At 71.3% G+C, this 57,671-nt stretch carries 45 protein-coding genes, 2 tRNA genes and 1 pseudogene (1 of these 48 running past the window's edge); 33 read left to right on the plus strand and 15 right to left on the minus strand.

What is annotated here, in order from left to right; genetic code table 11:
• Positions 1-137: 137 nt before the first annotated feature.
• Positions 138-650, minus strand: coding sequence for a MarR family transcriptional regulator (locus tag AB0K65_RS26715; RefSeq protein ID WP_365720794.1), 513 nt, complete (start codon positions 648-650; stop codon positions 138-140).
• Between the two features lie 200 nt (positions 651-850).
• On the opposite strand from AB0K65_RS26715, the gene AB0K65_RS26720 reads away from it, so the two are divergent.
• From AB0K65_RS26720 to alc, 4 genes are all read left to right on the plus strand, one after another.
• Complete coding sequence (locus AB0K65_RS26720) at positions 851-1,798, plus strand: EamA family transporter (RefSeq protein WP_365720796.1); 948 nt, start codon at positions 851-853, stop codon at positions 1,796-1,798.
• Positions 1,799-1,923: 125 nt separating this feature from the next.
• Complete coding sequence (locus AB0K65_RS26725) at positions 1,924-2,781, plus strand: DMT family transporter (protein ID WP_365720888.1); 858 nt, start codon at positions 1,924-1,926, stop codon at positions 2,779-2,781.
• A gap of 10 nt (positions 2,782-2,791) precedes the next feature.
• Positions 2,792-3,712 carry a LysR substrate-binding domain-containing protein gene (locus AB0K65_RS26730; protein ID WP_365720798.1) on the plus strand — a complete coding sequence of 307 codons (921 nt, stop codon included), beginning with the start codon at positions 2,792-2,794 and terminating at the stop codon, positions 3,710-3,712.
• Positions 3,713-3,771: 59 nt separating this feature from the next.
• On the plus strand, positions 3,772-4,905 hold the full coding sequence (gene alc, locus AB0K65_RS26735) for an allantoicase (RefSeq protein WP_365720800.1): 1,134 nt from the start codon (positions 3,772-3,774) through the stop codon (positions 4,903-4,905).
• Between the two features lie 175 nt (positions 4,906-5,080).
• On the opposite strand, the gene pepN (AB0K65_RS26740) is transcribed toward alc, so the two are convergent.
• The 5 genes from pepN (AB0K65_RS26740) to AB0K65_RS26760 all read right to left on the minus strand — a co-directional run bounded on the left by pepN (AB0K65_RS26740) (position 5,081) and on the right by AB0K65_RS26760 (position 14,415).
• Entirely contained in the window at positions 5,081-7,657 is a 2,577-nt protein-coding gene (pepN, locus tag AB0K65_RS26740; RefSeq protein WP_365720802.1) for an aminopeptidase N, read from the minus strand.
• A 52-nt stretch (positions 7,658-7,709) separates the two neighbouring features.
• Complete coding sequence (locus tag AB0K65_RS26745; protein WP_365720804.1) at positions 7,710-8,993, minus strand: TerD family protein; 1,284 nt, start codon at positions 8,991-8,993, stop codon at positions 7,710-7,712.
• A gap of 183 nt (positions 8,994-9,176) precedes the next feature.
• On the minus strand, positions 9,177-10,193 hold the full coding sequence (locus tag AB0K65_RS26750; RefSeq protein WP_365720806.1) for an aspartate-semialdehyde dehydrogenase: 1,017 nt from the start codon (positions 10,191-10,193) through the stop codon (positions 9,177-9,179).
• Between the two features lie 160 nt (positions 10,194-10,353).
• Positions 10,354-13,674, minus strand: coding sequence for a S8 family serine peptidase (locus tag AB0K65_RS26755; RefSeq protein WP_365720808.1), 3,321 nt, complete (start codon positions 13,672-13,674; stop codon positions 10,354-10,356).
• Positions 13,675-13,872: 198 nt separating this feature from the next.
• Positions 13,873-14,415, minus strand: a complete 543-nt coding sequence (locus AB0K65_RS26760; RefSeq protein WP_365720810.1) for a CGNR zinc finger domain-containing protein — start codon at positions 14,413-14,415, stop codon at positions 13,873-13,875.
• A 187-nt stretch (positions 14,416-14,602) separates the two neighbouring features.
• Between AB0K65_RS26760 and AB0K65_RS26765 the strand changes: the two genes are divergently transcribed.
• The 3 genes from AB0K65_RS26765 to AB0K65_RS26775 all read left to right on the plus strand — a co-directional run bounded on the left by AB0K65_RS26765 (position 14,603) and on the right by AB0K65_RS26775 (position 16,903).
• Entirely contained in the window at positions 14,603-15,151 is a 549-nt protein-coding gene (locus tag AB0K65_RS26765) for an HPP family protein (protein ID WP_365720812.1), read from the plus strand.
• Positions 15,152-15,187: 36 nt separating this feature from the next.
• Complete coding sequence (locus AB0K65_RS26770) at positions 15,188-15,655, plus strand: NUDIX hydrolase (RefSeq protein ID WP_365720814.1); 468 nt, start codon at positions 15,188-15,190, stop codon at positions 15,653-15,655.
• Positions 15,656-15,748: 93 nt separating this feature from the next.
• Entirely contained in the window at positions 15,749-16,903 is a 1,155-nt protein-coding gene (locus tag AB0K65_RS26775) for a serine hydrolase domain-containing protein (RefSeq protein WP_365720816.1), read from the plus strand.
• 43 nt (positions 16,904-16,946) lie between these two features.
• On the opposite strand, the gene AB0K65_RS26780 is transcribed toward AB0K65_RS26775, so the two are convergent.
• Positions 16,947-17,801, minus strand: a complete 855-nt coding sequence (locus AB0K65_RS26780; protein WP_365720818.1) for a hypothetical protein — start codon at positions 17,799-17,801, stop codon at positions 16,947-16,949.
• Positions 17,802-17,988: 187 nt separating this feature from the next.
• A complete protein-coding gene (gene pepN / locus AB0K65_RS26785; protein ID WP_365720820.1) occupies positions 17,989-20,565 on the minus strand; it encodes an aminopeptidase N in 2,577 nt (858 codons plus the stop codon).
• Positions 20,566-20,721: 156 nt separating this feature from the next.
• Between pepN (AB0K65_RS26785) and AB0K65_RS26790 the strand changes: the two genes are divergently transcribed.
• Entirely contained in the window at positions 20,722-21,357 is a 636-nt protein-coding gene (locus AB0K65_RS26790; RefSeq protein WP_365720822.1) for a DsbA family protein, read from the plus strand.
• A 141-nt stretch (positions 21,358-21,498) separates the two neighbouring features.
• On the opposite strand, the gene AB0K65_RS26795 is transcribed toward AB0K65_RS26790, so the two are convergent.
• The 3 genes from AB0K65_RS26795 to AB0K65_RS26805 all read right to left on the minus strand — a co-directional run bounded on the left by AB0K65_RS26795 (position 21,499) and on the right by AB0K65_RS26805 (position 25,274).
• On the minus strand, positions 21,499-22,143 hold the full coding sequence (locus tag AB0K65_RS26795) for a superoxide dismutase (RefSeq protein ID WP_365720824.1): 645 nt from the start codon (positions 22,141-22,143) through the stop codon (positions 21,499-21,501).
• Positions 22,144-22,344: 201 nt separating this feature from the next.
• Complete coding sequence (locus AB0K65_RS26800) at positions 22,345-23,763, minus strand: amino acid permease (RefSeq protein WP_365720826.1); 1,419 nt, start codon at positions 23,761-23,763, stop codon at positions 22,345-22,347.
• Positions 23,764-23,879: 116 nt separating this feature from the next.
• The gene (locus AB0K65_RS26805) at positions 23,880-25,274 is read right to left on the minus strand and encodes an amino acid permease (RefSeq protein WP_365720828.1); all 1,395 of its coding nucleotides are present in this window, start codon (positions 25,272-25,274) and stop codon (positions 23,880-23,882) included.
• 282 nt (positions 25,275-25,556) lie between these two features.
• Between AB0K65_RS26805 and AB0K65_RS26810 the strand changes: the two genes are divergently transcribed.
• Positions 25,557-26,180 (plus strand): biotin transporter BioY, encoded by a 624-nt coding sequence (locus AB0K65_RS26810; protein WP_365720830.1) that lies wholly within the window; start codon positions 25,557-25,559, stop codon positions 26,178-26,180.
• 163 nt (positions 26,181-26,343) lie between these two features.
• Here AB0K65_RS26810 and AB0K65_RS26815 read toward each other — a convergent pair whose 3' ends face one another.
• Entirely contained in the window at positions 26,344-27,789 is a 1,446-nt protein-coding gene (locus AB0K65_RS26815; RefSeq protein WP_365720832.1) for an amino acid permease, read from the minus strand.
• Between the two features lie 185 nt (positions 27,790-27,974).
• On the opposite strand from AB0K65_RS26815, the gene AB0K65_RS26820 reads away from it, so the two are divergent.
• On the plus strand, positions 27,975-28,469 hold the full coding sequence (locus AB0K65_RS26820) for a ribose-5-phosphate isomerase (RefSeq protein WP_365720834.1): 495 nt from the start codon (positions 27,975-27,977) through the stop codon (positions 28,467-28,469).
• Positions 28,469-29,278 carry a DNA-formamidopyrimidine glycosylase family protein gene (locus tag AB0K65_RS26825; RefSeq protein ID WP_365720836.1) on the plus strand — a complete coding sequence of 270 codons (810 nt, stop codon included), beginning with the start codon at positions 28,469-28,471 and terminating at the stop codon, positions 29,276-29,278. Before AB0K65_RS26820 ends, AB0K65_RS26825 begins: the two co-directional genes overlap by 1 nt.
• A 40-nt stretch (positions 29,279-29,318) precedes the next feature.
• On the opposite strand, the gene AB0K65_RS26830 is transcribed toward AB0K65_RS26825, so the two are convergent.
• The gene (locus tag AB0K65_RS26830) at positions 29,319-30,548 is read right to left on the minus strand and encodes a GNAT family N-acetyltransferase (protein WP_365720838.1); all 1,230 of its coding nucleotides are present in this window, start codon (positions 30,546-30,548) and stop codon (positions 29,319-29,321) included.
• Positions 30,549-30,655: 107 nt separating this feature from the next.
• Here AB0K65_RS26830 and AB0K65_RS26835 point away from each other — a divergent pair, with 107 nt between their 5' ends.
• The 3 genes and pseudogenes from AB0K65_RS26835 to AB0K65_RS26845 all read left to right on the plus strand — a co-directional run bounded on the left by AB0K65_RS26835 (position 30,656) and on the right by AB0K65_RS26845 (position 32,701).
• Positions 30,656-31,801: a PP2C family protein-serine/threonine phosphatase gene (locus tag AB0K65_RS26835; RefSeq protein WP_365720840.1), complete on the plus strand. Its 1,146-nt coding sequence runs from the start codon at positions 30,656-30,658 to the stop codon at positions 31,799-31,801.
• Positions 31,802-31,895: 94 nt separating this feature from the next.
• A pseudogene (locus tag AB0K65_RS26840) lies at positions 31,896-32,344 on the plus strand (HD domain-containing protein).
• A gap of 162 nt (positions 32,345-32,506) precedes the next feature.
• Positions 32,507-32,701 (plus strand): hypothetical protein, encoded by a 195-nt coding sequence (locus AB0K65_RS26845; protein ID WP_365720842.1) that lies wholly within the window; start codon positions 32,507-32,509, stop codon positions 32,699-32,701.
• A gap of 57 nt (positions 32,702-32,758) precedes the next feature.
• Here AB0K65_RS26845 and AB0K65_RS26850 read toward each other — a convergent pair.
• Positions 32,759-32,832 (minus strand) — tRNA-Gly (locus AB0K65_RS26850).
• A 132-nt stretch (positions 32,833-32,964) separates the two neighbouring features.
• Here AB0K65_RS26850 and AB0K65_RS26855 point away from each other — a divergent pair.
• The 5 genes from AB0K65_RS26855 to clpX all read left to right on the plus strand — a co-directional run bounded on the left by AB0K65_RS26855 (position 32,965) and on the right by clpX (position 37,628).
• Positions 32,965-33,041 (plus strand) — tRNA-Pro (locus AB0K65_RS26855).
• Positions 33,042-33,202: 161 nt separating this feature from the next.
• A complete protein-coding gene (tig, locus tag AB0K65_RS26860) occupies positions 33,203-34,588 on the plus strand; it encodes a trigger factor (RefSeq protein ID WP_365720844.1) in 1,386 nt (461 codons plus the stop codon).
• A gap of 255 nt (positions 34,589-34,843) precedes the next feature.
• Complete coding sequence (locus AB0K65_RS26865; protein ID WP_365720890.1) at positions 34,844-35,449, plus strand: ATP-dependent Clp protease proteolytic subunit; 606 nt, start codon at positions 34,844-34,846, stop codon at positions 35,447-35,449.
• A 49-nt stretch (positions 35,450-35,498) separates the two neighbouring features.
• On the plus strand, positions 35,499-36,176 hold the full coding sequence (locus AB0K65_RS26870) for an ATP-dependent Clp protease proteolytic subunit (protein WP_365720846.1): 678 nt from the start codon (positions 35,499-35,501) through the stop codon (positions 36,174-36,176).
• A gap of 168 nt (positions 36,177-36,344) precedes the next feature.
• Positions 36,345-37,628 carry an ATP-dependent Clp protease ATP-binding subunit ClpX gene (gene clpX, locus AB0K65_RS26875; RefSeq protein ID WP_158987286.1) on the plus strand — a complete coding sequence of 428 codons (1,284 nt, stop codon included), beginning with the start codon at positions 36,345-36,347 and terminating at the stop codon, positions 37,626-37,628.
• A 70-nt stretch (positions 37,629-37,698) separates the two neighbouring features.
• On the opposite strand, the gene AB0K65_RS26880 is transcribed toward clpX, so the two are convergent.
• Positions 37,699-38,628 carry a hypothetical protein gene (locus AB0K65_RS26880; RefSeq protein ID WP_365720849.1) on the minus strand — a complete coding sequence of 310 codons (930 nt, stop codon included), beginning with the start codon at positions 38,626-38,628 and terminating at the stop codon, positions 37,699-37,701.
• Between the two features lie 138 nt (positions 38,629-38,766).
• On the opposite strand from AB0K65_RS26880, the gene AB0K65_RS26885 reads away from it, so the two are divergent.
• From AB0K65_RS26885 to AB0K65_RS26950, 14 genes are all read left to right on the plus strand, one after another.
• Complete coding sequence (locus AB0K65_RS26885) at positions 38,767-41,388, plus strand: valine--tRNA ligase (RefSeq protein WP_365720851.1); 2,622 nt, start codon at positions 38,767-38,769, stop codon at positions 41,386-41,388.
• A 127-nt stretch (positions 41,389-41,515) separates the two neighbouring features.
• Positions 41,516-42,658, plus strand: a complete 1,143-nt coding sequence (locus AB0K65_RS26890; RefSeq protein WP_365720853.1) for an ATP-binding protein — start codon at positions 41,516-41,518, stop codon at positions 42,656-42,658.
• Between the two features lie 158 nt (positions 42,659-42,816).
• Positions 42,817-44,307 (plus strand): folylpolyglutamate synthase/dihydrofolate synthase family protein, encoded by a 1,491-nt coding sequence (locus tag AB0K65_RS26895; RefSeq protein ID WP_365720855.1) that lies wholly within the window; start codon positions 42,817-42,819, stop codon positions 44,305-44,307.
• Between the two features lie 4 nt (positions 44,308-44,311).
• Positions 44,312-44,686, plus strand: a complete 375-nt coding sequence (locus AB0K65_RS26900) for a DUF4233 domain-containing protein (RefSeq protein ID WP_365720857.1) — start codon at positions 44,312-44,314, stop codon at positions 44,684-44,686.
• A gap of 150 nt (positions 44,687-44,836) precedes the next feature.
• Positions 44,837-45,250, plus strand: a complete 414-nt coding sequence (gene ndk, locus AB0K65_RS26905) for a nucleoside-diphosphate kinase (RefSeq protein ID WP_365720859.1) — start codon at positions 44,837-44,839, stop codon at positions 45,248-45,250.
• Positions 45,251-45,532: 282 nt separating this feature from the next.
• A complete protein-coding gene (locus AB0K65_RS26910; RefSeq protein WP_189824232.1) occupies positions 45,533-46,552 on the plus strand; it encodes a rod shape-determining protein in 1,020 nt (339 codons plus the stop codon).
• Positions 46,553-46,706: 154 nt separating this feature from the next.
• The gene (gene mreC, locus AB0K65_RS26915; RefSeq protein WP_365720861.1) at positions 46,707-47,768 is read left to right on the plus strand and encodes a rod shape-determining protein MreC; all 1,062 of its coding nucleotides are present in this window, start codon (positions 46,707-46,709) and stop codon (positions 47,766-47,768) included.
• 4 nt (positions 47,769-47,772) lie between these two features.
• A complete protein-coding gene (gene mreD, locus AB0K65_RS26920; protein WP_365720863.1) occupies positions 47,773-48,438 on the plus strand; it encodes a rod shape-determining protein MreD in 666 nt (221 codons plus the stop codon).
• A 19-nt stretch (positions 48,439-48,457) separates the two neighbouring features.
• Positions 48,458-50,650, plus strand: coding sequence for a penicillin-binding protein 2 (gene mrdA / locus AB0K65_RS26925; RefSeq protein ID WP_365720865.1), 2,193 nt, complete (start codon positions 48,458-48,460; stop codon positions 50,648-50,650).
• A gap of 4 nt (positions 50,651-50,654) precedes the next feature.
• Complete coding sequence (rodA, locus tag AB0K65_RS26930; protein WP_365720867.1) at positions 50,655-51,854, plus strand: rod shape-determining protein RodA; 1,200 nt, start codon at positions 50,655-50,657, stop codon at positions 51,852-51,854.
• A 49-nt stretch (positions 51,855-51,903) separates the two neighbouring features.
• Positions 51,904-53,490 carry a CYTH and CHAD domain-containing protein gene (locus tag AB0K65_RS26935; RefSeq protein WP_365720869.1) on the plus strand — a complete coding sequence of 529 codons (1,587 nt, stop codon included), beginning with the start codon at positions 51,904-51,906 and terminating at the stop codon, positions 53,488-53,490.
• A gap of 50 nt (positions 53,491-53,540) precedes the next feature.
• Positions 53,541-55,472, plus strand: coding sequence for a TIGR03960 family B12-binding radical SAM protein (locus AB0K65_RS26940; RefSeq protein WP_365720871.1), 1,932 nt, complete (start codon positions 53,541-53,543; stop codon positions 55,470-55,472).
• Positions 55,473-55,930: 458 nt separating this feature from the next.
• Complete coding sequence (locus AB0K65_RS26945; RefSeq protein ID WP_365720873.1) at positions 55,931-56,722, plus strand: TIGR03936 family radical SAM-associated protein; 792 nt, start codon at positions 55,931-55,933, stop codon at positions 56,720-56,722.
• Positions 56,723-56,957: 235 nt separating this feature from the next.
• Positions 56,958-57,671: the start of an Rne/Rng family ribonuclease gene (locus AB0K65_RS26950; RefSeq protein ID WP_365720875.1), read on the plus strand. It continues 3,129 nt past the right edge of the window; only the first 714 of its 3,843 coding nucleotides appear in the window; the start codon lies at positions 56,958-56,960; its stop codon lies off the right edge, out of view.

The raw sequence follows: 57,671 nt of genomic DNA on the forward strand, positions 1-57,671 counted from the left end.
CGATCGTTGAAGGTATGAACCCCCTCCTGCTGTCCGTGCTCCTGTCACTGGTCTCCGCGGCCGCGTAGGCGACCGCCGACGTACCGCCGCGGCGCCCTCGTGTGCGTTCTCCCCGGTCGGGCGCGCGCCGGGCGGCCTCACACGGCCGTCGTCGCCAGCAGCCTGCGCAGCAGGCCCGCCAGTTGCTCCGCCTCCTCGGGCGTGAGCGCGCCCTCCAGAGCCTTCCGCTGCTGGTCGAGGCCGGCGCCCACCGCCTGGTCCACCAGCTCGCGCCCGCGGTCGCTGAGGGTCACCCGCAGGCCGCGCCGGTCGTTCGGGTCGGGGCTGCGGCTGAGCAGCCCGGCCTTCTCCAGCCTGTCCAGGCGCCCCGTCATCCCTCCTGTGGTGATCATCAGCGTCGCCGTGAGCTCCCGCGGCGAGAGCGTGTACGGCGCTCCCGAACGGCGGAGCGTCGCCAGGACGTCGAACTCGCCCAGCGCCATTCCGTAGGGCGCGTACGCCTTGTCGACGCGGCCCCGCATGGCGTGGGCGAGGCGGTAGATCCGCCCGAAGACGGCCATCGGCAGGGTGTCGAGGTCGGGGCGGACGGCGGCCCACTGGTCGGCGATGGCGTCGACGGCGTCGGGGGTGCCGGGGGCGGGTGTCTCCATGTCCGCAGTGTCCTTCCGTGACGGCTCGACGGCTGTCCGAGCTCGGGCGAGTCACTCGCGAGCAAGTGACCGACAAGAAAGCTACCCGCAAGGCGATGGGCTCCTCACGAGGTCACTTGCCGATAAGTAGCTTAGCTGTAAGCTACTTATCGCCAAGCCACTCCGGACCACGCTCATCCGAACTGGGGGGGGACCCCGTCATGTCCCGCAAGGCCGCCGTCATCGCCCTGACCGCCCTCGCCCCGATCTCCTGGGGCTCCACCTACGTGGTCACCACCGAGTTCCTGCCGGCCGACCGGCCGCTCTTCACGGGCCTCATGCGGGCCCTGCCGGCGGGGCTGCTTCTCCTCGCGCTGACCCGCAAGCTGCCCCAAGGGGCCTGGTGGTGGAAGTCCGCGGTCCTCGGCGGCCTCAACATCGGCGCCTTCTTCCCGCTGCTCTTCCTCGCCGCGTACCGGCTGCCCGGCGGCGTCGCCGCCGTCGTCGCCTCGGTCGGGCCGCTCTTCGTCGTCGGCCTGGCCGCCGTCCTCCTCGGGGACCGGCCCACCGCCCGATCCCTGCTGACCGCGGTCGCGGCGGCCTTCGGGGTCAGCCTCGTCGTCCTCCGCGCCGGGGCCGCCCTCGACCTGGTCGGCGTGCTGGCCGGGCTCCTCTCCGCCCTGTCGATGTCCGCGGGGACGGTCCTCACCAAGCGCTGGGGCCGGCCTCCAGGGGTGGGCGCACTCGCTCTGACCGGCTGGCAGCTCACGGCGGGCGGTCTGGTCATCCTGCCTCTCGCGTTCCTGGCCGAGGGTGCGCCGCCCGCCCTCGACTCCACGAACCTGCTCGGCTACGCCTACCTCGCGTTCGGCAACACCGCGGTGTCCTACTTCCTCTGGTTCCGCGGTGTCGAGCGGCTGGCCGCCTCCTCGGTGACCCTCCTCGGCGTGCTCTCGCCGATCACCGCCGCCGTCATCGGCTGGGCGGCGCTCGGCCAGGCGCTCGGGCCGGTGCAGCTCCTCGGCATGGTGATCGCCTTCGGAGCCACCCTGGCCGGCCAGCTCACCCTCCGGACCCCCGCCCGAGGAGGCGCCGGACCGTTCGCTTCAGCTGAAAGGAATGCTCAAGAACTTTCGATGGACGTGGATGGTCCGGGAGTGCGACGGTAGGGCCGTCCCCGACAGAAAGGCCGCCCGTGGCACTCCTGGACCGCGTCCGCACCGCCCCGAGAACGACGGCCGACGAGCCGGCCACCGCGAGGAACCTCACGCGGGGAGCCGGCCTCGGCGTTCTCCTGGCGCTCGTCGCCACGGTCGTCTGGTCCGGCAGCTTCGTCGCCTCCCGCGCCCTGCACGACTCCGTCCCGCCGGTCCAGGCCGCGTTCTGGCGCTGGATCGTCGCCCTCCTCGCCGTCGCCCCCCTCGCGGCCCGCGAGACCTGGCGGCAGCGCCGAGTGCTCCGCCGCCACCTCGGCTTCGTCACCCTCGCCGCCCTGCTGGGCGTGAGCGTCTACAACACCCTGGTCAACCAGGCCGGACTGACCACCTCCGCCGGCAACATGGGCATGATCATGGCCGCCTCGCCGGTCCTGATGGCGCTGTACGAACGGATCGGCGGCGCCCGCCTCGGCGCCCGGCGCGTCACCGGCACGCTGATCGCGTGCGCCGGCGTACTGCTCCTCGTCGGCGAGGGCGCGCTCCCCACCACCCTCGCGGCGGGCGACCTGTGGATGCTCGCCGCCGCCGTCAGCTTCGCCTCGTACAGCGCCCTGCTGAAGCGACGCCCCGCCGAACTCGGCGGACTCGCCTTCCTCTTCACCACCTTCGCGCTCGGCGCCCTGATGCTGCTCCCCGCCCACGGGATCAGCCTCGCCGTCCAGGGCGGCTTCGACCCCGCCGTCGCCACCGTCGGACCCCTGGTCTACGTCGGGGTGCTCTCCTCCGCCGTCGCCTTCTTCGCCTGGAACAAGGCCATCGCCCTGATCGGCGCCGCCCGCGCCGGAGCCGTCTACTACCTCCAGCCGGTCTGCGTGGCCCTGCTCTCCGCCGTCCTGCTCGGCGAGGATCTCGGCGTCCTCGGCGCCGCCTGCATGGCCCTCATCCTGGGCGGAGTGGCCCTGGCCTCGGCCCGGGGGAAGCGAACCGCCCGATAGGTTGCGCCCCATGACCGAGTGGGACATCAAGAAGCTCCGTATCCTCCGCACCCTCCGCGACCGCGGCACCGTCACCGCCACCGCGGAGGCGCTGCTCATGACCCCCTCGGCCGTCTCCCAGCAGCTCACCAACCTCGCCCGGCAACTCGGCGTCACGCTCCTCGAGGCGCACGGCCGCCGGGTCCGGCTCACCGACGCGGCGCACCTCGTCCTGCGCCACGCCGAGGCCGTCTTCGCCCAACTGGAACGCGCCGACGCCGAACTCGACGGCTATCTGAGGGGCGAGGCCGGAGAGGTGCGGGTGGCGGCCTTCCCGACGGCCGTGCCCGCGCTCGTCGTCCCCGCCGTGCGGCAGCTGCGGGCCGCCCACCCCGGACTCGGCATCCGCGTCCGCGAGGCCGAGGCGGCAGAGGCGTACGAACTGCTCACCGCCGGCGAGGTCGGCGTGGCGCTCTCCCTCGCCGCCCACGCGCCCTCCGCCCGCGACCCCGAGTTCAGCCGCGTCACCCTCCTCGCCGACCCCCTCGACGTCGCCCTGCCCAGCGCGCACCCGCTCGCCGGGGCCCCCGGGCTGCGCCTCGCCGACCTGTCCGCCGAACCCTGGATCTTCGGCGGCTCCGGACCCTGGTCCGAGATCACGACCACCGCCTGCGAGGCCGCCGGATTCGTCCCCGAACAGGCCCACAGCGCCTCGGGATGGACGGCGATCCTCGCCATGGTGGAGGCCGGCATGGGTGTGGCCCTCGTGCCCCGCATGGCCTCCGCCGAACGCCGCTCCGGAGTCGTGATGCGGGTCCTCTCCGCCGACCAGCCGCGCCGCCACGTCGTCGCCGCGGTACGGCGCGGCGCGGAGCAGGGGCCCGCGGTCGCCCGTGTCCTCGCCGCCCTGCGGCAGGCGGCGGCCGCCCGCGAGACCGTTCAGCGAAACTGAACGGAACCGTCGAAAACATTCGATGGACCCCGGGGCTTTGTGCGCGGGAGGGTCGGGACATGACCTTCGAGACGCACCAGGCCCAGGACCCGCACGCCAACGACGCCGCCCCCTACGGCGGTGGCGACCCGTACGCCGACTACCGCACCGGTGACTTCCCCTTCGCCGAGCTGGTCGACCTGGCCGACCGCCGCCTCGGCGCCGGTGTCGTCGCCGCCAACGACGAGTTCTTCGCCGAGCGCGAGAACATCCTCGTCCGCGAGCGCGCCGTCTTCGACCCGGAGCGCTTCGGCCACAAGGGCAAGATCATGGACGGCTGGGAGACCCGCCGCCGCCGCGGCGCCGACGCCGGGAACGTCTTCCCCGCCCCCGACGACCACGACTGGGCGATCGTCCGCCTCGGCGCCCCCGGCGTCATCCGCGGAATCGTCGTCGACACCGCCCACTTCCGGGGCAACTACCCCCAGCGGGTCTCCGTCCAGGCCACCGCCGTCCAGGGCTCTCCCGGCCCCGAACAGCTCCTCGCCGACGACGTGAAGTGGGAGGAGATCGTCCCGCCCACCCCCGTCCGCGGCCACGCCGCCAACGGCTTCGAGATCAGCGCCGAACGGCGCTTCACGCACGTCCGCCTCTGTCAGCACCCCGACGGCGGCATCGCCCGCCTCCGCGTCCACGGCGAGGTCGTCCCCGACCCCGAGTGGCTGGAACTCCTCGGCACCCTCGACCTCCTCTCCGTACTCAACGGAGGGACGTACGAGGACGCGTCCGACAGGTTCTACTCCTCGCCCACGCAGATCATCCTGCCCGGTACCTCCCGCAAGATGGACGACGGCTGGGAGAACCGGCGCCGCCGCGTCCGCGGCACCCACGACTGGGTCCGTTTCCGGCTCGCCGCCCAGGGCGCGATCCGTGCCGTGGAGATCGACACCGCCTACCTCAAGGGCAACTCGGCGGGCTGGATCGCCCTCCAGGGCCGCGACGGCGAGACCGGCGAGTGGTTCGAGATCATCCCCCGGACCCGCCTGCAGCCCGACACCCCGCACCGCTTCGCACTCCCCGCCCAGGCCGTCGTCACCCACGTCCGCCTCGACGCCTTCCCGGACGGCGGCGTCGCCCGGATGCGCCTGCACGGCACGTTCACGGAACAGGGCGCGGCCGCACTGCGACGCCGCCACCAGGAGCTGAGCGGCTGACCCGGGGCCCGGCCACCGGCCGGCCTCCCCGTCCCCCCGGCGGGCGGCCGCGCGCCGCCCGCCCACCGGGCGGACCCCATCACTCCACGAGCCCGGCCGGCTGATCACTGAGCCGACCGGACCCGCTCCTCTGCTCCCGCCCTTCGGGCGGACGGCGCTCCTTGCGCGACCCGCTTCAGCGCGCGGCGGCCGCGTCCGCCGCCTGGGCCTTCAGGGCCCGCTCCACACCCGCGCGGGACTCGGTCACCAGGCGGCGCAGCGCCGGAGCCGGGTCGTTCTCGGCGATCCACGCGTCGGTGGCGTCCAGGGTCTCCTGGGAGACCTGGATCGTCGGGTAGAGCCCCACCACGATCTGCTGGATCATCTCGTGGCTGCGCGTCTCCGCCACACCCTTGATCGAGGCGAAGTACTTCTCCGTGTACGGAGCGAGCAGCTCGCGCTGGTCGGTCTGGACGAAGCCGCCGATCACCGCCTCCTGCACGGCGTTCGCCAGCTTGTCGGACTCGACGACCGACGCCCACGCCTCGGCCTTCGCCGTCTCCGACGGACGCGCCGCCCGCGCGGTCGCCGCGTGGCGCTCGCCCGCCGCCGTCCGGTCGCGCTCCAGCTCCCCGGCGATCTCCGGCTCGTCGTAGACCCCGGTCGCCGCGAGGCGCTGCACGAACGCCCAGCGCAGCTCGGTGTCGACGGCCAGACCCTCGATCGACTCGTTGCCCTCGAGGAGCGCGGCGAGCAGGTCGAGCTGCTGCGGCGTGCGGGCGGCCGCGGCGAACGCCCGCGCCCAGGCCAGCTGGTGGTCGCTGCCCGGCTCGGCCGCCCGCAGGTGCGCCAGCGTCGCCTCGGTCCAGCGGTTCAGGCCCGTCTCACGCCACTCCGGAGCCGCGTACAGCTCCAGGGCCGCCTTCGCCTGCCCCTGGAGCGACTGGACGACGCCGATGTCGGACTCCTTGCCGATGCCGGAGAGCACCAGCTCCAGGTAGTCCCGGGTGGCCAGCTCGCCGTCACGGGTCATGTCCCAGGCAGAGGACCAGCACAGCGCGCGCGGGAGCGACTCGGTGAAGTCCCCGAGGTGCTCCGTGACGTTCCGCAGCGACACCTCGTCCAGCCGGATCTTGGCGTACGACAGGTCGTCGTCGTTGAGCAGCACGACCGCCGGACGGGCCTTGCCCTCCAGCTGCGGGACGGGCGTCAGCTCGGTCGCGGTCACGTCCAGCTCGACCCGCTCGGTCCGCACGAGCTTGCCGGACGCGTCCAGGTCGTAGAAGCCGATCGCGATCCGGTGCGGGCGCAGGATCGACTCGCCCTTGGCACCCGCGGGCAGCGCCGGAGCCTCCTGGCGTACGGCGAACGAGGTGATGACCCCGTCCTCGCCGGTCTCGACGACCGGGCGGAGGATGTTGATGCCGGCCGTCTCCAGCCACGCCTTCGACCAGGCCTTGAGGTCACGCCCCGAGGTCTCCTCCAGGGCGCCGAGCAGGTCCGACAGGCGCGTGTTGCCGAAGGCGTGCGCCTTGAAGTACGCCTGGACCCCCTTGAAGAACTCCTCCTCGCCGACGTACGCGACCAGCTGCTTCAGCACGCTCGCACCCTTGGCGTACGTGATGCCGTCGAAGTTGACCAGCACGTCCTCGAGATCGTTGATCTCGGCCATGATCGGGTGCGTGGACGGCAGCTGGTCCTGGCGGTACGCCCAGGTCTTCTCCGCGTTGGCGAAGGTGGTCCAGGCGTGCGGCCAGCGGGTGCCCTCCACGGAGGCCTGGCAGGCGACCGACGTGAAGGTGGCGAACGACTCGTTCAGCCACAGGTCGTTCCACCACTCCATGGTGACCAGGTCGCCGAACCACATGTGCGCGAGCTCGTGCAGGATCGTCTCGGCCCGGCGCTCGTACGCCGCGTCCGTCACCTTCGAGCGGAAGACGTACTGGTCGCGGATGGTGACCGCGCCCGCGTTCTCCATCGCGCCGGCGTTGAACTCCGGCACGAAGAGCTGGTCGTACTTGGCGAAGGGGTAGTCGTACGCGAACTTCTCCTGGAACCAGTCGAAGCCCTGGCGCGTGACGTCGAAGATGTGGTCAGCGTCGAGGTACTCGGCCAGCGAGGGACGGCAGTAGATGCCCAGCGGGACCGTCTGCCCGTCCTTCTCGTAGGAGGAGTGCACCGCGTGGTACGGGCCGACGATCAGCGCGGTGATGTACGTGGAGATCCGCGGCGTCGGCTCGAAGACCCACAGGTCGTCCTTGGGCTCCGGCGTCGGCGAGTTCGAGATCACCGTCCAGCCGCTCGGCGCCTTCACGGTGAACTGGAAGGTCGCCTTGAGGTCCGGCTGCTCGAAGGAGGCGAAGACGCGGCGGGCGTCCGGCACCTCGAACTGCGTGTACAGATAGGCCTGGTCGTCGACCGGGTCGACGAACCGGTGCAGGCCCTCACCGGTGTTGGTGTACGCGCAGTCGGCGACGACCTTCAGCTCGTTCGGACCCTGGTGGAGATGGGCCAGCGCGATGCGCGAGTCCCGGAAGACCGCGGCGACGTCGAGCGCGTGGCCGTTCAGCACGACCTCGTGCACGGCGGGGGCGACGAGGTCGATGAAGGTCTCCGCGCCGGCCTCGGCGGAATCGAAGCGGACGGTGGTGACGGACCGGTAGGTGCCGCCCTCCTGCGCACCCGAGAGGTCCAGTTCGACCTCGTACGCGTCCACGGTCAGCAGCTTCGCCCGCTGCTGCGCCTCTTCACGGGTCAGGTTTGTGCCAGGCACCCGGTCAACTCCTCGGTTTCGTGACGTTTGGCTCATCCTTCCACGGCGTACCTCAGCGGCGCACCGAGCATTTCCACGGTCCGTCACCGCCGATCCGCAGCAGCCCGGGGCCGGACACGGCCGCGCTCACCCGCACCTCGCCGGTCCGGTCGACGAGGAGCTCCTGGTCCTCCGCGTCGTAGGCGGGCTCGCGCGGCGGGGTGTGCCGGTGGACGGTGAAGGGTGACTGGCCGTGGTGGACGAAGTCGAGGACGGCGGCCGGCCCGTCGTAGACGACGAGATCGTGGGCGACGCCCTCGATGTGGCTGTCGAAACGGCGGGCCCGGGTCAGCGGCAGGACCCGCAGGGTCCAGGGCGTGTCGGCCTCGACCCGCAGGGTCAGCGGCCGGCCGCGGGGGACGACGGCCACGGTCCGGGCGTGGACGTCGTCCTCGTAGGCCGTGAGCAGGAAGCCCTCGGCCCGGCCGTGCGCGTCGCAGGACTCGATGGTGGTCGAGAGGGAGTGGTACGAAACGATCTCCAGGAGCGCCCACCCCGGCGGGAGGCCGGGGTCGCAGACCACGGTCTCCTTGCCCCGGCCCTGGTGGACGGAGGGCCGGAAGCCGTCCGGGGACGGATCGAGGAGGGCGGTGGCGGGGACGGCGTGGGCGGGGACGGCGTGGGCGGGCGGGGTGCCCGGCGCGAAGAGCGTGGCCGTCGGCCGGCCGTACCCCGGGTCGGGGCCGGTGCCGGCCGGGGGGTGCCCCGGGGCCGTGAAGCGGGCCGGGGGGACGTACCCGGGGCCCGGGATGGGGTCCGGCGGGGCCTCGACCACGATGCCGAACTCCGTCGCCAGACCCGCCAGGCCCGAGCCGTAGCCCCGGCCCACGGCGTGGAACGTCCAGTCGCCGCCTCGCCGGCGGAACTCGCCGACGACGAACGCCGTCTCCGTCGTCGCCTCCCCGAAGGCGAAGTACGCCGCCGGGGCGCCCGTCGTGTCCGTGATCCGGAGATCCGGGGACGGGACCCGGCCGAAGGCGCCCCCGTCCGCCGAGGCGGCGATCACCACGCGGGCGACGGACGGCTCCAGCCGTGCCAGGTCCAGCCACAGCCAGTCCGCCGCCATGGAACCGGGCTCGCCGGGCGCCGACCGGCCCAGGTGCCGCACGGCGCCCGAAGGGTGCTCGCCGTGGTTGTAGAAGACGAGATCGGCGTCGCCCCGCACCCGCCCGGCCGCGTCCAACAGCAGCGCCGACACGTCCACGTCGGGCACGCCGTGTCCGGTCCGCCAGGCGACGGCGACCTGGAGGGCCCGGGTGGGGACCGGGACGGCGGCACCCTTCGGTATGTGGGTCATGGTCGGATCCTGTCACCGGACGCCCCGGGTTCGAACGCGTTGTCCGAATCCCGCCGGACGGTGACCAGGGAGCGGTCGCCGCCGGACGATGGCCGGGACCCGGTGGCCAGGGAGCGGTGGCCGGGGAACGCCGGAGGGGCGGCCGTCCTCCCGGACGGCCGCCCCTCGCGTACGGCGGTGGGGTCAGCCCTTCAGCTCGGCCGCCACCAGCTCCGCGATCTGCACCGCGTTCAGCGCGGCACCCTTGCGGAGGTTGTCGTTGGAGACGAAGAGCGCGAGGCCGTTCTCGACGGTCTCGTCCACGCGGATACGGCCGACGTACGACGCGTCCTTGCCGGCCGCCTGCAGCGGGGTCGGGATCTCCGAGAGCTCGACGCCCTCGGCGTCCTTCAGCAGCTCATAGGCGCGCTCGACGCTGATCGGACGGTCGAAGCGGGCGTTCACCTGGAGGGAGTGGCCGGAGAAGACCGGGACCCGGACACACGTGCCGGAGACCTTGAGCTCCGGGATCTCCAGGATCTTGCGGGACTCGTTGCGGAGCTTCTGCTCCTCGTCGGTCTCGTGCGAGCCGTCGTCGACGAGGTTGCCCGCGAGCGGCAGGACGTTGAAGGCGATGGGGCGCTTGTAGACGCCGGGCTCGGGGTACGAGACGGCCCCGCCGTCGTGGGTGAGCTCGGTGGCGCGGTCGACGACGGCCTTGACCTGGCCGTCCAGCTCGGCGACACCGGCCACGCCCGAGCCGGAGACGGCCTGGTAGGTGGTGGCGACGAGGGCGGTCAGACCGGCCTCCTGGTGGAGCGGCTTGAGGACCGGCATCGCGGCCATCGTGGTGCAGTTCGGGTTGGCGATGATCCCCTTGGGGCGGTCCTTGACCGCGTGCGGGTTGACCTCGGAGACGACCAGCGGGACCTCGGGGTCGCGCCGCCAGGCGGAGGAGTTGTCGATCACGACCGCGCCCTGGGAGGCGACCTTCTCGGCGAGTGCCTTGGAGGTCGCGCCACCTGCGGAGAAGAGCACGATGTCCAGGCCGGTGTAGTCGGCGGTGGACGCGTCCTCGACGGTGACCCCGTCGAGGACCGTGCCGGCGGAGCGGGAGGAGGCGAAGAGCCGCAGCTCGTCGAGCGGGAAGTTCCGCTCGGCCAGGATCCTGCGCATGACTGTGCCGACCTGACCGGTGGCTCCGACGATTCCGACCTTCACGGGGACTCCTCCGTACGTTTGTGCAGGGTGCTGCCGGTCCATGATGCGTATGGCACCGGGCGCCTTGTCCAATCCATTGTCCAAGGGTCGGGACATACGAAGGGCGGACGCCGGTTCCGGCGCCCGCCCTCCTACCCGCTCAGCGGGGTTTCACCGGTTGTTACGGCGTGACCTTGCCGATGACGACGCTGCCGGAGCCCGCGACCGTGCCGCGGGCGTTCACCAGCTGGACCTCGCCGAAGAACTGCCGGCCCTCGGGCGCGGCACCGGCGACCAGCACCGAGGCGCCGGCCTGGGCGCTCGCGCCGTTCGCCAGCTTGACCTGCTGGGCCGCGTCGACCTGGACGCTGCCGAGCGAGGCGGAGTAGTAGACGTCCTTGTAGTCGAAGGTCGTGCCACCCTCCGCCTGGACCGAGTACCCGTCGATCACGATCGTGTAGGTGCCCGGCGCCGGCTTGACCAGCGAGACGGCCTCCTCCGAGTCGCCGTCCGCCGCCTGGCCGACCTGCACGCCGTTCAGGAGGACGGTCAGGTCGAGGTCGGCGGCCTTGTCGGAGGTGTTGCCGATGGCCACGTCGAGCCGCTCCACGCCCTCACCGATGGTGACGGTCCTGGTCTGCTGCTCGTGGTGCCCGATGGTCGGGGTCTCGACCTTGGCCGAACCCAGCGAGCCGCCCTTCAGCCTGCCGTCGATCGCGGCGAACTTGTTGGTGACCTTCCACTCGACGGCGGCCGGGGTGCCGACCTTCGCCTCGGCGACGGTCTGCACGGCCGGGTCGAAGTCGGCGCCCAGCACCGAGACGTCCAGCTTGTACGGGTTGTCCAGGTCGGGCGAGGTGCGGCGCGCCTCGACCTCGATCTCCCAGACGCCCGGCGTCGGGTCGGCGTACGAGCGGAGGTCCGCACGGCAGCCGTTGCCCGGGTTGTAGTGCGGGTAGCACACGTTGGAGGCGGTCGACTCGATGGCCACGCCGTACGGGTGGATCGCGATGAACCGGGTCTGGCTCTTCTCCTTGAGGCCGCCGATGGCGACCTCCAGGGTCTTGGCGCCCTCCGGCACGTTCACGAAGTAGGACTTGTGGCTGTTGCGCTGGACCGAGCCGGCGGCGGAGAAGCCGTAGCCGGGCGCGGCCAGGTCGCTCGCGACGACGACGGTGGACAGGATCTGCTTGTCCACGCCCTCGGTGCGCTCGTCGTCCAGCTCCAGGATGGCGCTGTGGACGCCGGCCGTGCGCGGCAGCGCCTCGACCTTCACGGTCACCGGCTTGTTCAGCGGCAGCGTGATGTGGTCGTACGCGGTGGCGGCCCGGAAGGTGCCGTCGTTGTACTTCCAGTTCAGCTCGTGCCGCACGCCCCACTTCGGGCCCGTGGTACGGGTGACGGTGACGTTGTACGTCTTCTTCTGGCCGGCCTTGAGGCCGCCCTCACGGTCGTACACACCGGTGCCGGTGTGCGGGGCCGGGAAGATCGCGGTGTCGACCGGGGCCTCGACCTTGTAGGCGTGCGCCGTGGCGCCGCCCTCGATGGAGTCCCAGGCGTCCTCGATGTCGATGCGGCCCGAGCCCTGCTCGTGCGCGGCGACACCGGGGATCCGCTCGGCGGTCGAGGTGAGCGCCGTGCGCAGCGTCAGCGGGTCGAGCTCGACGCCCTTCTGCTTCGCGGCGGAGAGCAGCAGCGCGCTCGCGCCGGCGACCTGCGGGGAGGACATCGAGGTGCCGTTGAGCATCCCGTAGCCCGCGGGCAGCGTGTAGCCGGACTCGGGGACGCCCGCCCCGTCCTGCCAGGTCGGGATGGTGTTCACGGCCGAGCCCGGACCGGTGATGGTCGGGGTGAAGCCGCCGTCCTCACGCGGGCCGCGCGAGGAGAAGGGGAACATGGCGTACGACTTGGTGACGGCCGAGCCGTAGTTGGCGGCCCAGGTCTCCTTGGAGATGGCCGCGCCGACCGAGACGACCTTGTCGGCCAGGCCGGGGTCGCCGATCGTGTTGATGCCCGGGCCGGAGTTGCCGGCCGAGATGACCAGCTGCACGCCGTACTCGTCGATCAGACGGGTGTAGAGGCGGGAGCGGACGTTGTCGCCGTCGTTCTGCGCGGGCAGGCCGCCGATCGACATGTTGACGATGTCGACGCCGCGGTTGACGACGAGGTCGGTCATGCCCTCGGTCAGCGCGGTGTTGGTGCAGCCGCCGGTCCAGGTGCAGGCCCGGGAGGAGACGATCTTCGCGCCGGGGGCGGCGCCGTTCATCCTGCCGCCGAAGAGGCTGTGCGCGGCGGTGATGCCGGCGACGTGTGTGCCGTGCGAGGACTCGACGATGCCGATGTTGACGAAGTCGCGCTTCTGGCCGACCCAGGTCCCGCCGAGCGGGTCCATCGCGACGTCCTTGCGGATCTCCACGACGAAGGGGGTCTTCTCGACGACGCCGGTGGCCGGGTTGTCGGTACCGAAGTAGCCGACCTGGTACCCGTCCTTGTACGGCTTCATCGGAGCGTTGTCCGTGAAGTCGTTGTTCTGGTCGGTGTCCACGCGGACGGTGCCGGCGGCCGGGTCGTACAGCATGCCGAAGACGTCGGTGGTGTCGCCGTCGCGGTTGATGTCACCGGCCGGGTCGCCGCCCGCGGTGATCGACTCGGTGAAGCGGCTGAACTGGTAGGAGCCCTCGGGCGCCTTCCAGGACTGCGCCGAGGCGGTGAAGACGGGGCCGGTGACCGGGGCGTTCTGGGCGCGCCAGGTGGCGTCGCCCTCGGTCAGCGGGTCGGTGGCGGTGACCCAGTCGACGATCTTGCGCTCGCCGGTGGTGGTCTTCTGCAGCGCCGGGTGGCCGAGGTCGACACCGGAGTCGAGGATGCCGATGGTCACGCCGCGGCCGTCGGCCTTGGGGTTGTCCTCGACGAACTCGACCGCGCCCGTCTCGTGGGACGGGTTGTACGGGTTCTTCGCCGGGGTGTTCTTGCCGGGGGCCGGGTACGTCGTGGTGACGGTCGTGCCCTCGACGCCGCCCGTGGTGCCCGCGTCGGGGGTCGGGTCGTCCAGCTTGATCTCGGCCTGGAGGTCGATCGACTGGACGGAGGAGAGCTTGGTGGCCGCCTTGATGGCGGCGTCCGCCTTGCCGGTGGGCAGGGTGGCGCGGACGTAGCCGAGCTTGTCGTCCTGCCGTCCGACCGAGGCGCCCGGGACGGCGTCGAGCTGGCCCGCGACCTGCTCGGTGGCGCCGGGGGCGGTGGCGACGAGGAGGGTGACGTTCTTCTCGCCGGTGGCCTCGGCCTCGGACAGGCGCTGGGCGTCGGTCGCGCCGAGCTTGTCCGCGGAGTCGGAGGCCTTGACCGGGGGAGTGGTCGCCGGGTCCTCGGCGGCCAGGACCGGAGCGGCACCGGCCGCGATGAGCGCGGTCACCAGTCCGGCGGCGGCGGCGATGCGTGCCGCACGTCTGTGCCCGGAGGTCGAGCGCCCGGGTATGGAGCTCTGAGTTTCGGGGGTGGTCATTTACATCCCTGGTTGTGAAAGAAGAGGGTCCGGATTTCGGTACCGGATGACCGCTCAGCCTTTCGTACCGCACCGGGGTTTGGGGAGAGTTAACCGGTGGCGGGATGCGCTGGTGGCGCACATCCGCCACTGCGGGACATGCGCCACGAGGGATGAAACGCCCTGAACCGGGGCGAGTTGCCGACCCCGGTGGGGGGACTAGTTGTCTTTTGTACGAGCATAGTGCCGCGATGCCTTGGCCCGGTTTCCGCAGATCGCCATGGAGCACCACCGCCGGGTGCCGTTCCGCGAGGTGTCGAAGAAGTGCAGGATGCAGGCCTCGTGGGCGCAGGCCCGGATGCGGTCGGGAGCGGCGCGCAGCAGGTCGAGGTAGTCGCGGGCGGCCGTCCAGCCGGGCCCCCAGGCGGCCTCCTCGAATTCGGCCTCCTCGCCCGGCCCTTCCGGGGTGAGGGTGGCGCGGATCCGGCCGTGGTCGAGGACGGCGTCGACGCGGGCGGTCGCGGCCGGGTCGCCGGGACGGTCCACGAGCCCGGCGAGGGCGTCGCGGGCGGCGAGCGTGTTCCGCAGGGTGGCCGCGTCGGCGCGGAAGCGGTCGCCGAGCCCGTTGGCCGCGAGCCAGATCGCGAGCCCCTCGGTGTCGGTGAGCAGGTCCCGGCGCACCCCGTCCTCGTTCCAGCGGGTGTTGAGCAGGTCGAGGGAGACCGGCTCGCCGATGAGCGGCCGGGGATCCGAAGCGGTCATGGCGGGCGCCTTCCTCGTCGAGCTAACCCCTCAAGGGTACGTGACCGGTTGACGCTCGACGGGACTAACCCTTAACCTCGCAATGAGGGGTTACCCCCGGCGTTGCGGGAGCCCGTCGGCCACCCCCCCTGCGGTGGTCGGCCCCCGACCACTTCCCGGCCCATCCGCCCCTGACCCAGGACCCTTCATGACGACTGCCCCGCCCTCCGGCTCCGCCTCGGCCTCCGTCCCGGCGCCCGATCCCGCCCCGTCTCCCTCCCGCCCCCGGCCGCCCGCCCGGCCCCGGCTGCGGGTGGTCGCCCTGGCCACCGCCGTCAGCGTCACCGCGCTCCTCGTCCTCGTCGCCGTCGGCGCCGTCCTGCACGAGCCCCTGCTCATCCCCCCGCTCGCCGCGAGCATGGCCCTCGTGGCCGGCGCGCCCGACCTGCCGCTCTCCCAGCCGCGCTCGGTCGTCGGCGGCCAGCTCTTCTCCGCGCTGACCGGCTTCGCGGTCCTCGCCGTCGCCGGGCCCGGCATCTGGGGCGCCGCCGTCGCCGGCGGCCTCGCGCTCGGCGTGATGATGCTGGCCCGCACACCGCATTCGCCCGCCGCGGCGACCGCCGTGATCGTCGCCCTCCAGGAGCCGCCCTTCCTCCCCTTCCTCGCCCTGCTCGCCCTCGCCGCCCTTCTCCTCGTCGCCGTCGGCGTGGTCGGCGCCCGCGCCTCCGGGCGCGCCTATCCGACGTACTGGTTCTGACCCCTCCGCCGCCCCGGACCCCTCTAACCTCGGCTCATGAAGACGGAGTTGAGGGTGGCGGCCTACGCCGTGTGCGTCCGTGACGAGGAGATCCTGCTCGCCCGCTGGGTGGCCGGCGACGGCAGCAGGAAGTGGACTCTGCCCGGCGGCGGCATGGAGCACGGCGAGGAGCCGGTCCGGACCGTCGTCCGGGAGGTCGAGGAGGAGACCGGGTACCTCACGGAACCCACGGCCCTCCTCGGCGTCGACTCGATCCGCCGGTCCTGGTCGCGCCGGCTCGCCGGGCCCGGCGACTTCCAGGGGCTGCGGATCCTCTACGAGGCCCGCGTCACCGGCGGGTCCCTGCGCCACGAGACCGGCGGCTCCACCGACCTCGCCGCCTGGCACCCGCTCGCCGCAGTCCCGGGCCTGGTTCGCGTCGAACTGGTCGACATCGGACTGGACTTGTGGCGGGAACGCCCCCCGGTCGGACGCTCCCGGCTCACCGATCCCGGAAACGGCTGAAACCCGCTCAACCGTCCCGGCCCGCTCAACCCTCCCGTGCGTCCCGCGGTCCCCTCCCCCGACCGCAGCACACACACCAGGGGAGCCCCGCACATGTCAGTCGCACGCACCACCACCCGCACCGTCCTCGCGGCCACCGCCGTGGCCGCGCTCACCGCCACCGCGCTCGCGGCGCCCGCCGCCGCGGCCACGAGCCCCCAGCAGCGGGACCGGCACGCCGCCACGCAGCGGGCACTGGACGCGGCGGCCGAGGCGGGAGTGCCCGGAGTCGTCGCCCAGGCCCGTGTCGGACGGGCCGGCTGGACGGGCACGGCCGGGGAGCGCGGGGGCCAGGACCGCTACCGGGTCGGCTCCATCACCAAGACGTTCGTCGCCACGGTCCTCCTCCAGCTCCAGGCGGAGGGCCGCCTCGACCTCGACGACACCGTCGAGAAGTGGCTGCCCGGCGTCGTCCGCGGCAACGGCCACGACGGCCGGAAGATCACCGTCCGTCAGCTCCTCAACCACACCAGCGGCGTCTACAGCGTCACCAGCGACCCCGGCTTCCAGGAGAAGGTCTTCGGCCCGGCCTTCCTCGAGCACCGCTACGACACCTGGACCCCCCGGCAGCTCGTCGCCGTCGCCATGAACCACGCGCCGGACTTCGCCCCCGGCACCGCCTGGAACTACTCCAACACCAACTACGTCCTGGCCGGCATGGTGGTGGAGAAGGCGACCGGCCGTCCGTACGGAAAGGAGGTCGAGCGGCGGATCATCAAGCCGCTGAAGCTGCGCGCCACCAGCGTCCCCGGCACGAGGGCCGCGATGCCGCAGCCGAGTTCACGCGCCTACTCGACGCTCTCGATCGACCCCGACGCCACGACGGTCCACGACGTCACCGAGCTGAACCCGTCCCTCGCCTACGCGGCGGGAGAGATGATCTCCGACTCCAACGACCTGCAGACCTTCTACCGGGCCCTGCTCAAGGGGAAGCTGCTGCCGAAGGCCGAACTGCGCGAGATGACGGACGCCGTGGCCGTCGGCGCCGAGGCGCCGGGCATGGCGTACGGACTCGGGCTGATGCGGCAGAAGCTCAGCTGTGACAAGGAGATCTGGGGGCACGGCGGCGGCATCCACGGCTCCGTGTCCGAGGCCCACGTCACGCGGGACGGCACGCACTCGCTCGCCCTGAACCTGAACGCCGACTGGACGGGTGACAGCCAGGCGGTCGTCGAGGCCGAGTTCTGCGGCGCCCCGCCGAAGAAGTAGCCGCGAGAAGGCCGCGGCCCCCGCGAGGCCGTACGGAGACGGCCTAGCGAGGCAGGACGACGACGTAGGCGGCGGGCTGCCGGTCCGACGCGGCCATCAGGGCCGTGCGGATGACGGTGGCCTGCTGGTCCATCGCCTCCCGCAGCTTGCGGGGGGTGATGTGGACCACCGTGATCCCGAGCCGCTCCAGGTGCTCGCGCTTGCGGGTGTACTCCGACCACAGCGCGTCGTCGTCCTGCCGCGGCGCCCGGGTGTCCAGCTCCACCGCCACCGCCTGGTCCGGCCAGTAGGCGTCGAGACCGCCCAGGTGCGGCCCGCCGGGCAGGCGCAGGTCCACGTTCCACAGCGGGTCGGGCAGCGCGAACTCCCGCACCATCTCGTAGAGCCGCTCCTCGGCGAGGGACCGGCCCTCGGCGAGCAGCGCGTCCACCGCGTCCACCACGTGGGGCCGGGTCAGCAGCCGCTCCCGGTTCAACTCCCTGACCACCGCCCCCGGTTCGCAGTGCCCGCCGCGTACCGCCTCGGTGAGCAGCAGGCGCACCCGCGCCGGGTCGCTCATGGCGGCGACCGCGTCGGCGAGCGCCCGGGCGACCGGCGCCACGGGCACCGCGTCGATCTCCAGCGGAGCGGGCAGCTCCTGGGCGCGCACGACCCGGACCGCGGCGGTGGAGCGCAGCCGGCGGGTGCGGGGCACCAGCACGTCGATCCGGTCGACGGAGGGCAGCGGGGGAGCGGAGTCGAAGCGGTGCAGCGCGAGCGCGGCGAGACCGGTGATCATCGCCTCGGGCGTCTGGGGCGGCAGGCAGCCGCGGTGCCGGGCGTAACGCAGCGCCTCCTGGAGCCGGTCGTGGCCGGTGAGGGGGAGGGGCCGGGGGGTGATGGGGGTGTTGTGGTTCATGCCGGGGGTCTTCCGCCGCCGGACCCTCCGCTAACCGCTGTTACAAGGCCGTCGACATTTAGGGACAAGCTCGCCCTAAAGTACGCGCGTTCGAGTGCCGATCAGAGCCCGCCCTCGCGGGAGCCCGGACAGCACCCGGCCCCGGCCGCGAGCACACGCTCGCCGCCGGGGCCGGGCCCGCCGTTCCTCAGCCGGCCAGACCGTCGCAGGCCTGGGCGCGCAGCGCCCTCGCCAGGTCGTCCCGGGACTCGATGACGAGCCGGCGCAGCGCGGGCGCGGCCGTCGCGTGCGCGTCGAGCCACGCGTCCGTCGCCGCCAGGGTCTCCTCGCTGTCCCGCAGGCCCGGGAAGAGTCCCCGCACCACGTCCATTCCGATCTGGATCGACCGGTCCGCCCACAGCCGCTCGATCGCCGCGAAGTACTTGTCCGCGTACGGCGCGATCAGCTCGCGCTGGGAGGGCTGGACGAACCCCGCGATCGTCGCCTCGACGAGCGCGTTCGACAGCGCGTCCGACTCGACGACCTGAGCCCAGGCCTGCGCCTTGACCGCGGCCGAGGGCCGGGCGGCCAGACAGCGCACCTGGTGCCGCTTGCCGGTCGCCGTGTCGTCCCGGGCCAGCTCCGCGTCGATCCGCGCCTCGTCGGCCCGGCCGTGCGTGGCGAGCGGCGTGAGGAACGACCAGCGCAGCTCCTGGTCGACGTCGAGACCGTCGATCTTCGCGGTGCCGTCGAGCAGCCCCTCCAGCAGCTGGAAGTCCGCGTCCGACGAGGAGGCCGCCGCGAAGAACCGCGCCCAGGTCAGCTGGTGCTCGCTGCCCGGCTCGGCCAGCCGCAGCTCGCGCAGCCCGCCCTCGGCGAGCAGACGGCCGCCCGCCGCGCGCCAGGCCGGCGCCGCGTAGTGGGTGACCGCCGACTGGGCCCAGGCGTGCACCATCTGCAGCACCCCGATGTCCGCCTCGCGGCCCGCGAACTCCAGCACGATCGCCACGAAGTCCCGGGCCGGCATCAGACCGTCCCGTGTCAGGTTCCACAGCGCCGACCAGCACAGCGCGCGCGCCAGCGGGTCGGTGATGTCCCCCAGGTGCGCCCGCAGGGTGGCGAGCGAGCCCTCGTCGAAGCGGATCTTGCAGTACGTGAGGTCGTCGTCGTTGACGAGGGCCAGCGCCGGCCGCGCCTCGCCCGCCAGCTCCGGCACCACCGTCCGGACGCCGGTGACGTCCGTCTCGGTCTGGGCGTACCGCACCAGCGCGCCCTCCGGCGAGAGCCCGTACAGGCCCACCCGCACCCGGTGCGGGCGCAGCTCCTCGCCGTCCTGGACGACGGCCAGCTCGGTGATCCGGCCCTCGGCGTCGTACGTCAGCACCGGCGTCAGCGTGTTGACCCCCGAGGTCTGGAGCCAGGAGCGCGACCACGCCTTCATGTCCCGGCCGGAGGTCTCCTCCAGGACGGACAGGAGGTCCGTGAGGCGCGTGTTGCCGTACGCGTGACGCTTGAAGTAGCGGCGCGCGCCCTCCAGGAAGGCGTCCCGTCCGGCGTAGGCCACCAGCTGCTTGAGGACCGAGGCGCCCTTGGCGTAGGTGATCCCGTCGAAGTTCAGCTTGGCGTCCTCCAGGTCACGGATGTCGGCCGTGATCGGATGGGTGGACGGCAGCTGGTCGGCGCGGTAGGCCCACGCCTTGCGGTTGTTGGCGAACGTCACCCAGCTGTTGGTGAAGCGGGTCGCCTCCGCCAGCGAGAACGAGCCCATGAAGTCGGCGAAGGACTCCTTCAGCCACAGGTCGTCCCACCAGACCATGGTGACCAGGTCGCCGAACCACATGTGCGCCATCTCGTGCAGGATGACGTTCGCCCGGCGCTCGTACGCCGCCTGCGTCACCTTGCCCCGGTAGATGTACTCCTCGCGGAAGGTCACCATGCCGGGGTTCTCCATCGCGCCGAGGTTGTACTCGGGGACGAAGGCCTGGTCGTACTTCCCGAAGGGGTAGGGGAAGTCGAAGTTGTCGTGGAAGAAGTCGAAGCCCTGCTTGGTGACGAGGAAGACGTCGTCCGCGTCGAAGTGCTTCGCGAGCCCCTTGCGGCACATCGCGCCGAGCGGGATCTCGACGTCCCCGCGCCGGTAGGTGTCGGTCACGTAGTGGTACGGCCCCGCGACGACGCAGGTGATGTACGTGGAGATCGGCGCGGTCTCCGCGAACCGCCACACGCCGTCCGGGCCCTTCTCGCCCGCTCCGTTCGACCAGACCGTCCAGTCGTCGGGGGCGGTCACCTCGAAGCGGTACGGCGCCTTCAGATCGGGCTGCTCGAAGTTCGCGTACACCCGCCGGGAGTCGGCCGGCTCGTACTGCGTGTAGAGGTAGACCTCGCCGTCCTCGGGGTCGACGAAGCGGTGCATGCCCTCGCCGGTCCGGCTGTAGGCACACTGGGCGTCCACGACGAGGACGTTCTCGTCGGCCAGTCCGTCCAGCGCGATCCGCGAGCCGTCGAACACGACGGCGGGGTCGAGCGCCCGGCCGTTCAGCTCCACCGACGTCACGGCGGGGGCGATCAGGTCGACGAACGTGGCCGAGCCCGTGCCCGTACGGCGGAAGCGGATCGTCGTCACCGAGCGGAAGGTCCGCACCCTCGCCCCGCCCTCGGCGGGGGTCCCCCCGTCCCCGGGCTCGCCGACCGCCGACCGCAGATCGAGGGCGACCTGGTACCCGTCGACGCTCAGCAGCTCGGCCCGCTCGCGGGCCTCGTCGCGGGACAGATTCTCTCCGGGCACGGTCACTCCTTCGTGGCTCGTTCGAAACAGCACCGATCCTCCCATGTGCCACTGTCGCCCGGCACGCGGGGAATGCGTCCGCCGCACGGTGGCGTTGCTCCCTCTGGCGCACAGATATCCGTCAGACAGCCACACGAGCGATTCACGAGGAGTGACATGTCCGAGAGCAGGACCACCGCCGACTTCTGGTTCGACCCGCTGTGCCCGTGGGCCTGGATGACCTCCCGTTGGATGCTGGAGGTGGAGAAGGTGCGCCCGGTCGACGTCCGCTGGAAGGTCATGAGCCTGGCCGTCCTCAACGAGAACCGCCTCGACGAGCTTCCGGCGGAGTACCGCGACATGCTGGAGACCAAGGCCTGGGGTCCGGTCCGCGTGGTGACGGCGGCCCAGCAGCTGCACGGCGACGAGGTCGTCGGCAAGCTCTACACCGCGCTCGGCACCCGCTTCCACAACAACGGCGAGGGACCCACCCGCGAGGCCATCGCCGCCGCCCTCGCCGACGTGGGCCTGCCGGCCGACCTGGTCGAGTACGCCGACAAGGACACGTACGACAGCGAGCTGCGCGCCTCCCACAAGGAGGGCATCGAGAAGGTCGGCCAGGACGTCGGCACGCCGGTCATCTCCGTCCCGGGCGCGGACGGCGACGAGGTCGCCTTCTTCGGCCCCGTGGTCACGCCCACGCCGCGCGGCGAGGCGGCGGCCCGGCTGTGGGACGGCACGCTGCTCGTCGCCGCGACGCCCGGCTTCTACGAGATCAAGCGCACGCGGACGGCGGGGCCGAGCTTCGAGTAGCCACCCCCGGGCGGGCGCTCCCGCTCCATGGAAGAACCCCCGTGACTCACGTCGTCACGGGGGTTCTCCTTTGATCCGTCCGCACGCGAAGGCTGAGAAGACGATCACGAGCAGGACGACGGGGGTTCCGATCCCGGAGGGTCAGAAGGAGATCAGCGGCACGGAGGTCCGGGCCGCCTGGTAGCGCCTGTTCACGTCCTGCCAGTTGACGACCTGCCACATGGCCTCGATGAAGTCCACCTTCTGGTTCTTGTACTGGAGGTAGAAGGCGTGCTCCCAGGCGTCGAACACGAGGATGGGGACCGAGCCCTGGCCGACGTTGCCCTGGTGGTCGTAGACCTGCTCGACGATCAGGCGGCCGCTGATCGGCTCGTAGGCGAGCACACCCCAGCCGGAGCCCTGGGTGGTCGCGGAGGCCTTGGTCAGCTGCGCCTTGAACTTGGCGAAGGAGCCGAAGGATTCGGTGATCGCGTCCGCGAGCTCACCGACGCCGTCGGCGGCGAGCGGCTCCCCGCCGCCGCCCTCCTTCGGGCTGTTCATGTTGTTCCAGTAGATGCTGTGCAGGATGTGGCCGGAGAGGTGGAACGCGAGGTTCTTCTCCAGGCCGTTGATCGAGCCCCACTGCTCCTTGTCGCGCGCCTCTTCCAGCTGCTCCAGGGTGTCGTTCGCTCCCTTGACGTAAGCGGCGTGGTGCTTGTCGTGGTGCAGCTCGATGATCTGCGGGTTGATCACCGGCTCCAGCGCCGCGTAGTCGTACGGCAGTTCAGGAAGGGTGTAGATCGCCATGTGCCGAGCCTCTCGCCGCCGGTTCTTATTGCAACCTCTATGCAAGTGCAGGCTAGCAGCAGCAGTGCCCGGTGGTGATCAGCCCTTCGCCCTAGGTCTCGCGTCGCACTCCCGGCGGGCGGCGCGGGGGGAGCGCCGGACGCACGCGAAGAGCCCCCGGACGATGCGTCCGGGGGCTCCTGGCCGTACGAGGGGCGCGGGTCAGGCGTCCCGCGGTGCCCGCCCGCGCGCCTTCTGCAGGGTGAATCCGCCGACGGCGAGCAGCAGGGTCAGACCGCCCGTCCAGTACAGCTGCACGCGGGTGCCCTCGTCGCGGGCCATCAGGAAGAAGATCGCCGCCATGCCGACCAGGGCCACCCAGGTCAGTGCCGGGTACGCCCACATCTTCACGACCAGCTTCTCCGGCGCCTCCCGCTCGGTCCTGCGGCGCAGCAGCAGCTGCGAGACGGCGATGAAGAACCAGACGACGAGGATGATCGCGCCGATGGTGTTCAGCAGCCAGACGAAGATGTCGTTCGGCCGCCAGTAGCTGAGCAGCACGCACGTGAAGCCGAAGACCGAGGAGACCAGCACGGCCGGGCGCGGCACGCCGCCGAACGTACGGCCCAGCGCCTTCGGGCCCTGGCCGCGGGCGACCAGCGAGGTGGCCATCCGGGACGCGCCGTAGATGTTGGCGTTCATCGCCGACAGCAGCGCGATCAGGACGACCACGTTCATGATCTGGCCGGCGGCGGGGATGCCCAGGTGGTCGAGGGTCGCGACGTACGGACCCTTCTCGACGACCGCCTTGTCGCCCCACGGGACGAGGGTGACGATGACCGCCATCGAGCCGATGTAGAAGAGCGCGATGCGCCACATCGCCGTACGGACCGCCTTGGCGACGCCCTGGACGGGGTGTTCGGACTCGGCCGCCGCGATGGTGACGGTCTCCAGACCGCCGTAGGCGAAGACGGAGGCGAGCAGTCCGACGATCAGGCCCTCGGAGCCGTTCGGGAAGAACCCGCCCTCGCCGGTGAGGTTCGTCGCGCCGGGGGCCTCCGAGCCGGGCAGGGCGCCGACGATGGCGAGCACGCCGATACCGAGGAAGAGGACGATCGCGCCGACCTTGAGCGCGGCGAACCAGAACTCGAACTCGCCGAAGTTCTTCACGGCCGCCAGGTTGGTGCCGCAGAACACCAGCATGAAGAGGGCCACCCACGCCCACTCCGGGGTGCCGGGGAACCAGCCGGTCATGATCTTCGCGGCGCCGATGCCCTCCAGGCCGACGGCCACGCAGAGCAGGAACCAGAAGGCCCAGCCCGCGGTGAATCCGGCCCACGGGCCGATGGCCCGTTCCGCGTGGACGGAGAAGGAGCCGGAGGCCGGGTTGGCCGCAGACATCTCCCCGAGCATCCGCATCACGAGCATGACGAGCAGCCCGGAGATCGCGTACGCGACGACGATCGAGGGGCCGGCGGCGGCGATGCCCGCCCCCGAGCCGACGAAGAGGCCCGCCCCGATGACGCCCCCGAGGGCGATCATGGAGAGATGGCGCTGCTTGAGGCCGTGGGTGAGGCCGGAGGAGGGGGTCGCGCCGTCGTCCTTGCGGTCGACGGGCGCGGGCGCGGTGGTCCGGGACATGGGCCGCCCTGTTCATTGGCCGGTAGCGGGGGAACGCGCCACAGTCTGGGCGGGGGCACCGCTCACAGGGAACAGATGTCCGCTATACGGGCACGAGCTTCACACAAGGTGAAGATTCACCTCCGCTTCGTGCGCAGCTCCCGCACCCAGGCCACCAGCAGCACGGCCCCGGTGGCGGCGCCCGACCACAGCACCTGCGGCCGCGAGCCCTCGTCGGCCAGCATCAGCACCAGGACGGCTCCCATGGCGGCCAGCGCCGTCCAGGTCAGCCAGGGGAACCCCCACATCCGCAGGGTGAGGGTCCGCGGCGCCTCCCGCTCGATGCGGGGGCGCAGCCTCAGCTGCGAGACCGCGATCAGGGCCCAGACGAAGAGGAGCACGGCCCCCACCGCGTTGAGCATGTAGAGGAACACCGAATCCGGCCACTTCAGATTGAGCAGCACCGAGACGAAGCCGAAGGCGACCGAGGCCAGCACGGCGCGCCGCGGCACCCCTCCGCCCGTGACCTCCAGCAGGCCCCGGGGCGCCTCACCGCGCTCGGCGAGCGAGAAGACCATCCGGGACGAGCCGTACAGGTTCGCGTTGAGCGCCGACAGCAGCGCCACGAACACCACGATGTTCATGATCTGGCCGGCCGCCGGGACCCCGAGCGCGTCCAGGACGGCGACGTAGGGCGACTGCCCCGGCACGATCGAGGCCCACGGCAGAAGGGTCACGATCACCAGCATCGAGCCGACGTAGAAGAGGAGGATCCGCCAGACCGCGCTGCGCACCGCCCGCGCCACGTTGCGCGCCGGGTCGTCCGACTCCGCGGCCGCGATCGTGACGACCTCCAGACCGCCGAAGGCGAAGACGACGGCGAGGACGCCGGAGACCACGCCCTCCCACCCGGCCGGCAGGAGACCGCCCTGTCCCGTCAGGTTCGCCATCCCCACGGGGTCCGTCTCCGGCAGCCATCCCACGATCGCGAGGACGCCGAGGACGAGGAAGAGGACGATCGCCCCGACCTTGAGCGCGGCGAACCAGAACTCGAACTCGCCGAAGTTCCGCACCGCCGCGAGATTGGCGGCGGTGAACACGATCATGAACAGCAGCACCCAGCCCCACTGCGGGATCCCCGGCACCCAGCCGTTGGCGATCCGGGCCGCGCCCGTCGCCTCCACGGCGAGCACCACCACCAGCAGGAACCAGTACAGCCAGCCCACGGAGAAGCCCGCCCACCGGCCGAGCGCCCGCTCGGCGTGCACGGAGAAGGCGCCCGAGGCGGGCATCGCCGCCGACATCTCCCCGAGCATCCGCATGATCAGCAGGGCGAGGACGCCCGCGATCAGGTACGAGAGCACGATGCCGGGCCCGGCGACCGCGATCCCCGCGCCGGAGCCGACGAAGAGGCCGGCGCCGATCACGCCGCCGAGGCCCAGCATCGTCAGATGACGCTGCTTCAGCCCGTGGGACAGGGGCTCCGGTTCGGGAGCGAGGGGCGCCGGGGAGGCGGGTGGTGCTTCGCGCATGAAGGGCTCGTGCTCTCGGAACGTTTTATGGAGACCGCACAGTCTCCCCGCTGAACCTCCGTCGGCGCAAAAGGGACCTCTCGCGCAGCCTTCCCCGTGACAAGCGTCACGCAGCGCGGGGCCGACAGGCAGACCTTTGTGTGATCTCCACGAAACCCTCAACCTCCGCTTTGTCCAGGGCTGATGGTGATCGAGCGTTCACTCCTCGACTACGGTCGAGCTGTCCGTCCTCCCCCCGCCCCGCGGGCGCGGGGGACCCCACCTCACCCCCGCGGAGTACCGATGTCCACCGCCGTCGCCCCCGTCCGTCCCCTGCGCGCCGGCACGGTGCTGGCCGACCTCCTGCCGTCTCCGAGGCTCCTCGCCCGGGGAGGCGCCGCCGGGCGCACCCGCGACCTCGTGCTCGTCGCCGGCGGCGCCGCCCTCACCGGCGTGGCCGCCCAGATCGCCGTCCCGGTCCCCGGATCCCCGGTCCCGGTCTCCGGGCAGACCTTCGCGGCGCTGCTGGTCGGCACGGCCCTCGGCGCCCGCCGCGGCTTCCTCGCCCTGGCCGTGTACACGCTCGTCGGCATGGCGGGCGTGCCGTGGTTCGCGCAGGCCACCTCCGGGTACGGCATGCCGTCCTTCGGCTACCTCCTCGGCATGGTGCTCGCCGCCACCGTGGTGGGCGCCCTCGCCCGGCGCGGAGCCGACCGCTCCGTGCTCCGCACGGCGGGCGCGATGGCGCTCGGCTCCCTGATCGTCTACGCGGTCGGCGTCCCCTACCTGGCCCTCGCCACCGGAATGACGCTGCCGCAGGCGGTCGCCGCGGGCCTGACCCCGTTCCTGATCGGCGACGCCCTTAAGGCGGCCCTCGCGATGGGACTCCTGCCGACCGCGTGGAAGCTCATCGGCCGCAAGGGCTGACCACGACCCAGGCCCGACGACATGGAGAAGCTCTCCGTTCCCGAGGTGATCGGTGTACGGAGAGCTTCTTCGCGTCCCCGCCCCTGACGGGGTCGGTCGGACGGGGACCCGGGGTGCGGGCGGCCGCGCGCCCGCCGGTCGCCGGCCGGCGCGCGGCCTTCGGTCAGCGGGTGATCTCGTCCGCGGAGGCCTTCGCGAACCGGTCCTTGACCAGCGCGATCACCAGCACGAGCGCCGCCACCAGCAGGGAGAGCACGACCTGCTCCCGGGCGCTGCCGCCGTCGTAGATCATGTAGCCGAGGACGAAGACGATCATCGCGATGGTCGCCCAGGTCAGGTACGGGAAGAGCCACATCCGCACGACCAGCTTCTCGGGCGTCTCGCGCAGGATGATCCCGCGCATCCGCAGCTGGGTCACGCAGATGACCAGCCAGACGAAGAGCGCGACCGCGCCGGAGGAGTTCAGCAGGAAGGCGAAGACCGTGTCGGGCCACTGGTAGTTGAAGAAGACCGCGACGAAGCCGAAGACCACCGACGAGAGGATGGCGGCCGTCGGCACGCCCCGCTTGTTGGCCTTGGCGAACGACTTCGGCGCGTCACCGCGCTGCCCGAGCGAGAACGCCATGCGCGAGGCCGTGTAGAGGCCCGAGTTCAGGCAGGACAGGACGGCGGTCAGCACGATCACGTTCATGACCTGGCCGGCGTGCGGGATGCCGATGGAGTCGAGGGCGGCGACGTACGAGCCCTTCTCGACGATCGACTTGTCGTTCCACGGCAGCAGTGTCAGGACGACGAAGATCGAGCCCAGGTAGAAGACGCCGATCCGCCAGATCACGCTGTTGGTGGCCTTGGTGACGGCCTTCTGCGGGTCCTCGGACTCGCCGGCGGCCAGGGTGACGATCTCGCTGCCCATGAAGGAGAAGACGACCATCAGCACACCGGTGAGGATCGCTCCCGCGCCCATCGGGAGGAAGCCCCCGGCGTCGGTGAGGTGCGCGAAGCCCGCGCCCGGGTTGTCCGACCCCGGCAGCACGCCGAAGACCGCGAGGAGACCGACCACGACGAAGGCGGCGATCGCGACGACCTTGATCCCGGCGAACCAGAACTCGAACTCCCCGTAGGAGGAGACGGAGGCGAGGTTGGTCGCGGTCAGCACCACCATGACGATGAGCGCCCAGGCCCACTGCGGGACGGCCGGGATCCACGACTCCAGGATCACCGCGCCGGCGGTCGCCTCGACGGCGAGCACCACGACCCAGAAGAACCAGTACAGCCAGCCGATGGTGAATCCGGCCCAACGTCCCAGCGCCTGGTCGGCGTAGGCCGAGAAGGAGCCGGACGACGGCCGCGCCGCCGCCATCTCGCCGAGCATGCGCATCACGAAGACGACCATGGTGCCGACGAGTGCGTAGGAGAGGAGGATGGCGGGACCGGCCGCGGCGATGCCGGAACCGGAGCCGACGAACAGGCCGGCGCCGATGACACCACCGATGGCGATCATCGAGAGATGGCGGTTCTTGAGACCGGCCTTGAGTCCGTCGGAAGGCTGGGAATCACCGGGGTTACCGGTGGTATTGCCTTCCTTCGCAAGGGTCGGCTGCGTGGTCATGAACGCTTCCTTACGTCTGGGGGGCGCTCGGGTCGCGAGCAACGAGCATTGAAACCCAAGGGCCCGGCTGATCGGAAGAGCCGATTCCGGATCGTTGCGCGAGGGCCGGAGGTCCGGACCGCGGGGGGTGAGGGTCCCGACCCCGCTGACCGCTACCCCGCTCGGGCCATGCCACACTCGGAACCATGCGCGTGTACCTCGGTTCCGACCATGCCGGCTTCGAACTCAAGAACCACCTCGTCGAGTGGCTGAAGGCCCATGGCCACGAGCCCGTCGACTGCGGTCCCCACATCTACGACGCCATCGACGACTACCCGCCGTTCTGCCTGCGTGCCGCCGAGCGGACGGCCGCGGACCCGGACAGCCTGGGCATCGTCATCGGAGGCTCCGGCAACGGGGAGCAGATCGCCGCGAACAAGGTGAAAGGGGTGCGCGCCGCCCTCGCCTGGAGCGAGCAGACCGCCGCCCTCGGCCGCGAGCACAACGACGCCAACGTCGTCTCCATCGGCGGCCGGATGCACACCCGGGAAGAGGCGACCAAGTTCGTCGAGATCTTCCTCGACACCCCGTACTCGGGTGAGGAGCGTCACACCCGCCGCATCGAGATGCTCTCGGCGTACGAGACGACCGGCGAGCTGCCCCCGATCCCGGCCCACCACCCGCAGGAGCCCACCGCCTGATGCCCGAAGGGCACACCATCCACCGACTGGCCGCCGACTACCGGGAACGGTTCGGCGGCCGGTCCGTGCGCGTCTCCAGCCCGCAGGGCAAGTTCGCGGACTCCGCGGCCCTGCTCGACGGCGCGGTCCTCGAGACCACGGAGGCGCACGGCAAGCACCTGTTCCTGGAGTTCCCCGGACAGGAATGGGTGCACATCCACCTCGGCCTCTTCGGCAAGGTGACCTTCGGCGACGCCCCGGCGCCCTCGCCCACCGACACCGTCCGGCTGCGTGTCGCCCACGCCGACGCGTACGTCGACCTGCGCGGTCCCACCACCTGCGCGCTGATCACCGACGGAGAGAAGCGGGCGGTCCACGACCGCCTCGGCCCCGACCCGCTGCGGCCCGGCGACGACCCCGACAAGGCCTGGCGCCGGATCTCGACGTCCCGCACCACGATCGCCGCCCTCCTGATGGACCAGAAGGTCATCGCGGGCGTCGGCAACGTCTACCGCGCCGAGGTCCTCTTCCGCCACGGCATCGACCCCTACCGCGCGGGCAGGGACATCCAGCGCCGCGAGTGGGACGCGATGTGGGCGGACCTCGTGGCACTGATGCGCGAAGGCGTACGCCACAACCGCATCGACACCGTCCGCCCCGAGCACACCCCGGAGTCGATGGGCCGCCCCCCGCGCGTCGACGACCACGGCGGCGAGGTCTACGTCTACCGGCGGGCCCTCATGCCCTGCCACGTCTGCGCCACCGACATCCGCACGGCCGACCTGGCGGCACGCAACCTCTTCTGGTGCCCGACCTGCCAGCAGCGCTGACCCGCCGTCCGGGCGGACGCCGACGCCTACCGGACACGTGCTAGAACCCGTGCGGCAGCCACGGGGCGACCGGTGAACCGAACGCCACGGACGCCTCCACCAGGGCTCCGCCCCGCAGCTCCCGCACCCGCCCGGCCGCCGCGAGCGAGGTCAGGCTCACGCCCCCCAGGTAGGCCGCGCCCAGCTCCCGCACCGAGAGCGCCAGATCCGCCGCCCCCTCCGTACGCGTGCAAGAGGCCCCCTCCGCGTTCCCCGTCAGCCTCCAACGCCCGGCGTTCCAGGGGCAGAACGCGTCCGCCACCTCGAACACCACGTCCACCGGCGCCTGGTACGTCCGCGCCTCCAGCGCCGCCCCCACGTCCACCAGACGCACGTGCAAGCAGTCCCGGCGCACCGGCGCGCAGCGCCGGACGTCGCTCACCAGGTGCTCCCACGCGCTGTCCACGGGCCGGCTGTTGATCCGCACCGACGACGTCAGGTCGATCGAGCACAGGAACCGCCACAGCGCCGCCTCCGCCTGCGGATCCAGCGCCTCCAGGTCCTTCAGCACGACCGTGCCGTCCGCCCCGGCATACGTCCACTCCGGCTTGACCGCGTACAGGGCGTACCCCACGACCTCCCCGTCCCGCTCCGCCAGCACGCACTGCCGCGGCGACGCCCCGTCCCGCTCGCCCGGGGGATCGAGCAGCGGCAGTCGCTCCCACCCCGGCTGCCGCGCCGGCATCCCCGGCCTGGCCGTCACGCGCCGGGCGTAGACCGCCTCGCAGGCCGGGCCCGCCTTCACCGGGTCGGCCCGCCGCAGCGTCACCGCGTCCGTGCCCTCCGGCACCGAGATCCGCACCCGCGTGGTGTCGATCGTCGCCCGCGTCGAGAACGCGGCGATGCCGTAGCCGAAGCGTCCGTAGATCTCCGGCTCCGAGGCCGTCAGCACGGCCAGCGGCTCGCCGCCCGCCCGTACGTCGTCAAGCTGACGCCGCATCATCGAGGTGAGGATCCCGCGCCGCCGGTACGTCGCGTCCACGCTCACCATCGTGACCCCCGCCGCGGGCACGAGGGCCCCGCCGGGAACGGACAGCCGGAAGCTGAACGCCCCCGCCGTCCCCACGCAGCGCTCCCCGTCCCAGACCCCCATCGATCGGTCGAACTCGGTTAGATCCCGCCACAGGGCCACCTCCTCGGGCGACTCGGCCACACCCCCGAACGCGAGCTCCAGCGCGCCGTACCAGTCGTCCCACTCGGCCGGGTCGAGCACCCGCGGTTCCGTCGTCATGTGCCATCGATACCAGCGGCCACGCGCGCGGGGCGACCCGATTTCCCGCGGGATGTCTTCGGGGTCCCCCTGCACGGGGTCCGAGTGGGTGGATAGGGTCCAGGCCAATGGGACGTCGCAGGGGAGTGGACGCGTACGGAGCCCGGATGCGCAGGAGCGCCCACCGGCTCCGCGTCGCGCTGCGCAAGTCCGGTGTCGACTACTTCCGCGGCGACGGCTCCGACTGGGTCGCCCTCGCCGGGCTGCTGCTCACCATCCCCGCGATCACCCTCGGCACCCTCGCCAACCCGGTGTGGTGCGCGCCCGCCGCCCTCGTCCTGCCGATCGTGGCGGGCGGACTGCTGCTGCGCCCCGCGAGCCTGCTCGGCCTGTACGCGGCCGCCGCGGGCGCCCTGATCGTCGAGTCCGTCGTCCTCGGCCCGTACACCGAGGGCCCGGCCCGCGTCACACCCGGCACCGTCCTGGTCGTCGCGGCCTGCGGGCTCTTCGGGCTCCTCATCGCCCAGTTCCGCGCCCGGGTCGGCGTGCCCTGGCGGCGCGGCGGAACCATGCTCTTCGACCTGCGCGAACGGATCCGGGTGCAGAGCGCCCTGCCCCGCCTCCCGCAGGGCTGGCACCGTGAGATGGCGCTCCGCCCGGCCGGCGGGCAGTCCTTCTCCGGCGACTTCGTCGTCGCGGCCCGCACCAACGGCGGCCGCACCCTCGAAGTGCTGCTCACCGACGTCTCGGGCAAGGGCATGGACGCGGGCTCCCGCGCCCTGCTGCTCTCCGGCGCCTTCGGCGGGCTCCTCGGCTCCCTGCCCCCGCACGGCTTCCTCCCGGCCGCCAACGGCTATCTCCTGCGCCAGGACTGGGACGAGGGCTTCGCCACCTCCATCCACCTGGTCCTCGACCTGGAGTCCGGGGACTACGAACTCCTCTCCGCCGGCCATCTGCCCGCACTCCAGCTCCACGCGGGCACCGGCCGGTGGGAGGAGAAGAGCGGCGAGGGCCCCCTCCTCGGCGTCTACGACGGAGCCGAGTTCCATCCGGTCAAGGGCTCCCTGCGGCCCGGTGACGTCCTGATGCTCTTCACCGACGGCCTGGTCGAGGCCGCGGACCGCGACATCGCCGAGGGCATCGACCGCCTGACCGGCGAGGCCGACCGCTACGTCGCCACCGGCTTCGAGGGGGCCGCCTGGCATCTGATCGAGGCCTGCGCCAAGGACGTCAACGACGACCGCGCGCTCCTCCTCATCAGCCGCCGGACCTGAGCCCCCGCCCGCCGCCGGCCCTGAGCGCGCCGCCGTACCCGAAGCCCCGCCCGCCGCCGCCCCGGCGCGGCGCCCTGCCACGTACAGTCGCCGCATGGCGCACCTCACCCTCGCCCAGGTCGAATCCCTCGCCGTCGCGGCCCACGAGGGCCAGACCGACAAGGCCGGACGTCCGTACGCCGAGCACCTGCGGGCGGTCGCCGACGGCGTCCGCGCCCGGGGCGGCAGCGACGAACAGATCGCCGCGGCCTGGCTGCACGACGCCGTCGAGGACGACGCACTCTCGGCCGCCTGGCTGGAGGACGCCGAACTCCCGCGCGCCGTGAAGGACATGGTCCTCGCCCTCACCCGGCGCCCCGGCGAGGCCCCGGAGAGCTACACCCGGCGCGTTCTGGCCACCCCCGGCGCGCTCCTGGTCAAGGAGGCCGACCTCGCCCACAACGCCGACCCGGCCCGCCTCGCCGTCCTCGACGCCGCGACCGGGGCCGTCTGACCGCGAAGTACGCCCGTGTACGGGAGCTTCTCGGACTCTCCGCCCCGTAACGATCAAGACGAAATCTCGCGGGTTGGCTCGATTCGCTCGTCGACGATTGCCCACCGGGCGTTCCGGGGCAGGAAGTTGGTGGCACGATGGGTGCAGCGGGGGTGTTCTGTGACGCGCGCTCCCGGGCGGCAAGGCGGGACCGACCGAGGGTGTGATCAGTTGTGGCCATTTCACTGTCCGTGGTGCTGCTGTTGGCGATCATCATGGTGGTGCTGATCCGCGGCGGAAGCCTGAAGGCCGGCCCGGCCGTCGTCGCGGTGCTCTTCGGCTTCTTCCTTGCCTCCACGGGCATGGCCGACGACATCCAGCGCTTCCTGGACTCGATAACGCAGACGGTCGGCTCGATCAAGTTCTGAGCGGACCCGGAGACGACACCGGCCCGGCCCCTCGAAGGGGGCCGGGCCGGTGTCGTGTGGAGCGGGCGACGGGAATCGAACCCGCGTAGCTAGTTTGGAAGACTAGGGCTCTACCATTGAGCTACGCCCGCACGGATCGCGCCGCAGGTCACTGAGGGCCGCGGCACGGACAGCATCGTAGCGGGTCCCGGGCGGTCCCCGCACACCCCTTCCGCAGGGGGCGTCGCACTGTCTCCTTGCCTGTACCCTACGTGTCGCACCGACGGGGTGTGGCGCAGCTTGGTAGCGCGTCCGCTTTGGGAGCGGAAGGCCGTGGGTTCAAATCCCGCCACCCCGACCACCAAGATCACGGAACACAAGATCGCGTTGTGGGCCGCCTCCCGCTTGCGGTTACTATGCAAGCTGCGTGCCCGTGTGTCTCTCTGACCGGGCCGATCGGCCGGAACCGCCCCCGCGCGGCATCGGCAGAATCCAAGAATCAGCCACCAAGGAGACCGAACCGTGAAGAGCGCCGTGGAGACCCTGAACCCGACTCGGGTTCGGCTCACTGTCGAGGTGCCCTTCGAGGAGCTCAAGGACAGCCTCGACGCGGCGTACAAGAAGATCAACCAGCAGGTCACGGTCAAGGGCTTCCGTAAGGGCAAGATCCCGGCGCGCGTGATCGACCAGCGGTTCGGCCGTGGTGCTGTGCTGGAGGAGGCCGTCAACGACGCCCTCCCGAAGTTCTACACCGAGGCCGTCAACGAGGCCGAGGTCAACCCGCTGGGTCAGCCCGAGGTCGACATCACGGAGCTGAAGGACGGCGAGCTGCTGGCCTTCACCGCCGAGGTCGACATCCGTCCGGCGATCGAGATCCCGGACTACTCCGGCATCGAGATCACCGTCGACGCGGTCGAGGTCACCGACGAGGACGTCGAGAAGTCCGTGCAGCAGCTGCGCGAGCGCTTCGCCTCCACCAACCCGGTCGAGCGCGCCGCCGCCGAGGGTGACGTCGTCACCATCGACCTCGAGGCCAAGGTCGACGGTGAGGTCCTGCCCGACGGTGTCGCCGAGGGCGTGTCGTACACCATCGGTTCCGGCGAGCTCCTCGACGGCATCGACGAGGCCGTCACCGGCCTGGAGGCCGGCGGCGAGGCCACCTTCACCTCGCAGCTGAAGGGCGGCTCCGCCGAGGGCAAGGACGCCGAGGTCTCCGTCAAGGTCACCGCCGTCGCCGCCCGTGAGCTCCCCGAGCTGGACGACGACTTCGCGCAGATGGCGTCGGAGTTCGACACCCTCGACGAGCTCAAGGCCGACAGCCGCAAGCGCCTCGAGAACATGAAGCAGTTCGACCAGGCCACCCAGGCCCAGGAGCGCGTCCTCGACGAGCTGCTGAAGCTGGCGGAGGTCCCGATCCCCGAGAAGCTCCTCGAGGACGAGATCAACACCCGCAAGCACAACCTGGAGCACCACCAGCTCGGCCAGATGGGCCTCACCCTCGAGAAGTACCTGGAGATCCAGGGCAAGACCGAGGAGGAGTTCCTGGCGGAGACCAAGGAGCAGGCCGAGAAGGGCATCAAGACGCAGTTCGTCCTCGACGAGCTCGTCAACAAGGAGAAGCTCAACGTCAGCCAGGAGGAGCTCACCGAGCACCTCATGCGCCGCGCCGCCTCCTCCGGCATGAGCCCCGACCAGTTCGCCCAGGCGGTCGTCGAGGGCGGCCAGGTGCCGATGCTCGTCGGCGAGGTCGCCCGCGGCAAGGCCCTCGCGGTCGTCGTCGAGGCCGCCAAGGTCGTCGACACCAACGGTGAGACCGTGGACCTCGAGGACGACGAGGACGAGGCCGCCACGGACGCGGTCGAGGCCGCCGCCGGCGAGACCGAGGCCGACGAGAAGAACGAGGCCTGAGCCTCGCGCTGAACCGGTCCACGGGCCCGGACGCACTGCGGTGCGCCCGGGCCCGTGACCGTATGCGGTACGAACGCGCGGACGCCCCAACTACCTTGCGCTCCCAGCGAACAGTTCGGGAAGCGGGATGGCGTTGTCCGACCTGCGCGTTAGGGTCCATGAATACGAGGGCAGGGTCGTACCCGCCCCCAGTACGAGAGACGCTGAGACGGCCGGAGCCGTCAGAGACGAGCAGGTGGATACGTGACGAATCTGATGCCTTACGCCGCGGGTGAGCCGTCCATCGGTGGCGGCCTCGGCGACCATGTCTACAACCGGCTGCTCGGCGAGCGCATCATCTTCCTCGGCCAGCAGGTCGACGACGAGATCGCCAACAAGATCACCGCGCAGATGCTGCTCCTTGCCGCCGACCCGGACAAGGACATCTTCCTGTACATCAACAGCCCCGGTGGCTCGGTGACGGCCGGCATGGCCATCTACGACACCATGCAGTACATCCCCAACGACGTCGTGACCATCGGTATGGGCATGGCGGCCTCGATGGGCCAGTTCCTGCTCACCGGCGGCGCCTCCGGCAAGCGCTTCGCGCTGCCGAACACCGACATCCTGATGCACCAGGGCTCCGCCGGCATCGGTGGCACCGCCTCGGACATCAAGATCCAGGCCGAGTACCTCCTTCGCACGAAGAAGCGCATGGCCGAGATCACCGCGCTGCATTCCGGCCAGACCGTCGAGGCCATCATCCGCGACGGCGACCGCGACCGCTGGTTCACCGCGGAAGAGGCCAAGGACTACGGCCTCATCGACGAGATCATCTCTGCCGCTTCGGGCGTTCCGGGCGGCGGCGGCACGGGCGCCTGAGCGCCCGCGGCCCTTCCGCACCGACCCCAGCCCGCTGAACGCCACCAGGATGGTGAACACCCCAATGACCCCGAACTTCTCCGCGAGCGGCCTCTACACCGGCCCCCAGGTGGACAACCGGTACGTCGTCCCGCGCTTCGTCGAGCGCACCTCGCAGGGCGTGCGCGAGTACGACCCGTACGCGAAGCTCTTCGAGGAGCGCGTGATCTTCCTCGGCGTGCAGATCGACGACGCGTCGGCCAACGACGTCATGGCGCAGCTGCTGTGCCTGGAGTCGATGGACCCCGACCGTGACATCTCGATCTACATCAACAGCCCCGGCGGCTCCTTCACCGCGCTGACGGCGATCTACGACACGATGCAGTTCGTGAAGCCCGACATCCAGACGGTCTGCATGGGCCAGGCGGCCTCCGCCGCGGCCGTGCTGCTCGCCGCCGGCACCCCCGGCAAGCGGATGGCCCTGCCGAACGCCCGCGTGCTGATCCACCAGCCCTCCGGCGGCACCGGCCGTGAGCAGCTCTCCGACCTGGAGATCGCGGCCAACGAGATCCTCCGGATGCGCACGCAGCTCGAGGACATGCTGGCCAAGCACTCGTCGACGCCGATCGAGAAGATCCGCGACGACATCGAGCGCGACAAGATCCTGACCGCCGAGGACGCCCTGGCGTACGGCCTCGTCGACCAGATCGTCTCGACCCGCAAGAGCACGGCCGCCGCGGCAGCCTGACGCTCGACCTTCCCTCGGCACGGGGAGCATGCAGGCGATCATGGCGCATTCCCGTCCATGTGAACCGTGCCAAGGGGGGCCCGAACGGGGGGCCCGGCAAGGTACCGTCGAATATGAGGCACCAGGAGTCGCTGAACCAGGCGCTCCCAGGCGAAGGGGAAGCACCTCGTGGCACGCATCGGTGATGGCGGCGACCTGCTCAAGTGCTCGTTCTGCGGAAAGAGCCAGAAGCAGGTGAAGAAGCTCATCGCAGGACCCGGTGTGTACATCTGCGATGAGTGCATCGACCTCTGCAACGAGATCATCGAGGAGGAGCTCGCCGAGACGAGCGAGGTGCGGTGGGAGGAACTCCCCAAGCCCCGCGAGATCTACGAGTTCCTCGAGGGGTACGTCGTCGGGCAGGAGCCCGCGAAGAAGGCCCTCTCGGTCGCGGTGTACAACCACTACAAGCGCGTCCAGGCCGGCGAGAACGGCGGCGGGGCGGGCCGTGACGACGCCATCGAACTGGCGAAGTCCAACATCCTGCTGCTGGGGCCCACGGGCTCCGGCAAGACGCTGCTGGCGCAGACGCTGGCCCGGATGCTCAACGTCCCGTTCGCCATCGCCGACGCGACGGCGCTGACGGAGGCCGGCTATGTCGGCGAGGACGTCGAGAACATCCTCCTCAAGCTGATCCAGGCGGCCGACTACGACGTCAAGAAGGCCGAGACCGGGATCATCTACATCGACGAGATCGACAAGGTCGCCCGGAAGAGCGAAAACCCGTCGATCACGCGCGATGTCTCCGGTGAGGGCGTCCAGCAGGCGCTGCTGAAGATCCTGGAGGGCACCACCGCCTCCGTACCGCCCCAGGGCGGCCGGAAGCACCCGCACCAGGAGTTCATCCAGATCGACACGACGAACGTGCTCTTCATCGTGGGCGGCGCCTTCGCCGGCCTGGAGAAGATCATCGAGTCGCGGGCGGGCGCCAAGGGCATCGGCTTCGGGGCGACCATCCGCTCCAAGCGCGAGATCGAGGCGAGCGACCAGTTCCAGGAGGTCATGCCCGAGGACCTCGTGAAGTTCGGGATGATCCCGGAGTTCATCGGCCGCCTCCCGGTCATCACCTCGGTCCACAACCTCGACCGCGAGGCCCTGCTCAAGATCCTCGTCGAGCCGCGCAACGCGCTGGTCAAGCAGTACCAGCGCCTGTTCGAACTCGACGGCGTGGAGCTGGACTTCGACCGCCCGGCCCTGGAGGCCATCGCCGACCAGGCGATCCTGCGCGGTACGGGCGCGCGTGGCCTGCGGGCCATCATGGAAGAGGTCCTGATGTCGGTGATGTACGAGGTCCCGTCCCGCAAGGACGTGGCCCGCGTGGTCATCACGGCGGACGTGGTGCGCAACAACGTGAACCCGACGCTGGTGCCGCGGATCGTGAAGAACGACGGCAGGCACGAGAAGTCGGCCTGAGGCCCACGGCACGTACGACGGAGGGGGTCCCGCCCGGGCGGGACCCCCTCCGTCGTACGCGGTGCGTCGGTCAGAGCTTGACGCGGACCTCCTTGCGGAGCTTGGCGGTGATCGCGGCGGCCTCCTCCGCCGTGCCCGCCTTGCCCGTGGCCATGGAGGCCATGTCCATCGGCGTCACGAAGCCCACGGTGCTGTGGTCGGCCCACACGCAGAACGTCATCGTGAACGCCGGCGTGGAGGTGGCGGCGTTCGCCTCCGACTTGGCCTGCTGGCACTTGAGCACGGCGCCGTCGAGCTCCGCCGGCTCGTACTCCTGCGGACTGCCCACCAGCTTCGGCTCGTCGGCCTTGCCCTGGTCCTTCTCGGCCTCCGCCTTGATGTTGGCGAAGACGTTGTCGATCGTCTTCTCGGGGTCCGCGATCTCGCCGTAGAGGCCGCTGAACGAGATGATCTTCGTGGCGAGCGGGTTGGAGGTGTCCTTGACCTGGTAACCCGCGCCGACGTTCTTGGCGTTCTTGACGCCGTTCTGCTCGGCGTCCTTGAGGGAGTTCTTGTCGGCCCCGGCGCCCGGCTGCTTCTTGTACTCGCCGAGCACGGTCTCCGGGGTGATCAGCTTGTGCGGGCCGTCGTCGGCGACCGACGACGCGCCCCCGCCCGCGGTGAAGTACCAGGCGCCGCCGGCCACCACGGCGAGTGCCACGACCACGGCGCCGACGATCAGGCCGGTCTTCTTCTTCGGGCCGCCGGGCGGGGGCGGCGGGTAGGCACCGGGGGCCTGGCCGTACGGGGGCTGCTGGGGAGGCTGGCCGTACGGGCCCGGCTGCTGGGGGTAGCCGTACGGCTGCTGCGGGGGAACGCCCTGCGGAGCCTGCTGCGGGTAGCCGTAGCCGGGCTGCGGCGCTTGCGGCGGCTGGCCGTAGGGACCGGGCTGGCCCGGCTGGCCGTACGGCCCGGGCTGCTGGGGCTGACCGCCGTACGGGCCCGGCTGGTTGTAGCTCATGGACAGGTTCCCCTCACAGGATGTTGACGCGTAACGAACATCCTGTCCGAAGCCGGGCCCCGCAGGGGCGGCGGGGTCCACACCGTTACCGAACAATCGAGTTTCGGCAGCACCCCGCCGCACCCCTAAACTGGCCCCGTGACCGAGAACACTCAGCAGCAGCCAGCAGCCACCCCCGAACTGCCGACCCAGTACGCGCCGGCCGAAGTAGAGGGGAAGCTGTACGAGCGCTGGGTAGAGCGCGGTTACTTCGAGGCGGACGAGAAGAGCGACAAGCCGCCCTACACGATCGTCATCCCGCCGCCGAACGTCACCGGCTCGCTCCACCTGGGCCACGCCTTCGAGCACACGCTGATCGACGCCCTCACCCGCCGCAAGCGCATGCAGGGTTACGAGACCCTGTGGCAGCCGGGCATGGACCACGCCGGCATCGCCACCCAGAACGTCGTCGAGCGGGAGCTCGCCAAGGAGGGCAAGTCCCGCCACGACCTGGGGCGCGAGGCGTTCGTCGAGCGCGTCTGGCAGTGGAAGGCCGAGTCCGGAGGCCAGATCTCCGGCCAGATGAAGCGCCTGGGCGACGGCGTCGCCTGGTCCCGCGAGCGCTTCACGATGGACGAGGGCCTGTCCAAGGCCGTCCAGACGATCTTCAAGCGGCTCTACGACGACGAGCTGATCTACCGCGCCGAGCGCATCATCAACTGGTGCCCCCGCTGTCTGACCGCCATCTCGGACATCGAGGTCGAGTACCAGGACGACGACGGCGAGCTGGTCTCCATCCGTTACGGCTCCGGCGACTCGGAGATCGTCGTCGCGACCACCCGCGCCGAGACGATGCTCGGTGACACGGCCGTCGCCGTCCACCCCGACGACGAGCGGTACAAGCACCTGGTCGGCACCGAGATCGAGCTGCCGCTGACCGGCCGCCGCATCCCCGTCGTCGCCGACGAGCACGTCGACCCCGAGTTCGGCACCGGCGCGGTCAAGGTGACCCCGGCCCACGACCCGAACGACTTCGAGATCGGCCAGCGCCACGGTCTGCCGAGCCTCGCCGTCATGGACGAGCGCGCGGTCATCACCGCCCACGGCCCCTTCCAGGGCCTGGACCGTCTCGAGGCCCGCTCCGCCATCGTCGCCGCCCTGCGCGCCGAGGGCCGGATCGTCGCCGAGAAGCGTCCGTACGTCCACTCCGTCGGCCACTGCTCGCGCTGCAAGACGACCATCGAGCCGCGTCTGTCGATGCAGTGGTGGGTCAAGGTCGGCCCGCTCGCCAAGGCCGCCGGTGACGCCGTCCGCGACGGCAAGGTCAAGATCCACCCGCAGGAGATGGAGAAGCGGTACTTCGACTGGGTCGACAACCTGCACGACTGGTGCATCTCGCGCCAGCTGTGGTGGGGCCACCGCATCCCCGTCTGGTACGGCCCCGACGGCGAGATCGTCTGCGTCGGACCGGACGACGAGGCACCGGCGGGCGAGGGCTGGCACCAGGACACCGACGTCCTGGACACCTGGTTCTCCTCCGGCCTGTGGCCGTTCTCCACGCTCGGCTGGCCGGAGCAGACCGACAGCCTCGCGAAGTTCTACCCGAACTCGGTCCTGGTCACCGGCTACGACATCCTCTTCTTCTGGGTCGCCCGGATGATGATGTTCGGCCTCTACGCGATGGACGGCACCCCGCCGTTCCACACCATCGCCCTGCACGGCATGGTCCGCGACCAGTTCGGCAAGAAGATGTCGAAGTCCTTCGGCAACGCCGTCAACCCGCTGGACTGGATGGACGAGTACGGCTCCGACGCCGTCCGCTTCACCCTGGCCAACGGCGCCAACCCGGGCGTCGACGTCCCGATCGGCGAGGACTGGGTCAAGGCCTCCCGGAACTTCGCCAACAAGATCTGGAACGCCACCCGCTTCGCGCTCATGAACGGTGCGACGGTCGAGGGCCCGCTGCCGGACGCCTCGCAGATGTCCGCGACGGACCGCTGGATCCTCTCGCGGCTCAACAAGACGGTCGCCGAGGTCGACGCGTTCTACGACGACTACCAGTTCGCGAAGCTCGCCGACGCGCTCTACCACTTCGCGTGGGACGAGGTCTTCGACTGGTACGTCGAGCTGTCGAAGACCACGTTCTTCGCCGGTGGCGAGCAGGCCAAGGTCTCCGGCCGGGTCCTCGGCGAGGTCCTGGACGTGATGCTGCGGCTGCTCCACCCGATCGTCCCGTTCGTCACCGAGACGCTCTGGACCACGCTCACCGGCAAGGAGTCCGTCGTCATCGCCGACTGGCCCACCGACTCCGGCTTCCGCGACGACGCGGCCGAGAAGGAGATCGAGCTGGTCCAGCGGGTCGTCACCGAGGTCCGCCGGTTCCGTTCCGACCAGGGCCTGCAGCCCGGCCAGAAGGTCCCCGCGCGGCTGGACCTGGCCGGCACCGCGCTCGCCCCGCACGAGGCGGCCATCCGTCAGCTGCTGCGCCTCCAGCCGGAGGGCGAGGGCTTCTCGGCCACCGCCTCCCTGCCGGTCGTCGGCGCCACGGTCGCGCTCGACCTGTCCGGCACCATCGACGTGGCGGCGGAGCGCAAGCGGCTCGCCAAGGACCTCGCGGCCGCCGAGAAGGAGAAGGCGCAGGCGAACGGGAAGCTCGGCAACGAGGCGTTCCTGGCGAAGGCCCCGGACAACGTGGTCGACAAGATCCGGACGCGGCTCGCCAAGGCCGACGAGGACATCGCCCGCATCCAGGCGCAGCTGGAGAGGCTGCCGCAGGCGTGACGCACGCGCGAAGGGCCCGGGACCGGCTGGTCCCGGGCCCTTCGCGCGTGTTCCCCGTGCCCGACATCACGCCCCTGGTGACCGCCGTCCGCTCCCTCGGGTCCGAAGACCTTGCATGATGGAGGGCATGCTCCACCTCCCCGCCGTCCCCGCGCTGCGCCGCCGCGTGGACCGGTGGGCCGGCTCGCCCAGAGCCCTCGACGTCGTCACGGCGCTGAGCGCCTTCGCCCTGATGGTCCTGGACGTGCCGGGCCTCGCCCGCGCCGACAACTCCCTGACCGGGGTCACCGCCACGCTGGTCCTCGCGGCCGGCGCCTCGACGCTGGCGCTGCGGCGCCGGCTGCCCTGGGTGCCGTACCTCGTGGCGCTCGCCCTGATGGGCTGGCTGCACGAGCTGACGATGATCCAGTTCGCGCTGTACTCGCTGGGCCGCTTCCGCGGCCGGCGGATGGCCGCCCTCGCGACCGCGCTCTACGCGGCCGTGGCCTACGCCCTCTTCCACACACCCGGGTGGCCCGCCCGGCACGGCGACACGCTGAGCGACTTCCTGAGCCTCGTGGTGCCGATCGGGGTCCTCGCCTCGGGCGTCGGCATCGCCGCGTACCGGCAGGACCTGGTCCGCGCCCTGGAGTCGCAGCGTGCCGAGGCGGCCGCCCGTCAGGCCGTCCAGGAAGAGCGCATCTCGGTCGGCCGGGACGTGCACGACCTGGTCGGCCGCGAGCTGACCGTCCTCGCGGTACGGGCCGAGGTGCTGGCCGCACGGGCCGGGGGCGAGCCGTACCGCAAGGACTTCGACGAGCTGGCCGACACCGCCCGGCGCGCCCACCACATGCTGAACGAGACGATCGTGCGACGGGCCGACGGGGGCGCCGGGACGCCCGGTCTGGAGGGTCTGGCCGCCCTCGCGCGGGAGAGCGAGCGGATGGGCGGGACGGTCGGGCTGACGGTCGCCGAGGAGGCCAAGGCGCTCTCGCCGCTGCGCCAGGCGGCGGTCCACCGGGTGGTCCAGGAGTGTCTGACGAACGCGGCCAAGCACGCGCCGGGAATGCCCGTGACGGTGTCCATCGCGGTGGCCGGGCGCGACCTGCGCATCGAGGTCGTCAACCCGCTGCCGGCCGCTCCGCCGGACCGGATCCCCGTCTCGGCGGGCACGGGCCTGTTCTCGATGGAGGAGCGCGTCACCACCATGGGCGGCACCCTGACGGCCGGACCGGACGGGGGCGCCTATCGGGTGACGGCGCTGCTGCCCACGGGCGTCGGACCCGGGTAGGCCGTCGGGCTCCGGGCCCGCTGTCGGCCCCCTGGTACGGAGGCGGGCCCGGGCGTAAGGGGCCCGCCGGACGGCGTGGCCCCGGCCCGCGGGTGGGGCGAAAGTCCCGAAAGGGGTGGGTCCGACTTCCTGTCGGTGCCCCTCCGTAGACTGGGGTCGTGAGTGAGCCCCGCGACCCGTTCGACGACATCGTCGATGCCGAGACCGACCGTGACCCCGACCTGGCGGTGATCGAGGCCGGCAGCCGCACGCTGCGCGCGCAGACCGGTCAGCCCCAGGGTGACCCCGTGCCCGCGCGGCCCGCCGACCCGGAGGTGGACAAGGCGCTGCGCGACGTCGAGACCGAGCTGGCGTCCCGCTGGGGCGAGACCAAGCTGGAGCCGTCGGTCAGGCGGATCGCCGCCCTGATGGACGTGCTCGGCGAGCCGCAGCGCGCGTACCCCTCGATCCACATCACGGGGACGAACGGCAAGACGTCCACGGCCCGCATGATCGAGTCGCTGCTGACCGCCTTCGAGCTGCGCACCGGCCGGTACACCTCGCCGCACGTGCAGACGATCACCGAGCGGATCAGCCTGGACGGCGCCCCGATCTCGGCCGAGAAGTTCATCGAGACGTACGAGGACATCAAGCCGTACGTCGAGCTGGTCGACGCCCGCGAGGAGTTCCGGCTCTCCTTCTTCGAGGTCCTGACCGCGATGGCGTACGCCGCCTTCGCCGACGCGCCCGTGGACGTGGCCGTCGTCGAGGTCGGCATGGGCGGCACCTGGGACGCGACCAACGTCATCGACGCCTCGGTCGCCGTCGTCACCCCGATCGACCTCGACCACACGGACCGGCTCGGCGAGACGCCCGGCGCGATCGCGGGGGAGAAGTCGGGGATCGTCAAGCAGGGCGCGACGGTCGTCCTGGCCCAGCAGCCGGTGGACGCGGCGCAGGTCATGCTCAAGAAGGCCGTCGAGGTCGACGCCACGGTGGCCCGCGAGGGCATGGAGTTCGGCATCGTCAGCCGCGAGGTCGCGGTCGGCGGCCAGCTGCTGACCCTGCGCGGACTGGGCGGCGAGTACGAGGCCGTGTTCCTTCCGCTCTACGGCGCCCACCAGGCGCACAACGCGGCCGTCGCCCTGGCGGCCGTGGAGGCGTTCTTCGGCATCGGCGCCGAGCACGCCCGGACGCTCGACGTCGACACGGTCCGCCGCGCCTTCGCCTCGGTCTCCTCGCCGGGCCGCCTGGAGGTCGTCCGCAGCTCGCCGACGGTCATCCTGGACGCCGCCCACAACCCCGCCGGCGCGCGGGCGACGGCGGACGGCATCAGCGAGGCGTTCGGCTTCTCGCGGCTCATCGGCGTGATCTCCACCAGTGCGGAGAAGGACGCCAGAGGGCTGCTGGAAGCCTTCGAGCCGATCCTCGCGGAGGTCGTCGTCACGGCGAACTCCAGCCCGCGCGCCACGGACGTGGACGCCCTCGCCGCGATCGCCGTCGAGGTCTTCGGCGACGACCGGGTGGTCGTCGAGCCGCGCCTGGACGACGCCATCGAGGCGGCGATCACGCTCGCGGAGGAAGAGGACGAGTACGCCGGCGCGGGTGTGCTGGTCACCGGTTCGATCTTCACGGTCGGGGACGCCCGGCTGCTGCTCGGAAGGCGCTGATCCCATGCGTACGCTCTGTGCCTCGACGCTGATCGGCGAGTTCTTCGTGATCGGGTTCGCCGGGCTCGTCGCGATGAAGGACGACACCCTGTCCATGACCACGGTCTGGACGGTCTGCGGCGTCGCGATGCTGCTGTCGGTCCTGCTGTGCGGGATGATCACCCGTCCGGGCGGCCTCCAGCTCGGCTGGGTGCTGCAGGTCGCCCTGATCGCGAGTGGCTTCGTGGTGCCCGTGATGTTCGTCCTCGGCGCGACCTTCGCGGTGCTGTGGTGGGCCTCCATCCACTACGGCCGCAAGATCGACGAGGCGAAGGCGCGCTGGGCCGCCCAGGCCGAGGCGGACGCGGAAGGGGAGGCGGCGGAGGCGAAGCCGGCCTGACCCGCGCGACACCCCGGAGTGTGAGGATCTCCGGCGGATCCCGTGACGGCGGGGTGGGCATCCGTACGACTTGACGCTGCGTAATCGGCGGCCGTGCGGGCCCTGTAGCCTCTGAGGTCCGCACACCGCATTTCGTAAGGAGTCTCCACCGTGAGCCAGCGCACGCTCGTCCTGCTCAAGCCCGACGCCGTCCGCCGTGGCCTGATCGGCGAGATCATCGGCCGGATCGAGCGGAAGGCCGGCTGGACCATCGCCGCCCTCGAGCTGCGCCACCTGGACCAGGACACGCTGGAGCAGCACTACGGCGAGCACAAGGGCAAGCCCTTCTACGAGCCGCTGATGGGCTTCATGCAGTCCGGCCCGGTCGTCGCCCTGGTCGTCGACGGCGAGCGCGTCATCGAGGGCCTGAGGACCCTGGCCGGCCCGACCGACCCGATCGCCGCGGCCCCCGGGTCCATCCGAGGGGACTTCGGCACCATCGTGCGGGAGAACCTGATCCACGCCTCGGACTCCGAGGAGTCCGCCATTCGGGAACTGAAGCTTTTCTTCCCCGGGCTGGCGTGACCCGGAGCTGACTTCGTGTCAGCCATCCACAGCAACGACCTGGGGCGACCGATGGAATTTCGGTCGCCCCCAGGCATATGAACGACGTAACCGGGAACGCATCGCTGCGTCCTACCGTCACCTATACAGAGGTGGGCCACCGCGCGGTATCCGTGCGGGCGGCACTACGATGGAAAACTCCACGCCGCACCACCCGCACCCACCACCTCGCCGACCTGAGAAGCCGTCAACGCTCCAATTGGGAAGGCCCGACGCATCCTCATGGGAAACAAGGGGAACTCAATGTCGTTCATCGGCCGTGACATGGCTGTCGACCTCGGGACCGCCAACACGCTGGTGTACGTCAGGGGTAAAGGCATCGTTCTGAACGAGCCGTCCGTCGTCGCGATCAACACCAACACCGGCGGGATCCTCGCGGTCGGTGCCGAGGCGAAGAAGATGATCGGCCGGACCCCCGGCAACATCGTCGCCGTCCGGCCTCTGAAGGACGGCGTGATCGCCGACTTCGAGATCACCGAGCGCATGCTCCGCTACTTCATCCTCAAGATCCACAAGCGCCGCTACCTCGCCCGCCCGCGCGTCGTCGTCTGCGTTCCCTCCGGCATCACCGGAGTCGAGCGCCGTGCCGTCATCGAGGCGTCGACGCAGGCCGGCGCCCGACAGGTGCACATCATCGAGGAGCCCATGGCCGCCGCCATCGGCTCCGGGCTCCCCGTGCACGAGGCGACCGGCAACATGGTCGTCGACATCGGCGGCGGCACCACCGAGGTCGCCGTGATCTCGCTGGGAGGAATCGTCACGGCACAGTCCATCCGGGTCGCCGGCGACGAGCTGGACAACGCGATCATCCAGCACATCAAGAAGGAGTACTCCCTCCTCCTCGGCGAGCGCACGGCCGAGCAGATCAAGATCACCATCGGCTCGGCGTACGACCTCGACAAGGACGAGCACACCGAGATCCGCGGCCGTGACCTCGTCTCCGGTCTGCCCAAGACCGTGGTCATCTCCGCCGCGGAGGTCCGCAAGGCCATCGAGGAGCCGGTCAACGCCATCGTCGACGCCGTCAAGACCACCCTCGACAAGTGCCCGCCGGAGCTCTCCGGTGACGTGATGGACCGTGGCATCGTTCTCACGGGTGGTGGCGCTCTCCTGCGCGGCCTCGACGAGCGGTTGCGGCGCGAGACCGGAATGCCGATCCACATCGCCGAGGACCCGCTGGACTCGGTGGCGCTCGGCTCGGGCAAGTGCGTGGAGGAGTTCGAGGCGCTCCAGCAGGTGCTGGACGCCCAGCCCCGCCGCTGACGGTTCCGGGACCGTTCGCGCCGACACCCCCAGGCCCCCCGCGGCCTGGGGGACCGCCGCAGGGTGGTAGGAACACCCGTACAGCGGAGCGTCGGTCCACCGGCACAGACCGCACGGAACAACCGAACCAAGAGGAAAGGCACGGCCGCCGCACGTGAGGGACACACGAGAGAGCCGGCTGCTCCTGGTGCTGCTGATCGCCATCGCGTTCGCGCTGATCACGGTGGACATCCGCGGCGGTCAGGAGTCACCGGTCGACGGCGCCCGGCAGGCCGCCGCCGCGGTCTTCGGACCGGTGGAGAACGGCGTCGCGGCGGCCGTCGACCCGATCGGCAACGCCATAGGGGCGGTGCGCGACTCCGGCGAACGCCACACCCGGATCGCCGCCCTGGAACGCGAGAACGCCGCCCTCAAGGCCAAGCTCGGCAGCGACGACCGCAACCGCAGCCGCGTCCGCGAACTCGACACCATGCTGAAGACGGCCGGTGCCGGGCAGTACGGCATCAAGGGCGCGCAGGTCATCGCCATAGGGTCGGCCCAGGGCTTCTCCTGGACCGTCACCATCGACGCCGGCGCCAACGACGGCATCATGCGCGACATGACCGTCCTCAACGGCGCGGGCCTCGTCGGCCGCGTGACCACGGTCGGCCCCTCCACGGCGACGGTGCTCCTCGCCAGCGACCCCGACTTCACCGTCGGTACGCGCATGGAGAAGACCGACGAACTCGGCTTCGCCACCGGCCAGGGCAACGGCCCGCTCCTCGTCCAGCTCCTCAACGGCAAGGCCAAGGTCAAGCCGGGGGACCGGATGGTCACCTTCGGCTCCCACGGCAGCCGCCCCTTCGTGCCCGGCGTCCCCGTCGGCGAGGTCGTCCGCGTCGACCCGCCGGGCGGCGGACTCACCCGCAACGTCTACGTCCGCCCGTACGTCGGCTTCACCAAGCTCGACATCGTCGGCGTCGTCGTCCAGGCCCCGCGCACCGACCCGCGCGACATGGTCCTGCCGCCCAAGGCCAAGCCCGCACCGACCGTCACGGTCACGATCACCCCGCCACCGCCGCCCGGCCAGCAGCCCGGTCAGGCGGCCGGCGAACCGCAGGACGGCCAGGCGCAGGACGGTCAGGCGCAGGACGGCCAGCAGCAGGACCAGGCGCAGGACGGCCAACCGCCGGCGCAGCAACCGGCCGACGGACAGAACCAAGAGCAGGGGGACTGAGGACATGAAGGTCAACCGCATCCTGCTCTCCACGGCCCTCGTCGTGGTCGCCCTCGTCATCCAGGTCTCCGTCCTCGCCCGCCTCCAGCTTCCCGGAGCCGTCCCGGACCTCGTCCTGCTGACCGTCCTCGGCCTCGCCCTCGTCTACGGGCCCGTCGGCGGCTGCCTCATCGGCTTCGGGGCCGGCCTCCTCGCCGACCTCGCCCCTCCCGCCGACCACGCCGTCGGCCGCTACGCCCTCGTGCTCTGCGTCATCGGCTACCTCGCCGGCCTCGCCCGCCCCGACAACGGCCGGCTCAAGTCCGCCAGCGGCCCCATGGCCGTGGTCGTCGCCGCCGCGATCGGCACCACCCTGCTGTACGCGGGAGTCGGCGCCCTCGTCGGCGACACGGCCGCCCGCCACGTCGGCCTCGGCTACCTGCTGTTCACCGCGGCCGTCTACGACCTCCTCCTCGCGCCCTTCACCGTGCCGCTGATCATGGCCCTGGCCCGGCGCGTGGACAACGACCCGCTCGCCGACGCGGGCGGCGGAGCCACCGACGTGTCCTCCGGCTGGCTCTCCTCCGGCACCGGCCTGCGGATCGGCGCCCAGCGAGGAGGGCTGCTCGTCAAGGCGGCCCGGGGCAGAGCCTCACGGGCCGGACGCATCAAGGGAGTCAAGCGACTGTGACCGAGGGGGCACCGGCAGTATGAGCAACATCCCGGAGACCGGACGGACACAGCGGGTCCAGATCCGGCTCGTCGTCATCCAGGTCCTCGTCTTCTCCCTCCTCCTCACCCTCGGCGGACGCCTCTGGTACCTCCAGATCCGCAACGGCAAGGAGTACACCGACGAGGCGAAGAGCAACCACGTCCAGCGGGTCGTCCAGCCCGCCGTGCGCGGCTCGATCCTCGACGCCCGCGGCGTGCCCCTCGCGGACAACGAGACCCGGCTCGTCGTCTCGGCGTCACGCACCGCCCTGATGAAGATGAAGGACGACGGCAAGGGCGTCCTCACCCGGCTCGCCGGCGTCCTGGGCATGAAGCCCAAGGACGTCATGGACAAGGTCCGGCTCTGCGACTCCCAGACGCCCCAGCCCTGCTGGAACGGCTCGCCCTACCAGCCGATCCCGGTCACGCTCAAGGCCACCACCCAGCAGGCCCTGACCATCCGTGAGAGCGCCGAGGACTTCCCCGGCATCACCGCCGAACCCACCGCCGTACGCCGCTACCCCGCCCCCGGCAAGGCCCGCTCCTCCCAGGTCCTCGGCTACCTCTCGCCCGTCACCGACGAGGAGATCGAGAAGGCCAAGGACACCGACTCGCCGCACCTGCGCTCCGACCAGGTCGGCCGCTCGGGCCTGGAGCGCACCTACGACAAGCAGCTGCGCGGCAAGGCGGCCGTGACCTCCTACGAGGTCGACAAGCTCGGCCGGGTCATGGGCCAGAGCGAGTCCGACCCCGGCGTGCCCGGCTCCAACCTCGTCACCAGCATCGACGCCCGCGTCCAGGCCGTCGCCGAGTTCGAGCTCAACGCGGCCATGGAGACCGTCCGCAAGGAGACCGACAAGATCACCGGTCGTCCCTACGAGGCCGACGCGGGCGCCGTCGTCGTCCTGGAGTCCCGGACCGGCCGCGTCGTCGCCATGGCCTCCCAGCCCGACTACGACCCCAACGCCTGGATCGGCGGCATCTCCGCCACGGAGTACGCCCGGCTCACCGACAAGAAGTCCAACTACCCCCTGCTCAACCGGGCCATCCAGGGCCAGGCGCCCGCCGGCTCCGTCTTCAAGGTGGTCTCCGCGAGCGCGGCCGTACGCGCCGGCTACCCCTTCAACGACAGGTACAACTGCAGCAGCTCGTACAGCATGGGCAACCGCAGCTTCGCCAACTTCGAGTCCAAGGGGCACGGCCCCATCACCCTCGGAGACGCCCTCAAGTTCTCCTGCAACACCGTCTTCTACCGTCTCGGCCACCAGGAGTGGAACCGCGACGGCGGCATCAAGCCCAAGAAGGACGCCCACGACTGGTTCTACCGCACCGCCCACGAGTTCGGCTTCGGCTCCGAGACCTCCATCGACCTGCCCAACGAGGTCCGCGGCCGCATCCCCGACCGGCAGTGGAAGAAGAGCTTCTGGGAAGCCAACAAGGACGCCTGGTGCAAGCAGGGCAAGAAGGGCGGATCGTACGTCGAGCAGATCGCCTACGAGAGCTGCCTCGAAGGCAACCAGCTGAAGGCCTTCGACAGCATCAACTTCGCCATCGGACAGGGTGACGTCCTCATCACCCCCATCCAGCTCGCCACCGCCTACGCCGCCATCAGCAACGGCGGCACCCTCTACAACCCCACCATCGGCAAGGCCGTGATCAGCCCCGACGGCAAGAAGATCACGGAGATCAAGCCCAAGGCCCACGGCAGGCTGCCGGTCGACGCCCAGACCATCAAGGACCTCGACAAGGGCCTGCGCTCCGTCGTCGAGCCCGGCGGCACCGCCGCCTGGCGGTTCGGCGGCTGGCCGCAGGACAAGATCCCCATGCACGCCAAGACCGGCACCGCCCAGGTCTACGGCAAGCAGACCACCTCGTGGTTCGCCACCTACACCTCCGACTACACGATCGTCATGACGATCTCCCAGGGCGGCACCGGCTCCGGCGCCTCCGGCCCCGCCGTGCGCAACATCTACGACGCGCTCTACGGCCTCGACGACGAGGGCAACCAGGACCTCAAGCGCGCCCTCCTGCCCAAGCCGCAGGCGGCCCTGCCCAAGATCCAGCCCGACGGCACCATCGAGACCCCCGAGATCAAGCCGTACGACCCCGCGTCCCAGCTGGTCGACCCGAACAAGAAGCGGGAAGGCGGGCAGGAGCCCCTCGCGGGCCCGCCTCCCACCTGGAGGGACTGACCCGATGACAGCGCCCCACGGCTTCTCCGTCTCCCGGTACGCCCCCGAACGCGGCACGCTCGCCAGGCTCACCGCCCGGGACTCGGTGGTCCGCCGGCTCGACTGGCCAATCCTGCTCTCCAGCATCGCCCTGTCCCTCCTCGGCGCCCTGCTCGTCTGGTCCGCCACCCGGGGCCGCACGGAGCTCAACCAGGGCGATCCGTACTACTTCCTCTTCCGCCACGTCCTGAACACCGGCATCGGTCTCGCGCTGATGATCGGCACCGTCTGGCTCGGTCACCGCACCCTGCGCGGAGCCGTCCCGGTCCTCTACGGCATCTCCATCCTGCTGATCCTCGCCGTCCTCACCCCGCTCGGCGCGACCATCAACGGCGCGCACGCGTGGATCGTCATCGGCGGCGGCTTCTCGCTCCAGCCCAGCGAGTTCGTCAAGATCACGATCATCCTGGTGATGGCGGTCCTGCTGGCCTCCAAGGTCGACGCGGGCGACCAGATCCACCCCGACCACCTCACCGTCGCCAAGGCGCTCGTCCTGGCCGCGCTCCCCATGGGGATCGTCATGCTGATGCCGGACCTCGGCTCGGTGATGGTCATGGTGGTGATCGTGCTCGGCGTGCTCCTCGCCTCCGGCGCCTCCAACCGCTGGGTCCTCGGCCTCATCGCCGCCGGCATCACCGGCGCCCTCCTCGTCGCCGCACTCGGTGTGCTCGACGAATACCAGCTCAACCGCTTCGCCGCCTTCGCCAACCCCGAACTCGACCCCTCAGGCGTCGGCTACAACACCAACCAGGCCCGCATCGCGATCGGCTCCGGCGGGCTCTACGGCGCCGGGCTGTTCAACGGCCACCAGACCACCGGCCAGTTCGTGCCCGAACAGCAGACCGACTTCATCTTCACCGTCGCCGGCGAGGAGCTGGGCTTCCTCGGCGGAGCCCTGATCCTCGCCCTCCTCGGCGTGATCCTCTGGCGGGCCTGCCGCATCGCGCGCGAGACCACCGAGCTCTACGGCACCATCGTCGCCGCCGGCATCATCGCCTGGTTCGCCTTCCAGTCCTTCGAGAACATCGGCATGACCCTCGGCATCATGCCGGTGGCCGGCCTGCCCCTGCCGTTCGTCTCCTACGGCGGATCGTCGATGTTCGCCGTCTGGGTGGCGATCGGACTGCTCCAGTCGATCAGGGTCCAGCGGCCCATGACCGCCTGAGGCCCAAGCCGTTCCGCATGAAAGCCCTCTCCGGGGCTAGATTCGAAGCATGGCCGAGACGAAACGCGAGATCGAGCGGAAGTACGAAGCCACCGACGAGACGAGGCTGCCGGACCTCACCCGGGCCCCCGGGGTGTCGGCCGTCCTCGACAAGGGCGTCGACGAACTCGACGCCGTCTACTACGACACCACCGACCTGCGCCTGGCAGCGGACTCCCTCACCCTGCGCCGCCGCACCGGCGGCGGCGACGCCGGCTGGCACCTGAAACTGCCGGTCGCCCCCGGAGTCCGCGACGAGATCCGGGCCCCGCTGGCGGACACCCTTCCGGAGCCGCTGGCCGAGCTCCTGCGCTCCCGGACCCTCGGCGCGGACCTCGTCCCCACCGTCCGCCTGCTCTCCTCCCGCGACGTGCGCCATCTGGTGGACGACAGGGGCACCCTGCTGGCCGAGGTCTCGGTGGACACCGTCCTCGCCGAGCGGCTCGGCGGGAGCGGGGGAGCCACGGCCTCCTGGAAGGAGATCGAGGTCGAGCTGGCGGAAGGCGCCGACCCCGACCTCCTCGACGCCGTCGAGAAACGCCTGAGGAAGGCGGGCGTACGGCCCTCCACCGCCCCGTCGAAGCTGGCCAGGGCCCTGGAGGAGACGACATCGAGGGAAGCGCCCGGAAAGGCCGCCAGGACGGGGCCGAAGGGGGCGCCGGACAAGGCGGCGCGCGAGAAGTCCCGACCGGCCGGGCAGCGCGCCCCCGCCGAGGACACCGCGGGCGCCCGCGTCCTCGCGTACGTCCGGGAACAGATCGAGGCGATCGTCCGCTACGACCCCGCCGTCCGGCGCGACCTGCCCGATTCCGTCCACAAGATGCGCGTCGCCACCCGCAGGCTCCGCAGCGCCTTCAAGACGTACCGGAAGGTCCTCGACCGGACCGTCACCGACCCCATCGGCGACGAGCTCACCTGGCTCGCCGGCGAGCTAGGCGTGGCCCGCGACCAGGAAGTCCTCGCCGCACACCTGGCAGACCGGCTCGACGCCCTCTCCGACACCCTGCTCCTCGGCCCCGTCCGCGCCCGCCTCCAGATCTGGGACGCCTCCCTCGGCACCGAGGCCCGCCGCGCCGTCCTCGCCGCCCTCGACTCCGACCGCCACCTGGAGCTCCTGAGGGCGCTCCACGCCCTGCTCGCCGACCCGCCGCTGCGCAAGGCCGCCCACCGGGACGCCTCGGTCCTCGCCAAGGCGGTCCACAAGGACTACGACCGTCTCGCCGGGCGGGTCGGCCGCGCGCTCCCCCTGGAGCCCGGCCCCGAGCGCGACCTCGCCATGCACGAGGCCCGCAAGGCCGCCAAACGCGCCCGCTACGCCGCCGAGGCCGCCACCCCCGCCCTCGGCAAACCCGCCCGGCGCATGGCCAAGCGGCTCAAGGCCGTCCAGTCCGTCCTCGGCGACCACCAGGACAGCGTGGTGGCCCGGGAGACCCTGCGCACCCTGGCGATCCAGGCCCACGCGGCGGGGGAGTCGGCCTTCACCTGGGGGCTGCTGTACGGCCGGGAGGAAGCGCTCGGCGCGGCCCGGGAACGCGAGTTCCCCCAGGTCTGGGAGCGGGCGTCGGCCCCCGGAATCAGGGCGGCGGTCACCTCCTGAGGAGCGGGTACGCTTGAGAGTCGCCCCCTGCCAGCTCACGAAGGTTCGAGATGTCTGCTGCCGAGTCTGTCTTCCCGCAGCTCGAAGCTCTGCTCCCGCACGTGCAGAAGCCGATTCAGTACGTCGGTGGAGAGCTGAACTCCACGGTCAAGCCGTGGGAGTCCGCCGACGTGCGCTGGGCGCTCATGTACCCGGACGCGTACGAGGTCGGGCTGCCCAACCAGGGCGTCATGATCCTCTACGAGGTGCTGAACGAGCGGGAGGGCGTCCTCGCCGAGCGCACCTACAGCGTCTGGCCGGACCTCGAAGAGCTGATGCGCGAGCACGGCGTCCCGCAGTTCACCGTGGACAGCCACCGCCCCGTCGGCGCGTTCGACGTCTTCGGCCTGAGCTTCTCCACCGAGCTGGGCTACACCAACATGCTCACCGCCCTCGACCTCGCGGGCATCCCGCTGGAGTCGAAGGACCGGACCGTCGACCACCCGATCGTGCTCGCGGGCGGCCACGCGGCCTTCAACCCCGAGCCGATCGCGGACTTCATCGACGCGGCGATCATCGGCGACGGCGAGCAGGCCGTCCTCGACATGACCGAGATCATCCGCGGCTGGAAGGCCGAGGGCCGCCCCGGCGGTCGCGAGGAGGTCCTCCTCCGGCTCGCCAGGACCGGCTCGGTCTACATCCCGGGCTTCTACGACGTCGAGTACCTCCCCGACGGCCGTATCGCCCGCGTCGTGCCCAACCGCTCCGGCGTGCCGTGGCGCGTGTCCAAGCACACCGTCATGGACCTCGACGAGTGGCCCTACCCCAAGCAGCCGCTGGTCCCGCTCGCCGAGACCGTCCACGAGCGGATGTCCGTCGAGATCTTCCGCGGCTGCACCCGCGGCTGCCGCTTCTGCCAGGCCGGCATGATCACGCGCCCCGTGCGGGAGCGAAGCATCACCGGCATCGGCGAGATGGTCGAGAAGGGTCTCAAGGCGACCGGCTTCGAGGAGGTCGGCCTGCTCTCGCTCTCCTCGGCGGACCACACCGAGATCGGTGACATCGCGAAGGGTCTGGCCGACCGGTACGAGGAGGACAAGATCGGACTGTCCCTCCCCTCGACCCGCGTCGACGCGTTCAACGTCGACCTCGCCAACGAGCTGACCCGCAACGGCCGTCGCTCCGGCCTCACCTTCGCACCCGAGGGCGGCTCCGAGCGCATGCGCAAGGTCATCAACAAGATGGTCTCGGAGGAGGACCTGATCCGGACCGTCTCCACGGCGTACGGCAACGGCTGGCGCCAGGTGAAGCTGTACTTCATGTGCGGCCTGCCGACCGAGACGGACGAGGACGTCCTCCAGATCGGCGACATGGCGGTCAAGGTCATCGCCGAGGGCCGCAAGGTGTCGGGTCAGAACGACATCCGCTGCACGGTGTCGATCGGCGGCTTCGTCCCCAAGCCGCACACCCCCTTCCAGTGGGCGCCGCAGCTCTCCGCCGAGGAGACCGACGCCCGCCTGGAGAAGCTGCGCGACAAGATCCGCGGCGACAAGAAGTACGGCCGCTCCATCGGCTTCCGGTACCACGACGGCAAGCCCGGCATCGTCGAGGGCCTCCTCTCGCGCGGCGACCGGCGCGTCGGCGCGGTCATCCGCGCGGTCTACGAGGACGGCGGCCGCTTCGACGGCTGGCGCGAGCACTTCTCGTACGACCGCTGGATGGCGTGCGCCGAGAAGACGCTGCCCGAGCGGGGCGTCGACGTCGACTGGTACACCACCCGCGAGCGCACGTACGAGGAGGTCCTGCCCTGGGACCACCTGGACTCCGGTCTCGACAAGGACTGGCTCTGGGAGGACTGGCAGGACGCGCTGGACGAGACCGAGGTCGAGGACTGCCGCTGGACGCCGTGCTTCGATTGCGGCGTGTGCCCGCAGATGGACACGCAGATCCAGATCGGCCCGACGGGCAAGAAGCTCCTGCCCCTCTCGGTCGTGAACCCGTAGTTCCGGTCATACTCCGACGACGGCCCGGCCCGGGGAAACCCCTGGCCGGGCCGTCGCGTCATGGTGCGCATAAGCACGGAAAGGTCTCGGCCACCCGGGCCGGAGGGCTGTCTCGCGGTGGTCCTCAGCGCGGCGCGCCGTCCGCGCCGCGTCCGGATCCGTGCGCGCGACCGTGTCTCAGGCCCGGCGGGGCGCCGGGTACGCGCTGGTCGGCGGAGCCCGGCCGACCGAGCCTGGGGAACCAGCGGTGGCCCCAACGCGTACTCTGGGTAGTACAGCAACCGCCTCCGGCGCGGCGCCCGCACCCGAGATCTCCCCGCGAAAGCGGGGGTGAGCCGGTCGGGACCCCCAGAGGCCACCCGCATTTCGTGGGCGGTGCGCCACCCGCGCCCGCCCCGCACCGAGGAGAAGAACCACTGGGCAAGCGACAGCCCGAAGGCCCGCCGCCCGCACCGGCGGTGCAGCGCATCCGACTGCGCTACACCAAGCGCGGCCGCCTCCGGTTCACCAGCCACCGTGACTTCCAGCGCGCGTTCGAGCGGGCGCTGCGCCGCGCCGAGGTGCCCATGGCGTACTCGGCCGGCTTCACCCCGCACCCCAAGGTGTCGTACGCCAACGCCGCCCCCACGGGTACGGGCTCCGAGGCCGAGTACCTGGAGATCGCCCTCACCGAGGCGCGGGATCCGGAGACGCTGCGGGCGCTGCTCGACGAGTCGCTCCCGGCCGGCCTCGACATCACCGACGCCGTCGAGGCCCGGACCTCCGGACTCGCCGACCGGCTCACCGCCTCCGTGTGGGAGCTGCGGCTCGACGGCGTCACCGTGGAGGAGGTGCGGAAGGCCGTCGAGACCTTCCTCGCCGCCGAGACCGTGGAAGTGCAGCGCAAGACCAAGAACGGCGTCCGCACCTTCGACGCCCGTTCCGCCGTCGCCGACCTCGTCGCCGATCATCCACAGGCGCGTTCCCTGGCTGATAGGCCACTGGACAATGCCTGTGCGATACTGCGGCTGGTTGTTCGGCACGTGACACCTGCCGTACGACCCGACGACGTCCTGTCCGGTCTCCGAGCTGTGGCCGACCTGGCGCCGCCGGTCCCCGCTGCGGTGACCAGGCTGGCGCAGGGGCTCTTCGACGAGGAGTCCGGCACGGTGACCGACCCGCTCGCGCCCGACCGCGAGGCAGTCACGGCCGCTCCACCCACGGCCGCCGCGACCGCCTCAGCGACGGCGCCGGGTGCCGGTACCGCGTAGGGAGCGGTCGTTGTAGCGCAGCCCTGGCACTCGGGAGCCACCTGGGTCGGGCAGCGCGCAGACCAGGAGACTTTCGCCAGGCCGTACGTACATCACGCGTAGGGAACCGGCGAGCCAGACATCAGCTCCCGTGCGGCGCCCGCGCCCCGGACGGCGGCACCGCGCATCTCGCGCGATCGTGCCGCCGGACCGGACCAAGACGCGGCGCCCGGGAGCGTGACGGGAGAAACCCCGCATGCTCGAGCCGAACGAAGAGAACAACAACGCACCTGGTGACAAGCTGCCGCCGCGCCGCAGGCGCCGCGCAGCCTCCCGCCCGGCCGGACCTCCGGTCACCGGGGACACCACCGGCGCCGAGGCCGTCGTGGAGACGCCCGCCGTCGAGACGCCCGCCGTCGAGGCGGCGCCGGTGGAGGAGCCCGCAGCCCCCGCGCCGCGTGCCCGTCGCCGTGCCACCCGTAAGGCGACCTCTCCGGAGGCGCCGGCGGAGCAGGCCGCCGAGGTCGTGGCCGAGGCGCCCGCTCCGGTCGAGGCCGCTCCGGCCGTGGAGACCCCGGTGGAGGAGCCCGCAGCCCCCGCGCCGCGTGCCCGTCGCCGTGCCACCCGCAAGGCGACCTCACCCGAGCAGCCCGCCGAGGCCGTCGTGGAGACGCCCGCCGTCGAGACGCCCGCCGTCGAGGCGGCGCCGGTGGAGGAGCCCGCAGCCCCCGCGCCGCGTGCCCGTCGCCGTGCCACCCGTAAGGCGACCTCTCCGGAGGCGCCGGCGGAGCAGGCCGCCGAGGTCGTGGCCGAGGCGCCCGCTCCGGTCGAGGCCGCTCCGGCCGTGGAGACCCCGGTGGAGGAGCCCGCAGCCCCCGCGCCGCGTGCCCGTCGCCGTGCCACCCGCAAGGCGACCTCACCCGAGACCACCACCGCTCCGGCCGGCGAGAGCCTGCCGCAGGAGACCGTC

Origin of the sequence: Streptomyces sp. NPDC053755, from assembly GCF_040677675.1 — a bacterium.
GTDB lineage: Bacteria > Actinomycetota > Actinomycetes > Streptomycetales > Streptomycetaceae > Streptomyces.

Coding starts and splice junctions, on each gene's coding strand:
- AB0K65_RS26720 (WP_365720796.1), top strand. CDS start 851: ATGTCCCGCAAGGCCGCCGTCATCGCCCTGACCGCCCTCGCCCCGATC.
- AB0K65_RS26765 (WP_365720812.1), top strand. CDS start 14,603: ATGACGACTGCCCCGCCCTCCGGCTCCGCCTCGGCCTCCGTCCCGGCG.
- rodA (WP_365720867.1), top strand. CDS start 50,655: ATGACAGCGCCCCACGGCTTCTCCGTCTCCCGGTACGCCCCCGAACGC.
- AB0K65_RS26800 (WP_365720826.1), bottom strand. CDS start 23,763: ATGTCCCGGACCACCGCGCCCGCGCCCGTCGACCGCAAGGACGACGGC.
- AB0K65_RS26815 (WP_365720832.1), bottom strand. CDS start 27,789: ATGACCACGCAGCCGACCCTTGCGAAGGAAGGCAATACCACCGGTAAC.
- AB0K65_RS26865 (WP_365720890.1), top strand. CDS start 34,844: ATGCCTTACGCCGCGGGTGAGCCGTCCATCGGTGGCGGCCTCGGCGAC.
- AB0K65_RS26935 (WP_365720869.1), top strand. CDS start 51,904: ATGGCCGAGACGAAACGCGAGATCGAGCGGAAGTACGAAGCCACCGAC.
- alc (WP_365720800.1), top strand. CDS start 3,772: ATGACCTTCGAGACGCACCAGGCCCAGGACCCGCACGCCAACGACGCC.
- AB0K65_RS26780 (WP_365720818.1), bottom strand. CDS start 17,801: ATGAACCACAACACCCCCATCACCCCCCGGCCCCTCCCCCTCACCGGC.
- AB0K65_RS26790 (WP_365720822.1), top strand. CDS start 20,722: ATGTCCGAGAGCAGGACCACCGCCGACTTCTGGTTCGACCCGCTGTGC.
- AB0K65_RS26910 (WP_189824232.1), top strand. CDS start 45,533: ATGTCGTTCATCGGCCGTGACATGGCTGTCGACCTCGGGACCGCCAAC.
- AB0K65_RS26830 (WP_365720838.1), bottom strand. CDS start 30,548: ATGACGACGGAACCGCGGGTGCTCGACCCGGCCGAGTGGGACGACTGG.
- AB0K65_RS26900 (WP_365720857.1), top strand. CDS start 44,312: ATGCGTACGCTCTGTGCCTCGACGCTGATCGGCGAGTTCTTCGTGATC.
- AB0K65_RS26880 (WP_365720849.1), bottom strand. CDS start 38,628: ATGAGCTACAACCAGCCGGGCCCGTACGGCGGTCAGCCCCAGCAGCCC.
- AB0K65_RS26820 (WP_365720834.1), top strand. CDS start 27,975: ATGCGCGTGTACCTCGGTTCCGACCATGCCGGCTTCGAACTCAAGAAC.
- AB0K65_RS26805 (WP_365720828.1), bottom strand. CDS start 25,274: ATGCGCGAAGCACCACCCGCCTCCCCGGCGCCCCTCGCTCCCGAACCG.
- AB0K65_RS26940 (WP_365720871.1), top strand. CDS start 53,541: ATGTCTGCTGCCGAGTCTGTCTTCCCGCAGCTCGAAGCTCTGCTCCCG.
- mreD (WP_365720863.1), top strand. CDS start 47,773: ATGAAGGTCAACCGCATCCTGCTCTCCACGGCCCTCGTCGTGGTCGCC.
- AB0K65_RS26890 (WP_365720853.1), top strand. CDS start 41,516: ATGCTCCACCTCCCCGCCGTCCCCGCGCTGCGCCGCCGCGTGGACCGG.
- AB0K65_RS26870 (WP_365720846.1), top strand. CDS start 35,499: ATGGTGAACACCCCAATGACCCCGAACTTCTCCGCGAGCGGCCTCTAC.
- AB0K65_RS26775 (WP_365720816.1), top strand. CDS start 15,749: ATGTCAGTCGCACGCACCACCACCCGCACCGTCCTCGCGGCCACCGCC.
- AB0K65_RS26730 (WP_365720798.1), top strand. CDS start 2,792: ATGACCGAGTGGGACATCAAGAAGCTCCGTATCCTCCGCACCCTCCGC.
- mrdA (WP_365720865.1), top strand. CDS start 48,458: ATGAGCAACATCCCGGAGACCGGACGGACACAGCGGGTCCAGATCCGG.
- AB0K65_RS26795 (WP_365720824.1), bottom strand. CDS start 22,143: ATGGCGATCTACACCCTTCCTGAACTGCCGTACGACTACGCGGCGCTG.
- AB0K65_RS26745 (WP_365720804.1), bottom strand. CDS start 8,993: ATGACCCACATACCGAAGGGTGCCGCCGTCCCGGTCCCCACCCGGGCC.
- AB0K65_RS26760 (WP_365720810.1), bottom strand. CDS start 14,415: ATGACCGCTTCGGATCCCCGGCCGCTCATCGGCGAGCCGGTCTCCCTC.
- AB0K65_RS26715 (WP_365720794.1), bottom strand. CDS start 650: ATGGAGACACCCGCCCCCGGCACCCCCGACGCCGTCGACGCCATCGCC.
- AB0K65_RS26810 (WP_365720830.1), top strand. CDS start 25,557: ATGTCCACCGCCGTCGCCCCCGTCCGTCCCCTGCGCGCCGGCACGGTG.
- AB0K65_RS26770 (WP_365720814.1), top strand. CDS start 15,188: ATGAAGACGGAGTTGAGGGTGGCGGCCTACGCCGTGTGCGTCCGTGAC.
- AB0K65_RS26835 (WP_365720840.1), top strand. CDS start 30,656: ATGGGACGTCGCAGGGGAGTGGACGCGTACGGAGCCCGGATGCGCAGG.
- AB0K65_RS26825 (WP_365720836.1), top strand. CDS start 28,469: ATGCCCGAAGGGCACACCATCCACCGACTGGCCGCCGACTACCGGGAA.
- AB0K65_RS26755 (WP_365720808.1), bottom strand. CDS start 13,674: ATGACCACCCCCGAAACTCAGAGCTCCATACCCGGGCGCTCGACCTCC.